The sequence below is a fragment of the Brevinematales bacterium genome (assembly GCA_026415355.1).
Lineage (GTDB): Bacteria > Spirochaetota > Brevinematia > DTOW01 > DTOW01 > SKYB106.
The window spans coordinates 57,672-106,649 of the sequence record JAOAHF010000006.1 but is presented as its reverse complement, the minus strand read 5'-3'; the positions used below and the strand labels follow the sequence as shown (position 1 = coordinate 106,649).

Below are 48,978 nucleotides of genomic sequence, written 5' to 3'. Positions count from 1 at the left end.
GTCAGATGTGTATAAGAGACAGTCACTGTACCGTCTATCCTGTCTCTTTGAGGATAGTATGAGTAGGTCTATCATCTGATGGAAGTCAATCCTTTCGAGTATATTCTCTTCTGATCTTCTATTATCTTCCCCGGGTCTTTAATGTTAATAAGTCGCCACACTCCTATGTTCTCTAGATACCTGTTAAGGTATTCCACAATTTTCTCCTCCTCTTGTAAAAGAGGAGAGAAAGAAAACAGAGAAGCAAGAGATGTAATATACTAAAAATATCCATTCCCATAACCTTAAACTATCTTACGAAGCATCTCTCAAAAAATTTCAGACTTTATTGCTGAGTAGTTGAGAAATAAATGAATTCTTAAAAACTAACAAGAAATCCCACAACCCATACTCCAATAGAGTATGGTATATCTCAGATTATGTATCAACTTGAAAACTTTAGATTTTTACTAAAAAACTAATTTTGAATTTAGAAATTAAAAGAAACGATAATTACTATGATATCTGTATGAACAAAAAGATCTTAATAGCAATAGTACTATTTCTAGTTATTTCACACAATAGTTTTTCTTCCATTGAAAATTCTATATTCAATGTCGGTCTAAATGCATACAACAGAGGAGACTACGAAACGGCAATAAAAAATCTTGAAATAATATTCAATGAATATCCTGAATCACCTTTATTTTCAAAAGCCTGTATGTACTTAGGTTACATATACTACGACACAGGAGATATAGAAACAGCTAAAAGATATCTAACAATAAGTGTAAGATCAAGTCAAAAAGGAAGTGAAGTTTGGAAAGCTTCAATGAGATTACTAGGAGTCATATACTATGACGAAGGTGATGAAATTAGATATGAAAAAATTTTTAACGAGATTAGAAAGTATGAACAAAAACTAGAATTAAACAAACCTGAAGAAAATACAATAAGAAAAAATCCTATAAAAGACAGACAAACCACAATAGAAAAAGCCCCTACAACTACACTAGAAAAACCAACAAAACCTAGATCACCAAAAACTGAACCAACAACAATCACAAATTATACAACTAACATAATTTACATAACTAATATCAGTGAAATAACAAACTATATTACCAACATCATAAGTAGCACAGTAAACATAGATATTATTAGTAGTACAAAAACTAATGGTATCTCAGACGTAAAAAACAAAGTCGATGAAATCCTAAAAAAAGAAGAAGATCTTGAAGAGCTAAATAGGCTCACTGATGTTAAAAACAGATTGCTTAAACTCAACGAAAAAGTCTTATTAATACAAGAAGCCTTACAGAGAAAGATAGAAAATAAGAAAGGAGAGGAATAAAAAATGCGCAAATGCTTTTTACCACTTCTAGTAATTCTTTCCATAGGATTTCAAAGTATCAATGCCGAAATAATAAGTTTTAAAAACAAATACCTCAATTTACTTTTTGACGACGTAAATTATAGGTTTTCACTACAAAGAGAATTAATACCATCAAAAGAGTATTCAAAGGATCTTCTATTTTTCAATATACCTCCAACGTCATTTATCCTTCTAAAGATAGATAATGTATCATACCAACTAAATGAAGGCAAAATACTAAAAAAGCCTAATATATCAAAAGAAGGGATTCTTAACTTCTCTTCAGAAATTGAAAACATTACAGTAGAAACAAAATTTATTTTCGTTAATAACGCAAACTCCGGCTTAGAAGACTCAATAAGGATAGAAGTAACCCTAAGTAACATTCACAATACATCAAAAGTAGTAGGAGCAAGATATTTAATAGATACACTTTTTGGGGAGAATGAGATCAGACCAAAATTTTATCTTGACGGTAAAAACGCCATTGATTACGAACTACTAATCAATAGAAATAATATGATATCGTACATTGTATCTTCCTCAGACATAAACCAAGTCAACAATCTTTACATACACTGGGACGGAGAACCTAGTAGAATCATATTTTCAAACTGGAGAAAACTAAGCATAGCAAATTGGGAAGTAGAACCATCACCACTCCTCGGATACAGGTTTTCTGAAACAAGTTCAGAAGACGCAGCAGTAGCATTATTTTTTGAAGACATACTCTTAAAACCAAACCAATCTATAAAACTAGCAGTAGTATTATCAACATCACAGTATCTACCATCAACTCAACAAACTTTAGCATCAGAAAAAGAACCAAAAAAAGAAACCATCCAAACAAAGCCCGAAGATACTAACGTAAAATTGGTAGTAATAACCAACTACATATTTATTACAAATCAAATTCAAGCAACTCAAACTCAAGAAGTAATATTACCAAAAGAAATATCCACAACAAACATAATAACAAATGTTATAATAAGCACTCAGTTAGCAGAAAAAACTCAAAATATATATCAACCTATACTCCAATATGAAGACAGTGAAATAAAAAAGAAAATATTAGAGATAGAAAAAAAACTAGATAAACTAACACAAGACATGGAGCTTCTATTTACTCAAATCACAAATACAAAAATGCAAGAAGAAATAAAAAATGATAAAAACCTAGAAAAAGATATCAACAACATGAAAGAAATGAGAAATCTAATGATTAGACTTACAAAAACCCTAGATACACTAGAAGAAAGAATCACTATAATAAACAAATACATTGACATAAGAAAGAGATTTGCTAATAAGGGTATAGTTGTATACTCAAGTGAGGAATATAGAAAAGATATAAAATTAATAGATGAAATATCAAAACTTCTTGACGAAATAATGGATGAAATAATATTCAAAAGATAAATAATTAGAAACAAAAAACCTTTCTCTTTCAGAATTTTATTCAAATGTGGTTATCAAAGCTTTTGGATATATTAGGAGCTTTATTATACATATTCTTATTGTTTGTAGGTATAAGGCTAGGTTTCAAAAATAGTTTTGCAGTATCTCTAATAATAACTCTGACAACAATATTCAATACCATAATATTCAGGATTTTTAAAAACTTTATAGTCAAAGAGTACCTAGGATCAATAGACGTAGCAGTAGTAATGTTATCTTCAGTTATTGGAGTCTTCCTAACATGGCCTCTCATAGTGAGAATATACGAAAAATTGAAAGACATAGAAATAGTAATAGTAAGCAAAATGGTAGGATTCTTACTATTCTCAATAAATGGTATCATGTTGATAGGATACTTTGTTATATTCACGGATATACTACCACAATTACACTATATACTAGAAACATCTAATTTTCTGAGAATAATGTCAAACATAGTAAAATTCATCTTAGGCATAGAGATAACTTAAACAACTAAATTGTCACCTAACACAATTCAAATTCGTTTTTCTAAATTAGAGGAGGATGAATATGCAAAACTTTCTTGTACTATTACTACTCTTACTAATATTAGCACCTACACTAACATTCGCTGAAGATAACGTAAGTATAAATTTAGCACCTGTTACTTTGTTTTTTGCGGATGCTGTCGGCATAGGCACAGCATTAAGGGCAGAAGTAGAAATTGGAGTCTCTAAATTTTCTTCTTCGGATTACATATCAATAGCTCCGGAAACTTCATTCGTATTTTCACAATCAGAGACAAGTTCATTTTCAATTTTCTCTATTAAACTAGCAACACTATACAACTTCTTGATATACTCATTCGAGAAAAAAAACAACCTATACATAAAAGCAGGGACAATAACTGGCATCGGAATTCAAAATGCATCAATAACATCAACCGCATTCTCATTCACAAGTATATCGTTAGTATTTGAACCAACCATAGGGATAAACTATAACTTTGTGAATAATATGTGGATAGGGTTAGACATTAGATACACCATATCAAGTGATATCAACAATAAAATTACAACACTAGCATCACCAACAATATTAATTCCATTCAGTGTCAAACTTTGAAATTAGACATCAAAAAAACTTTAAAACCGCCATTTTGAGAAACAAATAACAAAATTTCACTCTCTAACCAATGAGATAAAATAGAAAAACCAATTAGAGAAGTTATACCGTCTACATTATAAATAGGAATATCAAAATTATCACCAAAACCATCTCTCAAAAACGTAGAGTAAAATATGTACGTAAAATTACTATCAAAAGGTAAAAAAACACTAGAACTAAACCTAAAATTACCTATCTTACACCAAAATGATATTTGTAAATTCTCAAAGTCAAAAAATATTTCATCTAAACAAAAAAGAGGTTTTACATAAAAAGCAAAATTTGTTGAACTAATATAAGGATAAACATAGATAAATACTTTTTTCTGACTTTCATCCCTCAAAATCTCAATGTCAAAAAAAGAAAAATCAAAAACTCTAGTCATCACAAAAATACTAAACTCGTTAGTAACATAAGCAAGATTATCAAAAACTAATTTATTAACATATGAAAACTTAAAATCATCATCTCTGTAAATAGAAGAAAAAATAATACCTTTCCTAACATAATCAATAGAAAAAAATGAAGATGTAAAAGGAGAATAATACCTATCTTCTAGGATTCTACCTTCTAGTGAAAACTCAAATTTCCTGTAATACCATTCAAGTAACCAAGAGAAAGCATAACTTACACCATTTTTGAATAAAATCGCAAACTCAAAATCATAAACTATTCCTTCTAAACTTTGGTTTTTATGATTAATAGACACAAAACTACTATCTACATAATTAGCAAATAACAAATCAATACCTTGAACCCTTAGAAAACCACCAAATAAACTATCTTCAAAATCATCAGAAAACAAAGCAAATACCTTAGTATTCAAAAGACCAAAAGAACTCCCTTTTCTTATGTCTTGAATACCATCAAAATTTCTATCAGATTTATCGTAATTAAAGCTAAGGACATCGTTCGAATAAAACCTATTATGATATAGGTACCTTGTTAAAAAACCATATCTATTATCACCTACTACAATTCCTCTACCAAAAACACTCCAAATGTCACCTATCTTAACATCTAAACCAGAATCACTAAAATGAAATGAAAACATAAAATTAGTCTTATTATTCAAAAGAGAAGAAAACGTATAAGGAGCAGAAAAAGATCTGAAATAAAAAAAATCAAACTTGTTATCAAACCTAAAAGATATAAAGTTTGAGACAACCCCCTCGGAAACACCAGTTACCACCAACAAAAGGCACAAAACCAGTATGATAATTCTCATTACAATCCGATCCAGTTATCCGTATCTGAAAACGATACTGCACTACTATTATCCTCTGCTACAACAACGTACTTGTAAGAAAAAATATCTTCTCCTGAAGAAAATACCTTATCACCTGTCATGTCAATTTTAACAACAACAATGTAAACACCTCTATTATAATTTCTATACGAAGTCCAAGAAGAATAACCTCTATCTAAATTACCAGTAGCAGATTCTAGAAGAACATTCTTGTTGTCTTGTATTGAAAAAACAAAAGTATTAGTATTCTCTAGAGTCAAACCAGAATTGCTATATACACTAATTTCATAGTAATTGTTACCAGCACCTTTAGCTATCTGAACAGATATCCTATTAGCCGTTATATTTATACAAGATACAAAAACAATGGAAACTAAATACAAAACAATAAAAACTTTAAGAAACCTCATGTTAATATTATAACAAAAAATATCAGCAAACTCAAAAAATTAACTAATCTAAAACTTAATCAAAAAACCAAACTATAACTAGCTTCATTAAAAGCTAGTATGGGAGCAACTTTATACAATAATTTTTGAAATCAAGGTAGTAGTTAGTTATAATAATACAACTTCTGGAGGTTACGATGAAAATAGTCTTAGCATACTCTGGTGGACTTGACACATCGGTAATACTAAAATATCTAAAGGATAGGTATAACGCAGAGATAATAGCATTTATCGCAAACTTAGGACAAGAAGACAATTTTGAAAAGATAAAAGATAAAGCACTTAAGACAGGCGCAAGCAAAGTATACATTGAGGATTTGAGAGAAGAATTTGTAAAAGAGGTAATCTGGAAGGTCCTAAAGGCCGAAGCGAAATACGAAAACTATCTGCTTGGAACATCAATGGCAAGACCTATCATAGCGAGAAAACAAGTTGAAATAGCAAGATTTGAAAATGCTGATGCAGTAGCACACGGAGCAACAGGAAAAGGTAATGATCAAGTTAGATTTGAACTAACATACAAAGCACTAGCACCAGATCTGAAAATAATATCACCCTGGAAAGATGAAGACTTTCTCTCAAAATTCAAAGGCAGGAATGATATGATAAAATACGCGGAAGAAAATAATATACCAGTTGAAGCAACAACTAAAAAACCTTATAGCACTGATCCAAACTTAGCACACATAAGCTACGAAGGTGGAATATTAGAAGATCCTACAAAACCATATGATGAAGAAATGTTCAAAATGACAATATCACCAGAAAAAGCATCAGATACTCCAGAAGAAGTAGAGATAACATTCCACGCAGGAATACCTATAACAGTAAACAACAAAAATCTAGAACCACATATACTACTATCAGAACTAAACAAAATAGGTGGTAGAAACGGAATAGGTAGAGTTGATATAGTAGAAAACAGACTAGTAGGTATAAAATCAAGAGGAGTATATGAAACTCCTGGATTAACAATACTATACTCAGCACATAATCTTTTATCACAACTAGTATGGGACAGAGATATAACGTCATTAAAGGAAATGCTATCAATAAAATACGCAGAATTGGTGTATTATGGGAAATGGTTCCACCCTTTGAGATATGCTATTGATGAATTTTTTGACTACATAAACAGATACGTATCAGGTAAAGTCAAGCTAAAACTATACAAAGGTAATATCATACCACTTTCTAGAGAAAGTCAATACTCCATATACGATCCAGATTTATCATCATTCGAAGGTGTAGAACTCTATGATCACAAAGATGCAAAAGGATTCATAAATCTATATGGATTACCAACAAAGATAATGGGAATGAAAAGAATGGTATAACTCACTCATTACAACAAATACAATCGCTATCTAAAAATTCTAAAATTTTTCTGCTTTAACAAAGTAGAATTTAGACTTAAGTACCTTATTAAGAAATCAAGCACTACATACCAACTCACAATAAATAGAACAGTACACTAAAAACCAATAAAGTAATACCTGTTATCACATCCTCATTATGCTCAAGTTTATTCAATTTAAATCTTTGAATTGCCTTTTCACCCAAACCCACTAGAACATATGTTAGAATAACTGTTATAGTCCAATACGTAAGTGATAGTAGTAATATACCACTAATACCTAAAGTACTAGCTTGTAAGTAATAAACTTCAATCTCAATACATGGAGAAAAGAATAAAGCAAAAGATAACCCTAAAACAGCACCCCATCTACTCAGATTCACAGTTGCCAAATTATCACAATGGATATTATAAATATCCACCGAATGATCATGATGATGATAATCATGAATACTTTTATCATCAGACGTATGTATATGAGAGTTATAAAAATTGAACTTGTGTTTCCTTTCTAATATCCTTTGAACTATAATTATACTCAAAATAGCCAAAAAAATAAAAATACTAAGAATTATAACTTCCATTCCTATTCCGCTCTTAACTAAAAGCAATATCAAAACTATAACATAAGCAAAAATCATCCCTACCAATACGTAGAATGTAATCTTGTGAGAATGAAGAAGATGAAAATTCTTTTCTTCATGATGATGATGTTTTGAGAAGTCAAATACGTGCAAAGATATAAATACAATACCCATTAAAATGAAAATACCAGTAGGTACAATTTTTGATAATCCTTCAAATCTCTTGAATACCTCAATTCCTAATATACCTATGAGTGACCCTATTATTATCGTGCTTAATGAATGAGCAGTTGCAATTATAAATATAGCAAGCCTAGTAAAGTTACTACCCCATTTTTGATACTTTGATATAGTTATTATTGGAACCCAATGATTTGGTATGAGTGTATGTACTACGCTTAGAAAAACCCCTCCCAAAAACAACAAGGTATATTCCATTCTATCCTCCTAAAACCCTCCAACCTATATCTTTTCTATAAAACATACCATCGAAGTATATATCCTTTATCCTATTATAGGCTACATTAAGAGCATCCTTTAGAGTATTACTCAAACCTACAACATTTAAAACCCTACCACCATTTGTTACGAGTTTTTCACCATCATAAGCAGTACCAGCGTGAAAAACTAGTGAATTTTCTTTCTCTGAAAGATCACCAGTAATTCTCTTACCTCTTTCATAACCGTTGGGATAACCTCTAGAAGCAAGAACAACTACTCCCGCAAATTTTTCATAAATCTCAATATTTACTTTCCTTAGTAATCCTTCAGATACTGATTGCAGAATATCAAACAGATCAGTTTTTATTAAAGGTATGATAGCCTGAGCTTCAGGATCTCCAAACCTTGCGTTAAACTCAAGAACATATGGATTTTCATTTTTGTCTATCATAAGACCACAGTACAAAACTCCCCTATACACCACACCTTCATTAGCAAGCCCCTCAATAGTAGGATAAACTATCCTCTTTAGTATAGTATTTAATAGATCTTTCGAAACCATTGGTACAGGCGAATACGCACCCATACCACCAGTATTAGGACCTTTATCTCCATCATAAACTCTTTTGTGATCTTGAGCAGTAGAAAGAAACCTTATATCTTCACCATCAGTCACAACAAATACACTAAGCTCATACCCATCAAGACGTTTTTCTATAACAACTTTATCACCAGAATTACCAAATTTACGTTTCAAAAACACATCTTCCAAAAATAATATTCCTTCATCAAAGCTAGAAGGAACAACAACTCCTTTACCTCCAGCAAGACCATTAACCTTTATAACCCAATCAGGATGGGTTTCAAAAAATCTCTTGGCACTTTCAAAATCATCAAATACCTCAAAATCAGCAGTTGGAACATTATTCTTTTTCATAATCAGCTTAGCAAAAACCTTACTACCCTCTATCATACTAGCCTTAGAATTAGGGCCAAAAACTTTAATACCCTCTCTATCCAAGAAATCAACTATTCCATCAACAAGTGGTGCTTCAGGACCAACAACAACTAAAGATATTCCATTCGATTTAACAAAATCTAAAAGCTCCGAAAAAGGTGGTTTCAAGGGTAAAGAAACGTTTTCAGAAATTTTAGAAGTTCCACCATTTCCTGGTATAGAAAATATCTTATCAACATTCGAAGACTTGCTCAACTTCCATACTATAGCATGTTCTCTTCCACCACTACCAATAACGCAAACTCTCATATTATATCTCCTAAATAGGATACTAAAAATTAAAAATTTTAAAACCTCATTTTCAAATACAAATTATGTTGAAAAAAGTTGCTACATTTATATAAATTACTTATGTACTCTAGGAGGTACTTATGAAAAAAGTTTTGTTAGTCTTTGGAATAATGTTTACAATAGGATACTTTTCTTTTGGGTTTTATTTGAACTTATCACCATCCCAAAGGAAAGATCTTGCTAACGATTGGCTTGAAGCAGGAAAAGCGTTCGAAATGGCAGGTAAAACTGAAAAAGCAATAATAAGTTACAAACATACATTTAACTTATACCCATTTGAAAACGCTGGAAAAGAAGCTCAAAAAATACTTAAAGAAAAGTACAACATAAACCTATCCTTTACAAAACAATCTTTTGAAAAACATAACCTAGAACTTGCAAAAAAATATGAAACATCAAATTACAAATACTCTGTGAATGCATATCTTATGGCTTATGATGTAAGTGGTAAACCCGATTATCTATACAGTGCTTCAGTTGTACTGTACAAAAACAATCAAAAGGCAAGGGCAAAAGAACTCGCCCAAAAAGCAATATCAGAAGGATTTGACAAAAACAAAGTAAATCCTGAAATACTAAAATAGAAAGCTAATTTATGAATGAACCTCATGAAAATACCCAAAATGCAATAACTAAAGAACAAGAACATTACATAAGGAAAGTATCCTTAAAAACACTTGTAAATTTCTTTTCTGCTGAAATAATAGGATTCGGTTTTGGAGTACCGGTAGCAGTTGTAATAGCAATATCTTACGGGAACGTAGCAGATATATTCATGGATGTTTATTTCACACCAGTGCTTTTCACAACGATATTTGTTGTATTGTTTGTAGCATTCCCTACCAATGTCTTTCTAACCAGAAAGCTTATAAAAGTGATATTAAAACCTACAATAGATAACTTGAAAGAGTTTTCATATTCAACTCCTAGGATACCTTTATATGCGGCTATAAATCTTTTCTTTAGGATAACAATAGGCGGACTAATAGCAGACATATGGGGTCTCATGACACATACCGATGTATCAGTACAAACTTTCATAGCACTCTTTGTCTCTCCAACATTTGGAGCCTGGACAGCAAGTTTAATATATTTCTTCGTCTTACAAAACATATTAGGACACTATAATATACAAATAGGAGATTTCATAAAAATCGAAAGAAAAAGCGAAATAGTAAAATACAGAAGACTATCTATGAAATCTATCTATCCATTACTAATCACAATTACCTTCCTTATGAGTTCCCTACTAATCTCGTCAGACAAATTATTAGGTGCAGGAATCCTAGGCCAAATATTAATAATTGCAGCAAATATAGTAGTACTATCTATTCTGTTCTTAGTATCTCATATCACAATGAAGAAAGTATTAAACAGTATTAACAATATGTTATTAAACTGGAAGGAAAAAAGAGAAAAAATGACAGTCTTCAGCATGTATGACATAGAGGATGTAATAAGAGATGTAAACCAACTAAGTGACATATCATCAGCAGTTGATAAAATACTAGAGAAAACGCTAGAAGATATAGAAAACATACCAGATAGAATTATATCTTCATCAAAAACAGCTATTTTCTCATTAGAAAATTTCAAGAATAAAATACTTAACAAAAACATACCAATTCTTAACCTATCAAATACTAGAAAAAACATCTACAAGTACGCTTCTCTTTCATCAGAGCTTAACTCTAAACTCACTGAAATACAATTCAAAACGGAACATATCAAAAAAACTTTCTCAAAAAACTTATCTAGCAATTTAAAAGAAATATCAGAGAATATCAAAAACATAAAAGATAGTCTGAAAACACTCTATGATAATATGTCTTCAATGTCAAGATTCCTATCAAAAATAGAAGAAAGCACATCATACATGATAAAAACCTCAAACACCGTAATAACTTCAAGCTTAAACAAAATTGAAAGATTAGCAAAAGAAATTGAGATGATATTTATAAACTTTCAACTTGAAATGGCAAAAGTAGGATATCCTGGTGAGTTTAAGTTTATATCTATACAGTTTAGTAAAATACTTAACAGGATGATGGAAATATCAAAAATAGTAAATTATAATCTTTCCGAGTTTGAGAACAACATAGCTAACCTAAGTAACGAAATAAAAAAGGCCTTCATTTCTTACGACTCTGAAGTTTTGAAAATGTCAGATATAGTACAAAAAATTGAAACAATATTAGATGATATAAACAAAACAAAATCCAAAATAAATCAAATCCATAATCTAGCAGATCAAATTAACCTTGTAGATAAATTTCAATCCCAAAAACTTGTAGACCAACTCAACGAAACAAGTTTATTACTATCCAAAATATCAACAGATGACAAAACAATAGAAAATGAAACAAAACTCTTCGTAAGTAAAATACAAGAAGCCCAAAAAGAAATAACATCTATCATTGAAACAATCATAACTACTAAAAAACTCATATCATCTTCAGATCACTATGTCAAATAACTCTGCTACAGCTCTAATCATCGCATTAATGCTAGTATTCCTACTGTCAATAATTTCAGTATCACTACTAAACTTCATATCTTTCTTTTATTTAGATGCATACAAACTTTATGAACATGAAAAATTAAAATTAGTCTCAGAAAAAGAAGTTTTCGAAACTATAAACCAAATCAAAACAGGTGAATTTAGAACCAACATTGACACAAGAACAAATACAGATAACTTCATATACAAAGTAAAAAAAATATTTTACAAGACAAACAACATATATGATGTAATAGTATCTCTAGAAACAGACAGAGCAAAGATATCAAGAAAAATCAACTTTTATGCAATACTACCAACCGATTTTGCTTACATACTAACTGATAATATGACTCTGAGAACAAACACAAGATGTGTATTCTGGGGCTACTGTTTCATAAAAAGCATAGGCAAACAACCCTCAGAAGTACTTTTTGCATACACTTATCCTCCATTATTTTCAAATAGTACAAACATCTCAGTAAACTCATATATATCATCTGCAGAAATTTCGCCAGAAACACCTTCTTTAAGACTTAACATCAAATATCAAACCAGAGTAGTAAATCAAGTAGATATAAACATTCAAATTGATAATATCATAAAGATAGCAGAAAGTTTAGCTGATAAAGATTGGATTGTAAGAAAATACGAAGGAGAAGTTGAAGAAATAGTAAATCCTTTAATATCAGAAAAAGAATTCTTAGGTAACCTATACTATAGTTCACCCAAAATCAAACTATCAAAAGAAATTGACAATATTTATTTTTCAGAAACAAAGCCCAAGAGCATAAACCTTTTCGAAAATGCAGATACTTTTGGATCGAGAGGAGAGATAACAAAAAAATTTTTAAACATAGAAAATGGTTATTTATCATTCAACACTCAACCAGTAGATGTACCAATATCACCAGACTCTTTCTCCAAACCTTTCAGAATAAAACTAAACTCAAGTACAATGAGAATAGTAAGTAAACATAGACCTATATTGGGTATATACTTTGATAAAACAAACCAAAATCTATTAGGTAATGAAATTTCAATTGAAGGAGATGAAATAGTTATCAACTCTTCTGACATAAAGAATAAATATTACAGTACTATAGGTAGAGGAGATGGTAAGAAAAGTAGATTTAGAATACCTTCAAACATAACCCCTCAAAAAGTTTTTGTTGGCGATACTGAATTAAAAGGATTCTTTGTTGAGAATTTCGAAATAATACTACCAGTAGCACCTGAAAAAGACAAAGAAATAGTAGTACTACATAAAATACCTAAAATTTACATAAAGAAAGGATTACCCAAAAATGGTACCTATTTATTCACCGACAAAGCAGAAAAAGCAGTACTAATAGACTTTGATAGAATACAAAATCTTCCCAAAAACGGCATTATATTCTCATACTTACCAATTGTTGTTAAGGGTAGCCCTAACGAACCTGTAATAGTTATATCAAAAGAAAATATCTACATTGACAACATAAACAATATACCAAATCCTAAAACCCTCGTCATAATATCATCAAAGGGAATTTTTTTAAAAGAATATGTAGAAATCTTAAGAAATGTAATAATAGTTTCAAAATTAGATGGCATATACAAAGTAGGTACCCCAAGAGTTGATGATGTGTCAAACGAGAGAAGTAAATGGATTTTTGGAACAACAATACTGACAGGAGAACTTAAAAATTCAAAAACTGAAGGAAGTTATATTACTTCATACGAAGATCCTATAAATAACTCAACATTCTCAATCTCAAGTAGAGTAATGGAAGATTATATATCTTCTACTACCTTTGGTGAAACTATAAGAAAACTACTACCTCCAATAGTAGTACTAAGAAAGATAAAGTAGATAAACCTAAAATAGAGTCCAAATAGTATATCATAGAAACAATAAAAAAATTGAAAACTAGAATAATTGGTATTAAATTATTTATTAGGTGAAATTTAAAACTATAGATACACCCCCAGTCCAGTCCCCAGCTATCCCCCTGGGGACTATTTTTCATCTAGGCTCCTTTATGATTATCCCTAACAAGTTTATATACATAGGCAATAATTTCAGCTATTGCCTGGTATAGTTCTGGTGGAATTTCAGATCTTATCTTTATAGACATAAGAGGTTCAACAACCTCAGACTTAATAATTGGTATATTGTGCTCTTGTGCAATCTCTATTATCTTATCAGCAAGTATACCTACTCCTTTTGATATAACTTGCGGAGCAGACATCTCAGAAGGTTCATATTTCAAGGCAACTGCTTTCTTCATTAACTTCCTCCAAAAATTTCTATATCTATATTCATCGGTTTAAATCCTATACTCTCAAGTTTTGATTTAAGTACATCAACATCCTCTATATGTATCCTCTTATCAGTAAAAAGGTTGATAACAACATTATACCTATTCAACATTCTTTCAAAAACGACTAAAACATCAACATTATCTATTGTAGTAGACAAAATAAATTTTCTTACTATATCCTCTTCAAGCTCAAAATATGAAAACCATCTTCTATTCTCGCTATCGGTAAAAATGTATATCTTAGAATAATCAGAAATAAAACAACTTACAAACAAACTAAATTCGGTATCATCAAATTTTTTACCTAATTCTTCGTACAAAACCTCTGCAAGAATAAGTTGCTTCCTAGTCGATTTAATACTATCATTACCTTTTAAGATTATTGAAGAGATTAAAAACGGTAAGTTAAATTCATTAAAGAGTTCATATATTTCAGATGTAATAGGAATGTTAAAAGTCATAAGAATTTTAGTAAGTAAGTAGTTTTTTGGAGATTTAGGTACATTAACTTGCTCAAGGATCCTTCCAAGATCTTTGGAAATAATATCATCAACTACCTTAATTACAATTTTATCCTTTTCTTTAGTTATCTTACCTAAAAACAAATCCGAAGGAACTCTACCTTCAACTTTGGCCTTGAACTTTTCACCATTAACATTTACTATAACAAAATCTCCTATTACGTTCAAAATTTTGACCAACTTGGTATCCATAATACTATTTTAAACCTACAAATCAATTACTCAAAAATACATAAAATAATTCTTCCACTCCAAAGCTATAGCTTGAAATGTTAAGTATAGTTCATACATATTTATACTAGAAGGGGTGTTTTTATGGATTTGTTTATACCCGAAAAAGTTGTCGAAGGAGCAAAAGAAATAAAAGGGCCTCTTATGGTTTTAGAAAACGTACCAGATGTAGGTTATGACGAAGTAGCAGAGATAGAACTCGAAACAGGTGAAATCAGACATGCCAAAGTACTAAAATCTGGTGAAAGAGCAATCACATTACAGGTTTTCGAAGGTACTTTTGGAATAAACAAAGAGAAAGTAAAAGTAAGGTTTAAAGCAACGCCTTTGAGAATTGGTGTCTCTAAAAGAATGTTAGGCAGAATATATAATGGAGCAGGAGTACCAATAGATGGATTTGTAGAAACTGACTATGAAGATATAAGAGATGTAAATGGGCTTCCAATAAATCCATTCATGAGAAGATACCCAAGAGATTTTGCAGAAACAGGTATATCCTCAATAGATTTAATGAACTCGTTAGTAAGAGGTCAAAAATTACCAATTTTCTCAGCAGCAGGACTACCTCACAACGAGTTAGCAGCACAAATAGCATCCCAGGTTAAGATAAAAGGAGCTACTAAAGAAAATTTCGGTGTAGTCTTTGCAGCTATGGGAGTAAAGTACGATGATGCTTACTTCTTCAAAAAAGTCTTCGAAGAAACAGGGGCAATCAACAACACTATTCTGTTTCTAAATCTAGCTAATGATCCACCAATAGAAAGATTAATAACCCCCAGAGTTGCACTAACAGTTGCAGAATTTTTGGCATTCGAAAAAAATATGCACATAGTAGTCATATTAACAGATATAACAAATTACGCAGAAGCGTTAAGAGAAGTAGCAACAGCATTAGGAGAAATACCAGCAAGAAAAGGTTTTCCTGGATACATGTACAGTGATCTAGCAACAATATATGAAAGGGCAGGTAGAGTAAAAGGAGCTGAAGGATCTATAACTCAAATTCCTATACTGTCAATGCCAAATGATGATATAACACACCCAATCCCAGACTTAACTGGTTACATAACAGAAGGACAAATAGTGCTATCAAGAGAATTACATAATAAAGGAATATATCCACCTGTTGATGTTTTACCATCGCTATCAAGACTTATGAAAGAAGGTATAGGTGAAGAAAAAACAAGAGATGATCATGCAAGTGTATCAAACCAATTATATGCACTATATGCTAGAGTTAAAGAAGTAAGAAACATAGCATCAATTGTAGGTGAAGAAGAGTTGGGACCTAGAGAAAAATTAATACTCAAATTTGGAAACTTGTTTGAACAGAAGTTAATAGGACAAAAATTCACCGAAAGAAGAACCATAGAAGAGAGTCTTGAAATCGGATGGAATTTATTATCAATGTTTCCACCTGATGAACTAACAAGTATTACAAGAGCAACAATATCAAAATACTACAAAGAAAACATTAGAGAAAAAACTAAAAAAGAGTTTGAGTTCTAAAGATTTCAAACAAAACCTAAAATCAACTAAAAGATAAAATAACTCAAAAATCCCAGGTAAACCAACTTAATGTGTAATCCCTTTGCTTATAATGAATAAGCTAAAAACCAAATAAAATTTCCATGAAATATAGACACACACGAAAAAACTCAGTCAACTCATCAACGTTACTCTGGTATAATTTGTATTTGATTGTAATAAAAGCAATAAATTAATTAAAATAATAGAGCCTATGATAGAGGAGAATGGGGAGGAACAAAAACGGGGCTTTCGTATAGAAAGTTTAGGGACTATATTGGGGTACGGATGTAGGATTCTCTAGATACAACTTAGTATCTAAGAGAATAAACAGAAGTACTACCTGCGTCCCTATGGTTTTAGGTATGGGCCTATACCATGTCCTCTACCGACCTCTATCGTGGGTAACTTTTAATTTTACGGAGGAGTAAATATGCCACCAAAACAAGAAGGTATAATAAACAGCATCATAGGTGAAGGCTCTGTATTTCAAGGTAGATTTTTTGTGAATGGATCCGTTCAAATTGACGGTAAGTTTGAAGGAGAAATATCAACTAATGAGCAGATTCTTATAGGCGAAACAGGAAAAGTTAAAACAGATGTTCTTAGAGCAAAAAGCGTAATAGTATCAGGTATTGTTATAGGTGGAATTGAAGCCCAAGAATCAGTAAAATTAACAGAAACAGGTAGAGTCTTAGGGAATATAATAACTCCTCAACTTGAAGTTAAACCTGGAGTAATACTAAAAGGTGAAGTTATAATAACAGCAGGACAAAAGAAAGATGTTGACAAAATAATAGAGGATGCATACAATACAGGACCATCTATACCACAGACAAAAGAGACAGATAAAAAGTTTGAACTTTAATGTGGACCCGATGGGACTTGAACCCACGACCCCTACAATGCCATTGTAGTGCTCTCCCAGCTGAGCTACGGGCCCTTAACTATTATAGTATTATATAACCAAAACGGAAATTAATTCAACTTAAGGATCCAAAGCTTAATATAATTTCAGTAGTACCTTATCATTAATACTCCTAAATTTCGAATAGCCTACTAAAATCTTTACTGAAACTTATAACCAACACCTCGTATGACAATTATTCTATCACTATATCTACCAAGTTTTTTCTTTATCTTACTTATATGAACATCTATAGTTCTAGATTCATCCGAAATATCTTCATCATTACTCCAAATTGAGGATAGTATCTTATCCTTACTTAAAACTATTCCTCTGTTTTTTACTAAAAACTCCAGAATGCTAAATTCTTTCCTTGTAAACTTTACAGGCACACCATCAACAAAAATTTCAAAACTATCAAAATTGATCACAAGACCATCCATTTCAAATCTTGATTGCCTCTGTATACCTTTGTTTTCATATCTCCTAATTACACTTTTTATTCTCGCTATAAGTTCTCTTATACTAAAAGGTTTTGTAACATAATCATCAGCACCAAGTTCAAAAAGTAATACCTTATCTATCTCACTTGACTTTGCCGTTATAACAATAACAGGTATATTCGAATATTCATCAGTTCTCTTTAGCCACTTTATAACCTCAGTTCCATCACCATCTTGAAGCATAAGATCAAGAAGTATTATATCAGGTTTTTCTACTTTTATCTTCTCTACTCCAAATTTAACGCTCATCGCAACAGAAACATCAAAACCTTCTTTCTCAAAGGCCATTTTTGATAAGTTAACTATGTCTATATCATCCTCTATGAGGAGTATCAGTTTTTTCATATTATAATTTTCAAAACTAAAGCTTAGAATAAGCAAATTAATAAGATCTCAAAACCACCTCAACAAGGAATATCTCTATTTATACCTAAAAAGTATCATTACAAATAAAATAACTAATGTAAAGATAGTATCATATTAGTATATCCTCTAAAATTAAACTCCAGCTCTTTAGAATTCACATAAATCTTTCCTTTTCCTAATAGGTCAAAGAGAGTTTTGTTAGAAATCCTTACATATGTATCCTCATCAAAGAAAACTGTAACATTAGTCTCAGTATCATATGGATAGACTAAAACTACAATCACGTTTTTTTCATCAAACCTTAGATAAGAAACAAGTCTATTCGATACAGAATTATTTAATATTCTTATATCTCCATATACCAATGTCTTCTTCGAATTTCTTATTGAAGAGACTTTAACAAAGTGACTGAAAACAGAATTAGGATCATCCTTTTGGGTTTTTAGATTTATTATAGGATCTGGATTTGGTTGAATCCAAGGCTTTGAAACCGTAAATCCAACATTTCCACTATTCTCCCAAACCATAGGATCACGATATGCCATATCTCCTCTTTGGTAAGGTGAGTTTACCATACCTATCTCATCACCATAGTATACAAATGGATTTCCTGGTAAGGTAAAAAGAATAGTATAAAACATTTTAAGTCTTTCAAAGTTATCAGGTCTTCTAAAAAGAATACTGTGAACTCTTGTCATATCATGGTTTGAGGAAAACGGATAGAAAAACTTCCAATTCTGAATACTTTTAGTAAGCACAAGCATCTTGTTTATATACTCATAAAACCTACCTACTCTTGGGCCAAAACCAACTGTCGAAGAAATAACCTCTCTTAGCTCAAAATCAAAACAACCATCTATTGAATCCTTATATCTATATACAGTTTCATTAGCGGTCCAAACCTCACCTACATTAAAGGAATATGGATTAACTTTTTTACAAAAATTATTGAACTCCCTAACAAATTCTATTGTTTCCTGAGTATCTGCTTGACCTTCAGCAGGACCTGTTTCAATAAGGTACCTTATAGCATCTAAGCGAAACCCTCCTACTCCTAAACCAAGCCAGTATCGTGCTATTTTGTATATTTCATTCACCACATCTGGGTTTCTTAAATTAAGGTCCGGCATACCACTCCAAAAAGCACTATAATAATACTCCTTACGAATTCTAGAAAATGACCATACTTCCCAAGGGCTATTCCCTTTTGTCCAAGGCTTAGCCCACCCATATTTACCTTCAACATAAGGTATTCTTGAAACCCACACATACCAACTATCATAAAAAGTATCTTTAAGTTCTGACTTTTTAAACCACTCTATATCAGAAGATGTATGATTTATAACTAGATCAAGTAAAATTTTCATCTCCCTTTTGCGTGCTTCACTTATAAGTAGTTTCATATCATCTAAGGTACCAAACTGTGGATTTACGTCATAATAGTCTACAATATCATAACCGTGATAAGAAGGTGAAGGAAAAGTCGGATTCAACCAAATAGCACCAACTCCTAAAGACTTTATATAGTCAAGCTTTTGAATAATACCTTTCAAATCACCTATACCATCTCCATTGCTATCGTAAAAACTCCTAGGAAATATCTGATAAAAAGATACCTCCCTATACCATTGACCGTAAACCACAAGAGTAAACATAAGCAACCAAAAAACCACTATTAATCTTTTCATAAGTAAAAGTATGAATATACAACCATGCAAAACAAAAATTATAAACAATTACTTATCAAACATATCCTATAACTTAAGCTAAGTTAAAAAAGACTTTACTGTATAGGTACTCTTTAGCACAAAATACTAATAGTAAAACTAGAAGTAGCAACTCTTCCTTACCACAGAAACATTTCAAAAATGCCAAACTTAAACAATATTGATAACACTTCCAATAAATACAACTAGCAAGATCTGTTAATATAAAATCAACCAAAATCTATCCTATATCAAATAAACGCCTATAGGAGATTTTGAATAATTTTTTAAAAATTTATTAGAATAAACTCATGAAATCAGCTTTAAAAAATTTATTCAGATACTTATGTTGGATATTTTCAGGATTACTACTCGCAATGTCATTCCCAAACACTGGTCTACCTATACTAGGATTTGTTGCTTTGATACCAGCAATATACAGAAGTTATGTTGACGGATATATATCAGTGACGTTTGGTTCATTCCTGTTTTCAATTGTGTTTTGGATTTATACCGTAGATTGGTTCTCATCATTCCATCCACTAGCTCCAATTGGTATAATGATACCACTATACTTGTACACAATGATGCCTTTTGTAATATTTTCAGCAATATCAAAAAGTTCAAGTGAAAACATCATATTAGTATTTCCCTTCATATGGACTGCTTTTGAATACCTAAGAGGTAATGGCTTTTGGTCCCTACCTCTTATATATTTAGCTCACACTCAATACCACTTTGCGTTAACAGATAATATTGTTATATCAACAATACTTGGAGCTATACCTTCGATAGCAAAGCTTTTTGGAGTATTTGGTGTAAGCTTCACAGTTGCACTTTTTAATAGTCTAATACTGATACTAGCACTAAAAATAACAAATAAACAGTTACATCTATCAACAATAAACGTAGCTTTAACTGTAATAATTTCGCTACTTATTAGTCTTTTTGTCTTTTATCTAACAGATACAATTACTGTCCCCAACACAACAAACTTATTGATAACCATCGCAAGCTTCTTAATAATCCTTACTACAACCCTACTACTGAAATCTAGTAAAGAAAGAGTAAAAACTCTTCTTACATATTACCCGATTATAATAATGCTTTCAAGTACTTTACTAGGTGGATACATATTTACGGATACAATTTCAAAATATGAAAAATCAAAAAGTTATACTGTAAGTTTTGGTCTTCTGCAACCCAATTTTTCACCTTGGGATAAATTGTTAGCAAGAGATTTTGAAAAACTTAATGAAGTATTGAAACTTTACAAAGAAGCAAGTAAAAACTCTGATATTGTTGTTGGATGTGAAAGTATATTAAGAGATCCTATCAACTACTACTACGCATTTGGCGAGAGCTTTGGAATAAAAGCAATGAACATAAGTAAAGAAGTAGGTAAACCAATAATACTAACATATCCTCATAGAGAGAGCTACTTAACTAACACTATCATAATACGAAACGGTCAACCAATTCAAATAGTCTCAGAGATAACCATATACTACAATAGTGCATTATTCTTTGACAAAGAAGGTAAACCAACTGTTAGATATGATAAGGTACATACAGTACCCTTCGGAGAATGGACACCTTTTTCAGAGTATATACCACCTCTAAGACAAGCTATAAATGCAATTGTTGGTGGAGATATAACTCCTGGCAAAGAATTTATAAAAGTCTCCGTTGAACTCAAACCTAGTATAATAGTTAACCTTGGACCTATAATATGTTTTGAAGATCTATATCCATACATAACTAAGAAACTTGCTAGAATGAAAGTAGATGTCTTTATTAATATGACAAACGATGGATGGGCTAATAGTATTAAAAGTCAATGGCAACACCTCATAGGTGCTATGTTCAGAGCAATAGAAACAGGAATACCTCTAATCAGAGCAACTAACACAGGAAAAACTGCAGTAATACTACCATACGGTAAAATAATATCAACTATCGATGACTTTCAAAATGGTTATATGATAGGCCAAGTAAAAATAACAAAGATTAAAACATTTTTTAGCGTAATAGGTGACTACCTATTTCTAGTAATACTCTTAGTAACAAATCTACTCATATTGGTAGAGAAAATACGAAAAATATACTAATCATTAAGACTCTTTAAGTACTCATAATACAAAACAAAAGAACCAAAATACCAACTTTCCAAGCAACAATATTCAATTTTCAAATCACAAACCAAACATCTATAAGTTTTTCTTTGAAAGAAAGGGGGATATTACCCCCTAGAATTTTATTTCTTTATCAAAATCATTCCAGATATTGGTTTAAGTACCACATCTCCTGAAACAGTTCCAAGAGATTTCAACCCAGCAAATTTATCGTTAGCGAGTATATCCCAATCACCTTCAGGTAATGTAAATGTAGCTGAAGAATCATGATTTGCATTTACTAACACAACTATATCCTTATTACCAGTTGTTTTATCACCAGGTAGTATCCAACCCAATACTGGACTGATTTTTTCTTTAGAGTCTATAAATTTAATCGCTTTAATATCCGCCTTCCTAAAAGGATCAAATTTTTTCCTTATTGCAATAAGTCCTTTGTAATACTCGAGTAGTTCTCTATTAGGTTCAAGTTTGAGTGCTTCATTATAATTTACCCAGTTTGTTTCATCATCTTTCTCGTAACTATCATGGTCAACTGTCAAAGGTTTAGCCTTACCACCAGGCCACATAACCTTATTAGTTCTACCATTAGGTAGGACTACCTCTTTATACCAATTACCCTTTTCATCTCTCTTAAAATCTTTTAACCAAACACTATTCGGATCAACTATTTTTGATCTTGCATACTCTTGTCCTTGATGTATCATTATTGCACCTTGGACTGAGAATAAGAACAAAGCCGCTATTTTATTTTGGGCAAGTTGCTTCGGTGTAAGTTTTACAAATTCTTCTCTACTAACATTAACAACACTATGAGGTTTGTAATCTCCATTTCCAATTCTTATAAAGTCACCTAGAGTTTCGTTATCATGAGATTCTCCATAATTTATATTATGCCCTTTTTCATAAAAATCTCCACCAACATCTCTTAAGAAACCTAGAACAAATTTTTTCATTTCATCATTACTACCTTTACCAAAAACTATACCACTACTCGGTTTCGATGAAGCAGAAGCTCCACCTCTTATGAAATTTCTTATTCTATCATTCCAAGCGCCCATTCCTCTCTTAGAAAAACCTATTAACGTATATCCTCCTCCATCTCTAGGTTCACCTCTACCACCACCCCAAGGTTCAGCAACAAGTATAATGTCCGGATTTATTTTCTTAGTTTCTGCTATTATTTTTTCATGAGTTTTCCAATCTATTATTGTAGCAAGGTCAAACCTGTAACCATCTATCCTATAATCAATCGTCCAATACTTAACGCTATCAACAACCAATCTACTAGCCATAGGTTTAGCTGTATCAAAGTCATTACCACAACCACTTCTTGAATCAAAACCGTGAAAATCATTCATGAAGAAGTAATATTTTTTATCAAGTCTCTTAAGAGGATTATAATCGTATTGTGATACATGATTGTAAACAACATCTAACATAACCGCAATTTTCTCTTTGTGTAGTGCTTTCACGACATCTTTAAACTCATTCACTTGAACCCCACCAAGACCACTATATTTCCCTGGAGTCAAATCACCAGAAGAGTAATAAGATTCAGGAGAGAAAAATGATGTTGTCATGTAACCCCAGTGATTCCTACTATGTGCATTCCATGTATTCACAATTGTTGTTCCCTTTTCTGCACCCGCATGTTCAACTTGTACCCCAAATGGTGGCTCATAAGTACCAGATTCATGTATAGGCAAAAACTCAACAGCATTAACTCCTAGTTCCTTAAGCCAGTTTATGCCTCCTATAGCACCTTTACCTGTGTATATAAAACCTTTATAAGTACCTCTTATAGCCTCTGGAACTCCAGATGATGGATGAGCTGTAAAATCTCTTATATGAGATTCATATATTATTGCATCTTCTGCCTTAAGTCCTACCCAAGTAGTACCTTCCCAATTGTATTTACTTGTATCTATAATTAATCCCATACCTTTTTGTTTGTATGAGTTTTCAACAGCTATTGCCTTAGCATAAGGATCAAATATTACCAAATTAGGATCATAAGCCTCTGTAAAGTGTTTAGGACCATCAACTTTATATCCATAATACTTACCCCAAAGGGTACCCTCAACTTTTACTTCCCATACGCCATTCTCATCTCTCTTCATCTCATATTCTTTCATATTCTTCATCTCAACAGGATCATCAGCTATAACCAAAGTTATCTTTGTTGCCCTAGAAGAAAATACTCTAAACACATTAACTCCACCTTCAACAGTGTGTCCTAAAGGTTTATCAGAATACAATTTGTACATTATCTTCTCATAGTTAATAAATCTCTTGTTCCTAAATGTAGTATCATCACTAGTTGTTATGGCCCATACATCATCTAATGTAATAGGAGAATCAAGTGTAAGCCTTATCTCTTTTTTCTTAATGCGTTTTACACCAGTCACTTTTATAGTTTTATTCGTATCAACATCGGATCTTATAACAAACATTTCGGGTTTAAATTCAAATTCTTCTGGAGGAGTAAATTTCAAAGTTACAGTAACATTTGTCTCATCAGAAGCAGAAGCAATAACAACCTGTGGTTTATACTCTGAAACCTTCCTTTCAACATCTTTATCTCCCTCAGGTGGCACACAACTAAACATAATCAATACACCAGCAGAAATAGTAATAAACAAAATCATCAAACGGTGCATAATATCCCTCCTTTCCGTTTATTTTGAATAAAAACCACTTAACATTCAATAAAACAATCCTGAAGTTTGTCAAGAGTTTGATGTTCTTTGCTGAAGAATATTCTGAATACCTTGGATCCACAACTTATCTAAACTATTCTCAAATTTTTTCCTCAACTCTAGCATACCTAACCCACCTAGAAGGTAGAAGAATATAAAATGTCCAGAATATTTCACTCTAAACTCCAGAATCACCCCTTAACACTTTCACACCTCATCAACCCCATATCTAACACTATTCTCAAAAACCAAATCAACAATTTCACTACCTCCATCAAATCTCCTACCACCACACTCTCCATCCCCAAATATCTCTCCATATCCTTGAAACTCATATCCTCCACCCTACTCCAGCAGTATCCACTACCCCCTCCCCGCACTCCAAATCAGCACCTAGAATTATCGTTTTGTGAATAACCATTCCTTGAAAACCACCATACTAATCCTATACACACCCTTGTATAAAACCCTCTTCTATATCCTCACCCCTCAACATCCAATATCTCATCGTTTAAACTCTTTACATCCTATGCTTTTCCACCCTAACCCCTACAAAATACTCCCTGTCCACCTTAACAAGCTCACCTTCCATAACCTATTCCACCTTCTCAAACACCTCAGAATACCATGCCTACTTACCTCCATAACATCACAAGTGTATCTCCAGAAATGTTAAAATACCGCAAAACACTACTTACTCTCTTCACACCCAGCAACAAAGTGTAGCCCCATATCTCTCTAGTCCAATTATCACTCAAAATACCAGCATACCGCATTCTTCCCAATACTCCTCATCTTAATCTCGCTTACACCTATCACATTTCCAATATCCCCATCAAAACACCTCACCATAGTCCTTTCTGCACCTCCAACACCTACCTTATCCAACAACGTTCTTACAAACTTATACCCCCTTGTCAGCTTGTCTTCTCCCCCTACCCACCACTTACCAAACCCCTAGATATCCTAAAACTCCTAGAAACTCCACTTGAAAAACCCAAACAGTAACTATAATCCCCTCAAATTCTAGATTTATTGATCTAAAGCTTTACAAAAATTATAAAGTAGAAGACAAAAAACTCAATGAACTATCAATCATTTAAAAATTTTAACTCTAAAGTCTCAAAGGTTGCACAAATATTAGGCAATTATCACAATACAGATTAAGTTTTATACAACAAACTAAACAATAATTCTAAAGTAATAATTTTACCGAAAACCTTACTTTAAAATTCAAAACAACTACTTTACCTACAATTGGCACATTTATTGAACAGACTTGTCCCTGGAGGTATATATGAAAGGTAATGTGATATTAAAAGAGCAAGTTGAGGTATATGAGGACCTAAGTAAACTTGCTCAAGAAATAAGCGTTGATGTTGTAAGCGTATATTACTTTGATAAAGCTGACAAATCACTAGTGCTTTTCGCAAGTTATGGACTTGATAGAGAATCTTGGGGATCAAGAATCCCTATAGACAGAGGATTAGTAGGTAAATGCGCAAGAGATAAGAAACCATTGTCAGTTAAAAACCCTATCAAACACCCTGATTTCTATTACCTACCAGGATCAGGTGAAGAAAAATACCAAACATTCATATCCTTTCCGATAGTAGAAAAAGGAGAACTCTTAGGAGTTATGGTAATACAGACTGTAGAAATGAGAAATTTTAGTTTTGATGAGATCATGAAAATGTATGATACAGCTTATAAACACATACCATATATATATGGTAAAATTCATGAAATATAGTCTACTTTATAACTACCATCTTCAAAGTAGTACTAACCCTACTACCTAAAACCTTAACCAGATACACTCCTTTTCTAAAACGGTTATCAACTTCAAGGTGTATCTGGTTAAGTCCTGATTTTACCAAAAAAGTTCCCAAATCTTTTATTAAATTACCATCCAAATCATGTACTGATACACTAACAAGATCATTTCCTTCCTTAAGTCTTAGGTTAATAGTAGTGTATTTTTGATTGTTATCAACTCTTATCACATTACCTGAAAACCACACTAGTGTTTCTGGTTGCTTTAGAGATCCAACTATCGACTTTACATTTACTTTCCCCCATCCCCAACTTTCATCCCAAAGTTTGCCGTTAGTATCATAAACACTGACGTCAGAATAAGTTTTTAGATAATCTATTATCTCTCGAGCTGTAAACCTCGGATTGATACTTAGAAGAAGTGCTACAACACCAGAAATAACTGGAGCAGCCATACTAGTTCCCATTGATGCACAATATTTATTATATGTAGAATCTACATAGTTTTTTTCCGAAGACTGTGAAGATAAAGGTGCAAATATTACAGCACCTGGTGCAGATATATCCGGCTTATTCCTATTATCTCTAGTAGGACCTTTAGAAGAAAAAAATGCTATATTATCATTTGTAAGATAGTTAATTGATATATAACCCTTATCAGTACTAAAAGAATTTTTAGTAGTATATGCACTAACCATTATAACATCATCCATAGCGAACAGAGAATTCAAAGTAAAATAATCATCCCCATTCTGGAAATACGCTTCTATTCCATCAGAATACTCTATCCATCCGTGAACTAAACTGCTACCAGAAGAAGTCCTAAAAGATATAATCCAATTACCCTCCTTTATCTTCTTTACAGAAGAATCTCTAAATTGTATTTTAATGTTTAAATCACCATTAATAACATTCGAAGTCATAGCAAGAGAAAAATCACCATCCGTAAATGACACATTCGTAACGAGATTATCACTAAAGTCTATCCATCCAGTTGTTTGACCATTTGGACTTGTAACTAAAACTCTAGGAGATACACCATAATTTATCCAAAAATCTACTATAATATCATCTTGACTAACTGAACTATTACTAGATACCTTGAGTATCGCAGAAGAAGGTAAAGGAGATATATTGTTAGAATAATGTTGTTTGTTATAACCACTATTACCAGCGGAGATAACAACTATATTACCATTTCTTCCGTAGAAATCAAAAATCTGACTAAGAATCTTTGACTCAATATCTTTACCGTCGTGAGAACCAACCAAAGTACCAAGACTCAAATTCACAACTGCAGGCTTACCCATTTGTTTTGCTTTCTTAAATATATACTCTATACCATCAAGTATCCCTATCTGAGAAAAATCTGTCTTTACGAATATTATATCGCTAGCAGTTGCTATACCTGAATACTTACCACCACTCATTCTACCATTTCCTGAAGATATACCGGCAACATGAGTTCCATGTCCATCCTCATCAGTAGCAACAGAAAGATTTCTCTCAATATCATCCTTAGTATACTCAATACCATACGGCACATTAACACTCCTTTCATCAGAAGTTTGATCCCACAAGTAAAGTATTCTAGTACCACCTGAAAAAGTCCTGAAATCAGAATGACTTCCATCTATGCCAGTATCAATTATGCCTATTATAACATCCTTACCTTGAACAGTATCTTGACCGTAATAGTTATATATCTCATCAACATTAATATCTATTCTAACGGCATCCATATGTTTTCTAATTTTTCTTGAAACAGTGGCGTATTTAATAGAAGGATTATAAACAACATTCTTTACATCACTCAAAGGTAATCTCAAAATTCCAATATACTCTCTACCAGGATAAGTTTTCAACAAATACTTTGATAAACCATCATCCAAGTATTCCATATTAACTATCAAATCCACAAATCCACCTTTTTCCCTATACTTATCTATATGCAAAGGTAAAACACCATTTTTCGCCTCTTGATAAGTATCAATAAGTATAAGAAGTTCTGATGATAGCCTACCTGCATAGGCGCTAAACGCTACAATTAGAATGAGAAATACCACCAATAACCTATTCATACAAGATAAGTTAAAAGCTATTGCTATTTAATTGCAAAATCAGAATTAATTCAAACTCAATTATTGAGATTGCTTTTTAGTATACCCATACTTGTCAAAATATGTATCAATAAGTTTTGCAGCAATCGGTCCTGCATAAGCAGAACCAGAACCAACATTCTCAACTACTACAGCAACAACCACAACATCATCAGGATTTTGAGCATCTGTAGGTCCATATGCGACAAAAACAGAATGTGGCTTACCATGAGGGTTTTCTGCAGTTCCCGTTTTGCCAGCTATATGATATTTTGTAATAAACTTGAGTCCTCTTGCAGTACCTTCTTCAAAAACTTGTTTCATTCCTTGTTTCAACAACCTAAATACTTCTTTAGGTATCGAAAAATCCTTTCTAAGTATTTCAGGCTTCATCTCTTTTACTACTTCTCTTCCATCAGGAGAAAGTATTTTTTTCACTATGAACGGTTTGTAAACGACACCTTCGTTGAAAATAAAACTACCCAAAACAGCGAGTTGTAATGGTGTCATTAACCAGTCCCCTTGACCTATTGACAAATTTGCCATATCACCACCCATTATATCCCTGTTATATTTTTTTCTGTGAAAATCAATTGATGTCCTAAACCCCTTTTTCTCATTAGGCAAATCTATAAATGTAAGCTCTCCCAGACCAAATAACCTGGCAGTTTCTATCAAATCATTAGGCGATATAGACATAGCTACTTTGTAAAAGTATACATCACAAGAAACTTCTATAGCCTTGATAATGTCTTTAACATATCCATGTATAGCCCAGTCGTTAAAAACTCTTCTACCAATTCTCAAAGCACCTTGACAACTTTCAGTTCTACTAGGATCCCATTTACTACTTATAATTGCTGAAGCCGTTGTAACAAGCTTAAAAACAGATCCTGGCTGATATGTACCTTGTATAGCCCTATTAAATAGGGGAGTATTCTTCTCATCTGTTGATAAAGACAAGAAATACGCAAAATCTCCTGTGGAAAGCTTATTGGGGTCATACGAAGGAGATGAAACTAATGCTATTATCTCACCTGTTGAAGGTTTCATCATAACTAAACTACCTCGATAACTTTTAAGGAGGTCATAACCTAAATTCTGTATTTCAGTATCTATTGAAAGCACTATAGAGTTACCTTCAACAGGAAGTCGCTCTATTTCCATACCAACTATGTTATTCTTAGAATCAATATATCTCAATAGTTTACCATCAACTCCTCTAAGTACCTTATCATACTGTTTTTCGATACCATCTTTGCCAATATAACTACCCGAATGGTATATTTCCTTATCTTCAGTAGAAAGAGATTTTAGTTCCTGCTGATCAATAGGTCCTAGATATCCAAGTATATGAGCTGTTTCGTAAGGATACCTATAGTAACGCTGATAAACCGTATCAACAACAACACCAGGAAGTTCCTCCTGTCTTTCTAATATTTTTACTGCTTGCTCTTTAGTAATTTCGCTTATAAATATAGGCCCGTATATGTCCCACTTTCTTCTTTCAATATTGCCAATTATAAATTTAGTACTTTTATCTATTATACCTGAAAGTTTCGAAAAAACCATCATTTTTCCTTCTTCAGACTGAGGTAAATATTTCTGTATCACAAACACACCTATGGTTTCTTGTACCCATGCTATTTGAACAAAATTTCGATCGTATATAGTACCCCTATGAGCAGTAATAGGTATCTGCTGAGCCATATTTATGTAAGCCAATTTAACAAACTTATCCCTGCTCAGTACCTGCATATCTATAACTCTTATGAAAACTATGCTAAAAACAAGCATAACCAAACTAGAAAAGATAATAAGTCTGAATCTACTTATACCTATATTACTCTCAACAATCCTGAAGTCTATCATAAGACTTCTCCCACAACATAAACATCAAAATCAGCACTACTTTGCAATTCATCCAAAACCTTATCTTCATTATCAGTTATTATAATCATTCCAACACCCATATTAAATACTCTAAACGCCTCATCCTCAGATATGTTACCCTCTCGTATTACGAAATTCATAAACTCCGGAACCCTCAACTTTTCTTTGTATATTTTTATATCTCTACCTTGTGTAACTCTTAAAGTATTTTCAATAATACCACCGCCAGTTATATGCGATAATCCCTTAACAATCCTCTTAACAATTAGGGGATATACTACATTTGAGTATATTCTAGTAGGTTCCAACAACAATTCTATCAAAGGCTTTGAAAAACCATAGTCTTTGAGCGGCTGAATGTTTTTATCTTTCAAAATTTTCCTTATAAGAGAATAACCATTACTATGAAAACCACTCGAAGCAAGAGCAATAAGCTTATCACCTTGTTTAATATTCTTAGGTAATATATTTGATTTTTCTGCTACACCTATGGCAACTCCGCTTAAGTCAAAATCATCATCTTTATACATACCTGGCATCTCAGCCGTTTCACCACCAACAAGAGCAATTCCACTAATTTGACAACCTCTAACTATACTTCTGATTACTCTACCATAAATAGCATCATCCAATCTACCACAAGCATAGTAATCCAGAAATGCTACCGGTTTCGCACCAGTACACACGACATCATCAACATTCATAGCAACAAGGTCTATTCCTATACCATCGATCATATCATACTCTTTTGCTAAGAGTAACTTAGTTCCAACTCCATCAGTTGATACAGATACTACCGGTTCTCTAAATTCACTCAAATCAATATTCAACAACGCACCAAACCCCCCAACACCACTAATTACATACTTGTTATAAGTCTTGGATATCTCCTCTTTTAAATTTCCTATCAGGGCATTAGCTTTGTCTATATCAACTCCTGCATCTCTATAACTACTCATACCAACCTTCCCCTAAAATTAAAATACAAGAAAAGTCTTTTTAAGAACATAAACAAAACAATCATAAAAAAAATAGTTAAAAATAAAGCATACCTCAAAACAAGATAAATTCCTAATAAACTAAAAACAGTTATCAAAAACACTCTCATAGACTTTATCTTAAAAATCTTACTGACTTTCACAATAACATTATTTAGCCAGTCAATTTTCTCTAAATTACCAACCAACCAATAATAAGAATTAAGTATAATCTTATGAATGATATTAACAGAACCATTTTCAGAATTTATACTCCTAACTTTCCAAATATTCCTACGCAGTGTCAAAGAATAATAATTCTTTCTATCATCAACTATCACAAGAATTGAAAATTCAACTTTGTGAGGTAAAACATATCTGCTAAACTTAACAATTTCAACTCTTATAAATTTAGCATCAGAATTAAAAATCTCCTTTAGAGAAGAAACCATATTTTCTATATGAAAATACGAAGGTATAACACCCACACTCCTTAACATAAGGAAAGATATTACTTTTAGAGTATATTTAGGATCCCTGTACTCTATTTTAACATCTTCATCTTCTATCGTCATACAGTAGTCATAAGGCAATGACAATATACTCACAGAAGGCCTCGATACTAAGTAATGATACCTTTCAGACGATAAATAGATTTTACCTCTGACTATGTTATCATTAGCAATAGTTTCTATACATTTTCCATCAACCAATATTACATCACCTACAGTCTTATATTCAATACCACTTACATCAAAAAAGTTCTTGTTAGCTGATACATAGTCTTCTAAAACAAAAGACTTAAACTCCTCATTTTCAGACAAGAATAAAACTAGCTTGCTTATCCATTCATCATACTTAAAATTAACCTGATACTCCCCATTACGCTTGTATATTTCTATCACCATGATTGAAATATTAAACGATGTTAACCTACCTTATCAAAGAGAATACTCAATAAAAAACTTGACAAATTGTGTAATATTTTTTACATTTTAAAAAGTTAAAAATGTAAAATTTTGAATATTTGAGATTTACATTTACTTAAATGTAATATATAGGAGGTAGATTATGGCTGAAAATGTGCTTGTTTCAACTGAATGGGTTACTAAAAACATAAACAACCCTAACGTTAGGATAGTGGAAGTTGATTATGAACCTTCTGCCAGTTATGAGTTAGGTCATATACCAAACTCGGTACTAATTGACTGGAAGAAGGACATAAACAATCAAACTGTCCGAGATATTTTAAGTAAAGAGCAATTTGAAGAATTAAACTCTCGGTTAGGTATATCAAATGACACTACAGTAGTATTATACGGTGATTTCAGGAATTGGTTTGCTGCATTTGCATTTTGGGTTTATAAACTTTACGGACATCAAGATGTAAGACTTATGAATGGTGGTAGGAAAAAATGGATTGAAGAAAAAAGAGAACTAACAAAAGAGATACCTTCTTACCAAAAAACAAACTACAAAGCTAGTGGCATAAACATAGGGTACAGAGCATATTTTGATATTGTACTAAAATCATTGAATAGAAAGGACGTAGTATTAATTGATGTTAGATCACCTGCTGAGTACAAAGGAGAAATAACTGCACCACCTGAATATCCTAACGAAGCTGCACAAAGGAGTGGACACATACCTGGTGCGATTAACATACCATGGGCTACAGCACTTAACGAAGATGATACGTTTAAAAGTACAGAAGATCTCAAAAAAATATACCAGGAAAAAGGTATAACTCCTGACAAATCAATAATAGCATACTGCAGAATTGGTGAAAGATCATCTGTAACATGGTTTGTGCTAAAATATTTACTAAATTACCCTATCGTCTCAAATTATGATGGATCTTGGTCTGAATGGGGTAATATAGTAGGAGCACCGATTGAAAAATAAATAACAAAGGGACTTTATGTCCCTATTTATAAAAACCTAAAGATGTACAAGATAGTAAGGAATATAGACTTAACTGTTGAAATAGGCTGTGGAAACTTCCTCAATTTTATAAAATACACTCTATCTTCACTACAAAAAGACGAAGCAATACAAGTAACAGTGAAGGGATACGCTGATAAATTCACAATAGTTGAATGGATAAAACATATAGGTCATCAAATCATACAAGTAGATGAACTAAATGGAAATATATATAAAATTATCATAAGATAAACCACATACAAATTAATAGGAATTCCGAATCCTATCCGCAATTTACAAAACACCTAAAAACTTAAACTACTTTATTTAAAGGGGGGTTTAACTCCCCATAATTTATATCTTTACAACTGTTTTTTCTGTTCCAAGTACCTCTTCAGGATGTGCTATTCTTCCCAAGATTGCTGATGCGGCAGCAACTGCTGGACTTGCCAGATAAACTTCACTGGTAGGATCTCCCATTCTTCCTACAAAATTTCTGTTTGTAGTTGAAACTGCTTTTTCTCCTTTACCTAGTATTCCCATATGGCCACCCAAACAAGGTCCACAAGTTGACATAGTTACAACTGCTCCTGCTTCCATAAATATATCAATCAATCCTTCTTTCAATGCTTTGTAATAAACAACTTGAGTTGCTGGTGTTATTATACACCTTATTTCAGGATGTACTTTTCTACCTTTGAGTATTTCAGCAACTATTCTTAAGTCCTCTATTTTAGCATTTGTACAAGAACCTATGAAAACCTGGTCGATTTTAACATGGGTAGCCTCAGAAACATTTCTACAGTTTGAAGGAAGATGAGGGAAAGCTACTTGCGGCTCTATTTTGGAAACATCATATTCTCTTACATCAACATATTCTGCATCTGGATCAGACTTATATATTTTGTACTCTCTTTTTGCCTGTTTTCTTATGTATTCTATAGTTTTCTCGTCAGGTTCCATAATACCAGTTTTTGCTCCTGCCTCAATAGCCATATTTGTCATAGTCATTCTTGATTCAAATGACATATCACTAATAGTTTCACCTGTAAATTCCATTGCTCTATATAAAGCTCCATCTACACCTATATCTGCAATTGTATATAGTATCAGATCTTTTGAAGAAGTCCACTTACCCATTTTACCATAGTAGATAAATTTCATACTTTCTGGTACTTTAAACCAAGTTTCACCAGTTATCATAGCATAAGCTATATCAGTTGAACCCATACCCGTAGCAAAAGCACCCAAAGCACCTAAGGTGCAGGTATGAGAATCTGCTCCTATTATAACATCTCCTGGTAAAGCAAGTCCTTCTTCAACTAGTAATGTATGTTCTATGCCAACCTTACCTATCTCGTAAAAGTAAGGCAAATTTAACTTTCTAGCAAACTGTCTTAGTATATTTATCTGATTTGCGCTTTTTATGTCTTTTGCTGGTGAAAAATGATCCGGAATTAAGGCAACACGTGTTTTATCAAAAACATCCTCTGCACCAGCTTTAGTAAACTCTTCTATTGAAAGGGGCCCTGTAACATCGTTACTGAAACAAAAATCAACTTTAGCGTTTATTATCTCACCTGGTTCTACATATTCTCTACCTACGCTACCATCTTCGTTTATGGCATGCGCTGCTAATATTTTTTGAGATATCGTCATTCCCATAAACTACCTCCAAATTAAAATATACAAAAACTATTCCAAAAGTAAAACTATTCTAGAAACCAAAGTTTAAATAATTACAAACCTTTGTCTCAAATACTTACCGAATAAGTCCCATAATTAATCTTCTTACTATTGACACCAAAACTTAGAAAATCCAAATACATTCAAACAACCATAATAACATCACAAGCGTAATAACAATAAAATAACTCATTCTTTACACTAATACAATCAACACTAAAAAACAACGTAAATTGTACCAGTAAACAACTCCCTGAGGAGTTTCAATTGATTTTTCAATAACTTAAAGCATATAATACTATAGTATGGAAGCTTTTGATAAAAAAGAAGTTATACCAGTATCTTATCTAAAGGAAGGAATAATCTTAAACGGGAATATATACGACATGAGTGGAGGCTTTCTATGGCCTGCAAAAGTACCTATAAAAAGAGAATTTATTGAAACTCTATACAACCTAGGTATAAAAGAACTAACCTACAGACCCATCACGACTGATGTATCATTCTCAAAACAAAATGTTGAAAATCCAATTCTATCTGATAGCACTCAAAAAAAGGTTTACGAAAGTTTCCACAGTGTGGTTTGGGACATAACAAATAGTAAAATACCAAAAACTGAAAAAGCAAAAGAATCTGTTGAAGAAGCCGCTAAAGAGATAAAATTTGGTATGGGTAAAACTCTAAATCTTCTTGACTTGAAAGGACACGATACATATAGCTATATCCATGCAGTAAACACTAGTATCTTATCAACCTACATAGCATCAAGATTAGGATTATCAATGGAAAAAACCATAGCTGTAGGATTAGGAGCATTACTTATAGATATAGGAAAAATAAAAATACCTGTATCTATATTGAACAAGAAGGATCCACTAACACCTTTTGAATTTGATACTATAAAAAAACATCCTACCATAGGATATCAACTTATAAAAGAGTCACCTTACCTTGATGAAATATCAAAAAGAATAGTCTTATTACATCACGAGCAAGTTGATGGTAAAGGATATCCCCTAGGAGTTGATGGAAGTAAAATAGACATATACGCAAAAATCGTTTCTATATGCGACTCATTCGATGCCATGACTACTGAAAGACCTTATAGATCTCCTCTACCCATAAGAGTAGCAATTGAAGAAATACTCAAAGGAACAGGTACAAAGTACGATTACGAAATTGCCATTAAGTTTGCTATAGAAATGTCTAAGATGTACAAGATACAAACTCCTCTATCTGAGGGTAGTACTGTAGAACTTACATCCGGAGAGTTAGCAATAATTAAAAAACTACACTCCGATTATGACATGTTACCCGAAGTGTTAATTCTGATAGGCTCAAATAGATCACCTCTAAGAGTACCTCTTAGCGTTGACCTAACAAAAGACGCCACCGGAAGGAAAATAAAAAGGGTAATATTTGATATTGCTACTATAATGTACGTTAAGAGTGTTTATAAAACTAGCTCCTAAACTTAAGATATTCTTCTTTTATGATATTAACTATATTTGGGGTGGCAGTGCTAACATCAAACTCATAATAATGATCATTATCTCTTCTCTTCACTTCAACCCTATTCTCGTTAACAGTTTTCTTACCTACTATTATTTTAAACGGTATTCCAATAAGATCAGAGTCATTAAATTTCACTCCAGCTGTCTCCTCTCTATCATCAATTGCTATATCAATACCCTCATCCTTAAGTTCCTTATATAGTCTTTCAGCAACTTCTACTATCCTATCATCTCTAGTAGATATAGGTATTATAACAGCTTCAAATGGAGCAACAGTTATAGGAAATATTATTCCTCTCTCATCATTACTAACCTCAACTATCGCAGCAATAGTTCTATCTACACCAATACCATAACATCCCATTATAGGTTTTATCCTATTACCATTTTTGTCAAGCACCGTTACATTCATGGATTCTGTGTATTTGTATCCAAGCTTAAAAATATGTCCAACTTCAATACCTCTTGTTTCTTCAAGTTTCCCTCCACAAGAAATACATCTATCACCTGCTCTAGCATTTCTCAGATTAGCAAACTCACTTACCGTAAAGTCTCTAGGAAAATTTACATTAACTATATGTCTATCTTTCTTGTTAGCTCCTGTTATAGCGTTTTTTACAGTACTTATAGAATAATCTGCAACTATTCTATAACCACTAATTCCAACAGGGCCAGCAAAACCAAGCGGCGCATTTGTAACTCTAGTAATTGTCTCAGCATCAGCAAGCTCTAATTCTGTTGAATTGAGATAATTCTTAAGTTTAACTTCATTAACATCAAGATCCCCTCTAATAAGCACCACAATAGGTTCTCCATCAGAAAGGTAAATAAGAGTTTTTATAAACTTCCTCGGAGACACATTAAAAAACTTAGTAAGACTTTCAATAGTATAAACACCAGGAGTATCAACTTCCATTAATGGGTTCTCTTCTTCATCATCTTGAGTATCATCTATTATAGATTCAGCTCTTTCAATGTTTGCGTAGTACTTACATTCAGGGCAATATAATATTGTAGCTTCACCTATAGAAGACAACACCATAAACTCTTCACTTCTAGTTCCTCCCATGCTACCTACATCAGCTTCAACTGGTAAAGCATTAAGTCCTACTCTCTTGAATATGTTTATATACGCTTGACGCATATTAAGATAACTCTGATTTAATCCTTCTTCATCAATATCAAAAGAATATGCATCCTTCATAGTGAATTCTCTACATCTCATAACCCCAAATCTAGGTCTTATCTCATCTCTAAACTTCTTAGCAATTTGGTAAAGTGTAATAGGTAATTGTCTGTATGAACTTATAGTTCTTCTGACAATATCTGTGAATGCTTCTTCATGCGTAGGGCCTAATACTAGTAAACCATCTCTTCTATCCTTTATCCTAATCATTTCCTTACCCATAACATTCAACCTACCACTCTCTTCCCAAAGATTAGCAGGGGTCAAAATAGTAGGCAAGGCCTCAATTGCCCCTGCTTTATTCATCTCCTCCCTTACTACGTTCACAACTTTGTTATACACCCTAAATCCCATTGGTAAATATCCGTAAAGTCCACTTTCTTCCTTGTATATAAGCCCAGCTTTAAGCATAAGTCTATGACTCACAACCTCAGCATCTTTAGGATCTTCTCTCAATGTGTATACAAGAAACCTACTAAACCTCATTTCCAAACCCCAAACAGCATCAAAATTATACATAAAATCACTATCAGAATTCCAAAAGTATATCATCACAAAGTCAAGTATTTAGACTACTTAGTAGCAAAACCATTTCAAAATCTACAACAATACAAAACTACATATCCATCACTATATTACTCGTAGAACCAGATGTTGAATCAGTTAATCAATGTATTATTCATATTAGTCCAACCTATATCATTCGTTATAACTCTACCTCCTGTAAACTTGCAGTACAAAAACCTTAAAGAGTTTGTAATAAATTCATTACTACAATACCTACACCACTTTCATATATACCTATCTATGCATTTGTATCATTACCCCCTTATAACAATTCGAAGTAATAAGATTTGTCAACAAACTACCATTTTCCAAGAAAAATAACTGAGTTTACAGAAGGAGATAAATAACTATTAGTTAAGCAAAGGGGGAATACCTATACCAAATATTCTGAAACACATAATTTTTATATTACTCTCAGGAAAGAATACCCAAAAATCCTCAATAGACAATGTTCTTTATCATTCTTTTTCTCTTCCTAGGGTTGTGTTACCAAACTTCTAAGGTATCAAGAAACAATCTTATCTAACAATAGTATATTACACTCTTGAAAAAACCAAATTGTCAGTTACTTACCAGAGCAGCAATCAAAAAGTACTAAACATAATACCTAACATCTAAATCCCAGAGTTTATCGAACACACTCGTGGTTTCTTGTAAGAAAAATATTTGCATAATTAAAATTTATGCTAATATGAAGTATAAAGTTATTGTTTCTTTGAAAGACAACGTCTTTGACCCCCAAGGAAGTGCAATACTTAAAGTTTTACACAATTTGGGATACAAAGATGTAGAAAATGTTAGAGTCGGTAAGGTATTTTTTGTCGAAACTAACTCAAATGAAAATGTAATAGAGAAAATATCTAGTGAAGTTTTCACAAATCCAGTAATTGAAAAGTTTTCAATAGAAAAAGTGGAGGAGTAAAATATGGACTACAAAAACACTTTAAATTTACCCTCTACTAGTTTTCAGATGAAGGCAAATTTGCCACAAAGAGAACCTGATTTCGTAAAATTTTGGAAAGACAACAAAATATATGAGAAAGCATTACAGCTAAAAGAAAAGAATAAAAAATATATTCTGCACGATGGTCCACCATATGCTAACGGACATATTCACATAGGTCATGCGCTAAACAAAATACTTAAAGATATAATAGTAAAACATAAACTACTTGAAGGTTATCACTCACCTTTTGTACCAGGGTGGGATTGTCATGGATTACCAATAGAATTACAAGTTACAAAATCTCTCGGACCCAAAGCTAAAGAAACTTCACCCACTGAAATAAGGAAATTGAGTAGAGAATACGCTCAAAAGTACATAAATATCCAAAGAGAAGAATTCATAAGATTAGGAGTTTTTGGATTGTGGGATAAACCTTACCTAACAATGTCAAAAGAATATGAATTCAATATTGCTAAACTACTTGTTGAATTATATGACAAAGGAGTAATATACAAAGGACAAAAACCAATTCATTGGTGCTTTGATTGTAAAACAGCATTAGCTGAAGCAGAAATCGAATACTACGAAAAAATCTCTCCTTCAATATATGTCAAATTTCCTGTAAAAAACAACGACATTGTCAATGGTAATCTTTTCGTCCTAATATGGACAACCACTCCTTGGACACTACCAGGTAATACAGCAGTTGCATTCAGCGAGGAACTTGATTATGTAGTAGCTTCTTTTGACAATAAAGAATTTTATATACTCTCCAAAGCATTACTTGACGAAGTCGGTGATAAAGTAGGAAATAACTTGAACTTCGTGAAAGATATATCAATACAAGACATAAAGAAACTTGTTGTATGGCATCCTTTTGAAAATAGAGAATCAAAAATAGTATTTGGAGAACATGTTTCAGCAGATACTGGAACTGGTATAGTCCATACTGCACCAGGACACGGTACGGAAGACTACGAAGTTGGAGTTAAATACAACTTACAAGTGCTATCTCCAGTTGACGATGACGGTAAATTTACTGATGAGGTAATAAAATGGAAAGGATTACAAGTATTTGAAGCTAATAAACACATAATCCAATATCTCAAAGAAACAGGAATGCTATTACACACAGAAGAATACAAGCATCAATATCCTCATTGTTGGAGATGCAAAAATCCTGTTATATTCAGGACTAAGCCTCAATGGTTTTTCAACGTAAATGAAAAAACATTGAAAGAAAGTGCCATAAAAGGAATAAATAATGTGAAATGGATTCCTTCTTGGGGCAAGAACAGAATAGAAGCAATGGTCAGGAATAGAACAGATTGGTGTTTATCTAGACAGAGAGCTTGGGGAGTACCAATACCTGCCATAACTTGCAAAAAGTGTGGGAAAACTCACTTAGGAGGATATTGGGGTAAACACATTCTTTCAATTTTTGAAAAAGAAGGAGTAGATATTTGGTTTGAAAAACCAACGGAAGAACTTACCAAAGATTTTAAATGCGATTGTGGTAGCAGTGAGTTTGATAAAGAAATGGATATAGTTGATGTGTGGTTTGATTCTGGAGTAAGTAGTTTCTGCGTACTAGATACAAGAGAAGAATTATCTTCACCAGCTGATTTATATCTAGAAGGTTCCGATCAGCACAGAGGGTGGTTTCAATCATCATTATGGCCATCAGTAGCAATAAGGGGAATACCCCCTTACCGCAATGTCTTAACTCATGGTTTTGTACTAGATGAAACAGGTAGAGCAATGCATAAATCATTAGGTAATGTAGTTTCACCAGAGGAAGTTATCAAAAAGTATGGAGCAGATGTACTTAGACTTTGGGTTGTATCTGAGGATTACACAGAAGATCTACGAATAGGAGATCATATACTAGAAAAAGTAGTCGATGCATATAGAAAGGTAAGAAATACCTTCAGATATATGTTAGCAAACTTATATGACTTCTCAACCAACGATATAATACCCTATCAAAAACTTACATCTATTGATAAATGGATCTTGGATAAACTGTACAATTTATCAAAAGAAATAAAACATCACTACGATAATTTCGAGTTTAACAAAGTTTACAGAAAAATATACGACTTCTGTAATGTTGACCTAAGTGCAACTTATTTTGACATCCTAAAGGATAGACTTTACACCGGTAAGAAAGATGGTCTCAAAAGAAGAAGCTCTCAAACAACAATATACTATATTCTTTCTTATCTCGTAAAAGCAGTAGCACCTATATTATCGTTTACCGCCGAAGATATATGGCAAAATTTCTTTAAAGATAGAGCTAGTGAAATTTCTGTCTTCTTAACCGAATATGATAAAATACCAGAAGAGTGGAATAATCCTCAAATAAGAGATAAGTTTAACATGATAATGGAAGTAAGAGAAGTAACATTAAAAGCACTTGAAACCGCAAGAAGAGAAGGACTTATAAACTCATCTCTAGAATCCAAACTAATTATAAACACAACAAAAAAAGAAATAGAAAGTGTGTTAAATGAAAACAAAGATGATCTATGGGAGTTCTTCATTGTATCACAAGTTGAATTAAGCTCATCAAACTGCAGTAACTTAGGATACGAAGAAAATGGTATCATTGTATCAGTAGTCAAAGCAGAAGGTCAAAAGTGTGAAAGATGTTGGATCTATTCACCAACTGTAGGTAAAAACCCCGAACATTTAACAATATGCAGTAAGTGTATTGAAGCAATATCATCCGTCGAATCTCAAAAAATATAAATCTAGAACCAAATTTACGAAAACCAACAACCCCCTAAATAAATCAATACTCTACTAGACAAAACAACCTGTCACTCCTAAACTTGCTTACACTCACATTAACAACAACTAAAAAAGTTAACTACTTAAACTTCAACTCATTACCTTACTTTAAAATCAAACCCTAGAATTCATACACAAGTAAAACTATTAAATTTCAGAGTGTCTTATATACTCTAGCATTCTTTCAGACACTTCTTCCACTTGTTTTATAGATCTTCCGACGAAAGATATAAAATCTTCCATTATCTTCATACTACTTTTAATACTCTGAGGAATATTCTCCTTCTGTAGTTCATCAAGTAAGTTCAGATAATTACCTTTTCTTCCTTCTTCAACTACTCTCATAGATGTATCTCTTATTATCTTATGTAACTCTTGTCTGTCACCACCTTCCTTAACTCCTCTCATAAGTATATTTTCAACAGCATAAAAAGGTAGCTTTTCTTTCATTCTGTTTATTATAACATCTTCGTTAACATTCAAACCTTTGACTATTTTTTGATACAAAACAAGTATAGCATCTACTGATAAGAATGCTTCCGGTATTATTATTCGCCTATTAGCAGAATCATCTAGCGTTCTCTCGAGAAATTGAGTCAAATGATTATTTATAGCAACACTGGGTAACATAACCAAATATCTAGCAAGAGAATTTATTCTCTCACTCAATATCGGATTTCTCTTATAAGGCATAGCGGAAGATCCTATCTGTTTTTTACCAAAAGGTTCTTCAAGCTCACCTATACTTTGAAGATAACGAATATCATTAGCAAATTTCGAAGCAGAAGCACCTATCAAAGCTAATTTAGATAGTATAACATAGTCGTACTTTCTAGAATATGTTTGGCCAGTAATCCAAAAACTTTCTTTAAAACCTAGTTTTTTAGAAACCAAATCATCGAGCAATTTTACCTTTGCATCATCCCCTTCAAATAACTCAAGATAACTTGCCTGCGTTCCTGTAGTACCCTTCACCCCCCTAGTCTTAATATTCTTTAGTAAAATATCAAGTTCCTCAAGATCAAGAAATAAATCATAAGCCCAAAGTATAGCTCTTCTACCAACAGTAGTTGGTTGCGCTGGTTGAAGATGTGTGTACGAAAGTGTCGGCAAAGATTTATATTTATTACCAAAATCAATAAGTGATTTTATCACACTTACAACCTTAGACCTTACAATCTTTAATGCCTTAAGTATTATGTACATTTCCGAATTATCCGTAACCTCAGAGCTTGTAGCACCAAGATGTATTATAGGTTTCGCTTTTTTTGCTTGCTCCCCATATGCTTCAATATGAGACATAACATCATGATTGAGATCTTTTTCTATTTCCTTAGCTCTACTAATATCAACATCGTTTTCAAATCTTTTCATTTCACTTATCTGCTCATCGGTTATAGGTAACCCTAATTCCTTTTGCGTCTCTGCCAATATTATCCAAAACTTACGCCAAGTTCTGTACTTAGTCTCCTCTGAAAAGATATCAATCATCTCTTCTGAAGCATATCTATCTGCTAAAGGATGAACAAAAGGCATAATGTAGAAGTTTAACAAATTTTCATACCCAAAAGCAATTTGAAAAATCCTAACTTAAAGTAAACAATTCCTTTGAGAGTTAGGTTATGGAATTTCTAAGAACAATCCTACAAGAAAATAGAGAAACTATAATAGCACCAGCACTTATCATAAGCGTGATAAGGTTTAACACTTGAAGATGATGTAAGGGAAGTACCAATAGCAACTATAAACAAAGACACTGTATAGAACTACCTTTTGCTGGTAAAACATCAACATCTCAAGAATTTCTAAACAAAATTAACAAAAACACAATAAAAATAGTTGAAGTCGATAACGAAAAATAAGTAATAGACATAACAAGAAAATGGAAAATTCTTGTAATCATAACATTTCCAGAAAATTTTACAAAAGAAACACTAGTAAAAAATGGAAGATCCTTTTTATCAGATTTCAGAAAGACATTTATAAAACTAGACAAAAGCACTGCAATAATATCAGGAGTTATAACGTCAATAATTCTCAAAATTTTCATGGATATACCAAAGCAGAGAGGAAGAATGTCATTACTACCTATCTAAGTTCAAACTGCAATAGGAATTGAAAATGCTGTATTTGGAGCCCATATCATATCAGAAGTAATAGTTTGCTATCCTTAGTACTAGGAGTAACCCTAGTCCATCTAACAATAATTAGAAATAAACAAAAAATCTCCTTGTACAGATATAAAGCTACAGAAACAATTCTACCACATCTTGCAATTTTCACATTAGTGATATTTTTAAGCATAGCTTTAGCATACTCTGTGTATCAATTCCTTTTTATATGTAAATCTAACTTCATGTACATGTATCTCAACAATTGGTATTTTCGTTTTCATTTTGACTTCAATGTCTATAGGATTATTCATATGAATCATATCACAAAAGCTTGAAGAAATAAGAATAGGAATACTAATCTCCATGTTATCCATATTTTTTGCTAATGTAATCCTACCTATGGAGGCAATACCATCATAGTTAAGACCTATCGTATACTTATTCACCCCATAATATTGTACAAAATATACAAAGAAAGTATCATTAAACAACTAAGTATAACAGATATATCAACAGAAATAACTATACTATATTGTTAGTAACTCTTGTAGCTTTTGGTACAGCTTCTCTTGAGTTAATAAACAAGAATACAAAAGATAAAAAAGTCTAGAAGAAGGTAGTTATAAAAAGGAGAATTTCACAAATAACCATAATATTTGTTTTTCTAAATAAAATGATCACTAACGCTTTCACCGATGAATTTGATGGAATAGTAATAGGGAAATTCCTTCCAAAAACAATGGACAACACTGTCAAAATATTCATCAAAGGTAGTAAGATGAAAAGCACAACATTCATCTATAAAAGTTGGACATAGAATTCTAGAACCCAATTCTATCATCCTTATCTCCACCTTTGCGATAGTACTGGAAATATACAAAAGCATCTGGAGATGATTTCATAATACTTTCTCTAGTTACAGGTATTTCATAAGACTCTAAATACTCTACTATGACTTTATAGTACTCATTAAGTTTTTGCATCTGCTCTTCATCACCACCTATATCGGGATGTAATTCCTTTGATTTCTTTTTATACAGGCGCCTAAACGATTTAATGGAGATCTTGCCTTTTAAACCAAAAAACTCTATTGCCTTAATTAACTTATCATAATCCATATTAAAGGATTATAAATGTTACACAATCACCTACCAAATTTTAAACAAAAACTCCAAAAGCAATAAAAATAATACTAGACTCAAAGCTTGATAAATATATTCTTAAGGCGTTGTACATACTTTTTTGGTTGTTCTCGAATAATACTTCGAGAAATATCAAAGTCTTTTTCCTTCTTTTCGTAATTACTAAGACACTCCTGTATCTTACTAACTATAGCTGGTATACTTTCAACTTTATCTTCAAACTTATACTCATCAGGTATGGGTACATCATCAAAATACCTCGCTGCACCTCTTTTACCAGTTATAACACAACATCCCAATATAACAGCCTCTCTTGGTATTCTATCAGCTCCTGGAAAACTACCAAAATCTATATACAACTTAGACCTTTTAAGCAACGATATAACCTCTCTTCTACTCATACCAATCATCGGAACAAATTTTATACTTAAATTATTACACTTAACGTATTCTATTATCTTTGATGTAAATTCGAATCCCTTCTTAGGATTATAGCAAACTAAATCCTGTTTATCTACAACGTTATATCCACTCTCCATAAAACTTTTGTTTATATAATCTCCTATAAGTGAAACATTCTCGAAACCACAATTTCTCAAAAAATCAAGTATTCTAACTCCTTGAGCAAGATGAAAACTTATATCCGAAAACAAATCTAAGTTTTTCAAATCAAGTTTCGAATAAAACTTTATTGCCTCAGAAGAAATATCAAAATGCGGTAAAAATGTTTTGTTTAATTTCTCTATTGATACCATATTTATTCTATTAGCAATCGCCATAAACAGTCCTATTGGTCTTTTATAAAATATTGATTGATAGAAAAAGTCAACACTTAACCAATAAATTACCTTCCTTATCTTTTTGAAACTACGAGAAAAATTTATAAAATCAACTAATTCAGGAACTATTATAATATTTCTGTAATCATCAACTATCCTATCAGCTAAGACAACATCATAATCAGAGTAAGCCTTATTAACTTCTTTTGCAGTTTTAGGGTAATAGTAAATGTATGCCTCTACCTTAAGGTCTTTTCTAAGATTATGTACTAAACCGTGCAACATCTCAGGACCACCCGTCACTACACCATTGGGTGCTACTACATAAATTTTGGTATCCCTATAAACCTCTATCATACTATTCTCCACAAATCATAGTAACTCCAAAAAATACAAAAAACTATCAAAATTTAACTCAATTCAATTGCCTAGGAAGAATAGAACTTTCAAAAACATCTAGGGCACGTTTGATGATATCATCCATATCGTAATATTTGTATTCTGCAAGCCTACCAACAAGAACTAAATTTTTGTATCTTCTAGAAATCTCTAGATATTTTTCATAGGCTCTCTTAGACTCATCTTCCAAAAATGGATAATATGGTATATCTTCTCTTGGATCATATTCCTTTGGATACTCTTTAAGTATCAAACTTTTATTAACTCTAACTCTAGGTCTATGTATATGTTTAAACTCAGTTATTCTAGTAAAATCATAATCATTGGGATAATTTACAACACTAACTTCTTGAAAATATTCTCTATTAACAACCACAAAGTCCAATTTCAAACTCCTATATCTCAAATAACCAAATTCATATTTAAACAACTCATCAATAGCACCAGTATAAATCAAAATTCCTTTAAACTTCTTACCAAATATATAAATCTCACCATCTCTTAAAGAACCTATATCGCTAAACGAAGTATTCAGCATAAGTTTTATGTTACGATGATCCAACATTTTTTTGAAAATACTTGTATAACCATTAATAGGTACAAATTGATACTTATCTGAAAAATATCTATCATCATAACCCACCACAACAGGGACTCTAGCTGTAACAGACGAATCAATTTCTTCAGGTTTTTTACCCCACTGCTTAGCAGTATAGTTTTTAAAAACTTTTTCGTAAACAAAATCAGCAAATTTTCTAATATAATAATCATCACTACTCATAAGCTCAAGTATTGGCACTCTCTGCCCTAAATCATACCTCGAAAGCAACTTCTTTTTTATAGTTTCCGATAGCTCACTTGGAAAAAGAATTTCAAGAGATTTGAAATTGAACGGTATAGGTACTTTTTTCCCATCAATATATCCCAAAACTTTATGCTGATACTCCTCAAATTCACCAAACTCACTAAGATAATTCACAACTTCTTGGTATGGCGTATGAAAAAGATGTGGTCCATATTTGTGAAATATTATACCATTTTCGTCTCTATCGTCATAACAGTTTCCACCTATATGGTACCTTTTATCGACTACCAAAACCTTTTGCCCCAATACATTTGCTATTCTCTCAGCTATAACACTACCCGCAAAACCTGCTCCAACTACTATATATCTAAACATATTTCAACTCTATTTGAAACTAATTACCTAAAATATTATAACTTGCAAATTAAACATTTCTAGTTTAATCAAAAATAAACCAATAACAGTGCTAATTACTTTTTACATTCCCAAACTCCCAAAATACCTACTTTAATCTAAAATTTAAATCTCATATTATTTTTATAATACCTTCTAACTAAACAAAATCAACAATATTTGTCTCAATAGACAATCCAAAATACAACATTAATCAAGTTATTTCTAAGTGAACAATATATCCTGAATATCATACACTAAGACCAAATATAAGATAAAACTTACCTTATCTTGAGACTTGCCAAAGCAATAATAGCGAATATAATTCCCAATATCCAAAATCTAATCAAAACTTGCGTTTCACTCCAACCACCAAGTTCAAAATGATGATGCAATGGTGCCATTCTAAATATTCTTTTTCCACCTGTAATTCTATAATACACTATCTGTAAGGCAGTTGACACTGTCTCCATAACAAATACCATTCCTACAATAACAAGTAGTAATTCCTGTTTAGTTATTATTGAAAAAGCACCCAAAGTCGCTCCAATTGACAAAGCTCCTGTATCTCCCATGAATATTTTAGCAGGATGAGCATTGTACCAAAGGAAACCACCTAAAGCTCCAACTATACTACCAGCAACAACAGCAGTTTCTCCTACTTTATCTATATATGGTATAAGAAGATAATTAGCAATCACTATATTACCTGCAAGATAAGCAAAAACACCATAAACCGCAAAAGATATACCCCCTAACCCAGCAGCAAGTCCGTCTATACCATCGGTTAAATTAACACCATTCGAAGCACCTGTTATCACAAGTATATAGAGCAAAAATGCTAAAATAATCGGAATCGTGAATACAACTCCGTTTGTGTAAGGGATAAAAACCTTGTCAAAATAAGGAGTAAACGGTTGGTAGAAATACAAAGCAAATATAAATGTAAGAGAAAATAACAATTGTAAAGAATATTTCTGAAGTATTGACAAACCCTTATGACTTTTCCTAAGCTTTTTTAAATAATCATCCAAGAAACCTATAAATCCAAAAGAAACCAAAATAAATATAACCAAAAGAACATAAACATTATTAAGTCTAGCCCAAAGTAGGGAAGCTAATATACTAGCAAGCACAAACAAAAATCCACCCATCGTAGGAGTATTTTGCTTTTTAAGATGAGTTGAAGGACCAAACTCTCTCTCAGTTTGTTTGAATTGTAGATTAGAAACTATTTCAATAAACTT

General features: G+C 32.1%; 42 protein-coding genes and 1 tRNA gene (1 of these 43 cut by a window edge). 18 read left to right on the top strand and 25 right to left on the bottom strand.

Going from position 1 to position 48,978, the window contains the following annotated elements:
* Window positions 1–71: 71 nt before the first annotated feature.
* Window positions 72–197 carry a hypothetical protein gene (locus N2712_03605; protein ID MCX8029061.1) on the bottom strand — a complete coding sequence of 42 codons (126 nt, stop codon included), beginning with the start codon at window positions 195–197 and terminating at the stop codon, window positions 72–74.
* Between the two features lie 311 nt (window positions 198–508).
* On the opposite strand from N2712_03605, the gene bamD reads away from it, so the two are divergent.
* The 4 genes from bamD (at window position 509) to N2712_03585 (ending at window position 3,898) form a co-directional block, all read left to right on the top strand.
* Window positions 509–1,333 carry an outer membrane protein assembly factor BamD gene (gene bamD / locus N2712_03600; protein MCX8029060.1) on the top strand — a complete coding sequence of 275 codons (825 nt, stop codon included), beginning with the start codon at window positions 509–511 and terminating at the stop codon, window positions 1,331–1,333.
* 3 nt (window positions 1,334–1,336) lie between these two features.
* A complete protein-coding gene (locus N2712_03595; GenBank protein ID MCX8029059.1) occupies window positions 1,337–2,773 on the top strand; it encodes a hypothetical protein in 1,437 nt (478 codons plus the stop codon).
* Window positions 2,774–2,817: 44 nt separating this feature from the next.
* Entirely contained in the window at window positions 2,818–3,282 is a 465-nt protein-coding gene (locus N2712_03590; protein MCX8029058.1) for a hypothetical protein, read from the top strand.
* Between the two features lie 61 nt (window positions 3,283–3,343).
* A complete protein-coding gene (locus N2712_03585) occupies window positions 3,344–3,898 on the top strand; it encodes a hypothetical protein (GenBank protein ID MCX8029057.1) in 555 nt (184 codons plus the stop codon).
* On the opposite strand, the gene N2712_03580 is transcribed toward N2712_03585, so the two are convergent.
* Together N2712_03580 and N2712_03575 are read right to left on the bottom strand one after the other, a co-directional pair.
* Window positions 3,888–5,138 carry a hypothetical protein gene (locus N2712_03580; GenBank protein ID MCX8029056.1) on the bottom strand — a complete coding sequence of 417 codons (1,251 nt, stop codon included), beginning with the start codon at window positions 5,136–5,138 and terminating at the stop codon, window positions 3,888–3,890. The genes N2712_03585 and N2712_03580 overlap by 11 nt on opposite strands.
* A 29-nt stretch (window positions 5,139–5,167) precedes the next feature.
* Window positions 5,168–5,599, bottom strand: coding sequence for a hypothetical protein (locus tag N2712_03575; protein MCX8029055.1), 432 nt, complete (start codon window positions 5,597–5,599; stop codon window positions 5,168–5,170).
* A gap of 176 nt (window positions 5,600–5,775) precedes the next feature.
* On the opposite strand from N2712_03575, the gene N2712_03570 reads away from it, so the two are divergent.
* On the top strand, window positions 5,776–6,975 hold the full coding sequence (locus tag N2712_03570; GenBank protein ID MCX8029054.1) for an argininosuccinate synthase: 1,200 nt from the start codon (window positions 5,776–5,778) through the stop codon (window positions 6,973–6,975).
* A 115-nt stretch (window positions 6,976–7,090) separates the two neighbouring features.
* Here N2712_03570 and N2712_03565 read toward each other — a convergent pair whose 3' ends face one another.
* Entirely contained in the window at window positions 7,091–8,017 is a 927-nt protein-coding gene (locus tag N2712_03565; GenBank protein MCX8029053.1) for a hypothetical protein, read from the bottom strand.
* A gap of 1 nt (window position 8,018) precedes the next feature.
* Window positions 8,019–9,287, bottom strand: coding sequence for a phosphoribosylamine--glycine ligase (gene purD, locus N2712_03560; GenBank protein MCX8029052.1), 1,269 nt, complete (start codon window positions 9,285–9,287; stop codon window positions 8,019–8,021).
* A 122-nt stretch (window positions 9,288–9,409) separates the two neighbouring features.
* On the opposite strand from purD, the gene N2712_03555 reads away from it, so the two are divergent.
* Genes N2712_03555 through N2712_03545 form a run of 3 tightly spaced genes read left to right on the top strand, consistent with a single transcriptional unit; the run spans window position 9,410 to window position 13,684 of the window.
* The gene (locus tag N2712_03555) at window positions 9,410–9,913 is read left to right on the top strand and encodes a hypothetical protein (protein MCX8029051.1); all 504 of its coding nucleotides are present in this window, start codon (window positions 9,410–9,412) and stop codon (window positions 9,911–9,913) included.
* Window positions 9,914–9,924: 11 nt separating this feature from the next.
* Window positions 9,925–11,805 (top strand): hypothetical protein, encoded by a 1,881-nt coding sequence (locus N2712_03550; protein ID MCX8029050.1) that lies wholly within the window; start codon window positions 9,925–9,927, stop codon window positions 11,803–11,805.
* A gap of 28 nt (window positions 11,806–11,833) precedes the next feature.
* The gene (locus N2712_03545) at window positions 11,834–13,684 is read left to right on the top strand and encodes a hypothetical protein (protein ID MCX8029049.1); all 1,851 of its coding nucleotides are present in this window, start codon (window positions 11,834–11,836) and stop codon (window positions 13,682–13,684) included.
* Window positions 13,685–13,841: 157 nt separating this feature from the next.
* Here N2712_03545 and N2712_03540 read toward each other — a convergent pair whose 3' ends face one another.
* On the bottom strand, window positions 13,842–14,102 hold the full coding sequence (locus tag N2712_03540) for an EscU/YscU/HrcU family type III secretion system export apparatus switch protein (GenBank protein ID MCX8029048.1): 261 nt from the start codon (window positions 14,100–14,102) through the stop codon (window positions 13,842–13,844).
* Entirely contained in the window at window positions 14,102–14,848 is a 747-nt protein-coding gene (locus tag N2712_03535) for a hypothetical protein (protein MCX8029047.1), read from the bottom strand. The genes N2712_03540 and N2712_03535 overlap by 1 nt, the downstream gene beginning before the upstream one ends.
* A 123-nt stretch (window positions 14,849–14,971) precedes the next feature.
* On the opposite strand from N2712_03535, the gene N2712_03530 reads away from it, so the two are divergent.
* Window positions 14,972–16,396 carry a V-type ATP synthase subunit B gene (locus N2712_03530; GenBank protein MCX8029046.1) on the top strand — a complete coding sequence of 475 codons (1,425 nt, stop codon included), beginning with the start codon at window positions 14,972–14,974 and terminating at the stop codon, window positions 16,394–16,396.
* 451 nt (window positions 16,397–16,847) lie between these two features.
* Complete coding sequence (locus N2712_03525; GenBank protein MCX8029045.1) at window positions 16,848–17,282, top strand: polymer-forming cytoskeletal protein; 435 nt, start codon at window positions 16,848–16,850, stop codon at window positions 17,280–17,282.
* Between the two features lie 2 nt (window positions 17,283–17,284).
* Here N2712_03525 and N2712_03520 read toward each other — a convergent pair.
* From N2712_03520 to N2712_03510, 3 genes are all read right to left on the bottom strand, one after another.
* Window positions 17,285–17,357: transfer RNA gene (locus tag N2712_03520), tRNA-Ala, on the bottom strand.
* 125 nt (window positions 17,358–17,482) lie between these two features.
* Window positions 17,483–18,169: a response regulator transcription factor gene (locus N2712_03515; protein MCX8029044.1), complete on the bottom strand. Its 687-nt coding sequence runs from the start codon at window positions 18,167–18,169 to the stop codon at window positions 17,483–17,485.
* A gap of 113 nt (window positions 18,170–18,282) precedes the next feature.
* Complete coding sequence (locus tag N2712_03510; GenBank protein MCX8029043.1) at window positions 18,283–19,878, bottom strand: alpha-amylase family glycosyl hydrolase; 1,596 nt, start codon at window positions 19,876–19,878, stop codon at window positions 18,283–18,285.
* Between the two features lie 329 nt (window positions 19,879–20,207).
* On the opposite strand from N2712_03510, the gene lnt reads away from it, so the two are divergent.
* Window positions 20,208–22,007, top strand: a complete 1,800-nt coding sequence (lnt, locus tag N2712_03505; GenBank protein ID MCX8029042.1) for an apolipoprotein N-acyltransferase — start codon at window positions 20,208–20,210, stop codon at window positions 22,005–22,007.
* Between the two features lie 146 nt (window positions 22,008–22,153).
* Here the strand turns inward: lnt and N2712_03500 are convergent, their stop codons facing one another.
* The gene (locus N2712_03500) at window positions 22,154–24,694 is read right to left on the bottom strand and encodes a hypothetical protein (protein MCX8029041.1); all 2,541 of its coding nucleotides are present in this window, start codon (window positions 24,692–24,694) and stop codon (window positions 22,154–22,156) included.
* Between the two features lie 230 nt (window positions 24,695–24,924).
* Window positions 24,925–25,068, bottom strand: coding sequence for a hypothetical protein (locus N2712_03495; protein ID MCX8029040.1), 144 nt, complete (start codon window positions 25,066–25,068; stop codon window positions 24,925–24,927).
* Between the two features lie 962 nt (window positions 25,069–26,030).
* Between N2712_03495 and N2712_03490 the strand changes: the two genes are divergently transcribed.
* Window positions 26,031–26,486: a GAF domain-containing protein gene (locus N2712_03490; protein ID MCX8029039.1), complete on the top strand. Its 456-nt coding sequence runs from the start codon at window positions 26,031–26,033 to the stop codon at window positions 26,484–26,486.
* 1 nt (window position 26,487) lies between these two features.
* Here N2712_03490 and N2712_03485 read toward each other — a convergent pair whose 3' ends face one another.
* The 4 genes from N2712_03485 to N2712_03470 are packed head-to-tail and all read right to left on the bottom strand — an operon-like array spanning window position 26,488 to window position 32,386.
* Complete coding sequence (locus N2712_03485; GenBank protein MCX8029038.1) at window positions 26,488–28,590, bottom strand: S8 family serine peptidase; 2,103 nt, start codon at window positions 28,588–28,590, stop codon at window positions 26,488–26,490.
* 60 nt (window positions 28,591–28,650) lie between these two features.
* Window positions 28,651–30,480, bottom strand: coding sequence for a penicillin-binding protein 2 (gene mrdA / locus N2712_03480; GenBank protein ID MCX8029037.1), 1,830 nt, complete (start codon window positions 30,478–30,480; stop codon window positions 28,651–28,653).
* The gene (gene purM / locus N2712_03475) at window positions 30,477–31,460 is read right to left on the bottom strand and encodes a phosphoribosylformylglycinamidine cyclo-ligase (protein MCX8029036.1); all 984 of its coding nucleotides are present in this window, start codon (window positions 31,458–31,460) and stop codon (window positions 30,477–30,479) included. The genes mrdA and purM overlap by 4 nt, the downstream gene beginning before the upstream one ends.
* A complete protein-coding gene (locus N2712_03470) occupies window positions 31,457–32,386 on the bottom strand; it encodes a hypothetical protein (GenBank protein ID MCX8029035.1) in 930 nt (309 codons plus the stop codon). The genes purM and N2712_03470 overlap by 4 nt, the downstream gene beginning before the upstream one ends.
* Before the next feature lie 163 nt (window positions 32,387–32,549).
* Between N2712_03470 and N2712_03465 the strand changes: the two genes are divergently transcribed.
* Together N2712_03465 and N2712_03460 are read left to right on the top strand one after the other, a co-directional pair.
* A complete protein-coding gene (locus N2712_03465) occupies window positions 32,550–33,383 on the top strand; it encodes a sulfurtransferase (protein MCX8029034.1) in 834 nt (277 codons plus the stop codon).
* 42 nt (window positions 33,384–33,425) lie between these two features.
* Entirely contained in the window at window positions 33,426–33,656 is a 231-nt protein-coding gene (locus N2712_03460) for a hypothetical protein (GenBank protein ID MCX8029033.1), read from the top strand.
* A 102-nt stretch (window positions 33,657–33,758) separates the two neighbouring features.
* Here N2712_03460 and leuC read toward each other — a convergent pair whose 3' ends face one another.
* Complete coding sequence (gene leuC, locus N2712_03455) at window positions 33,759–35,069, bottom strand: 3-isopropylmalate dehydratase large subunit (GenBank protein MCX8029032.1); 1,311 nt, start codon at window positions 35,067–35,069, stop codon at window positions 33,759–33,761.
* A 326-nt stretch (window positions 35,070–35,395) separates the two neighbouring features.
* Here leuC and N2712_03450 point away from each other — a divergent pair, with 326 nt between their 5' ends.
* A complete protein-coding gene (locus N2712_03450; GenBank protein MCX8029031.1) occupies window positions 35,396–36,562 on the top strand; it encodes an HD-GYP domain-containing protein in 1,167 nt (388 codons plus the stop codon).
* Here the strand turns inward: N2712_03450 and N2712_03445 are convergent.
* Window positions 36,552–38,309, bottom strand: coding sequence for a proline--tRNA ligase (locus tag N2712_03445; GenBank protein MCX8029030.1), 1,758 nt, complete (start codon window positions 38,307–38,309; stop codon window positions 36,552–36,554). The genes N2712_03450 and N2712_03445 overlap by 11 nt on opposite strands.
* Before the next feature lie 739 nt (window positions 38,310–39,048).
* Between N2712_03445 and purS the strand changes: the two genes are divergently transcribed.
* Together purS and ileS are read left to right on the top strand one after the other, a co-directional pair.
* Window positions 39,049–39,279: a phosphoribosylformylglycinamidine synthase subunit PurS gene (gene purS, locus N2712_03440; protein ID MCX8029029.1), complete on the top strand. Its 231-nt coding sequence runs from the start codon at window positions 39,049–39,051 to the stop codon at window positions 39,277–39,279.
* 3 nt (window positions 39,280–39,282) lie between these two features.
* Complete coding sequence (ileS, locus tag N2712_03435; GenBank protein ID MCX8029028.1) at window positions 39,283–42,057, top strand: isoleucine--tRNA ligase; 2,775 nt, start codon at window positions 39,283–39,285, stop codon at window positions 42,055–42,057.
* 189 nt (window positions 42,058–42,246) lie between these two features.
* Here the strand turns inward: ileS and purB are convergent, their stop codons facing one another.
* The 3 genes from purB to N2712_03420 form a co-directional block, all read right to left on the bottom strand.
* On the bottom strand, window positions 42,247–43,635 hold the full coding sequence (gene purB / locus N2712_03430; GenBank protein ID MCX8029027.1) for an adenylosuccinate lyase: 1,389 nt from the start codon (window positions 43,633–43,635) through the stop codon (window positions 42,247–42,249).
* 259 nt (window positions 43,636–43,894) lie between these two features.
* Complete coding sequence (locus N2712_03425) at window positions 43,895–44,149, bottom strand: hypothetical protein (protein ID MCX8029026.1); 255 nt, start codon at window positions 44,147–44,149, stop codon at window positions 43,895–43,897.
* A 258-nt stretch (window positions 44,150–44,407) separates the two neighbouring features.
* A complete protein-coding gene (locus N2712_03420; protein MCX8029025.1) occupies window positions 44,408–44,659 on the bottom strand; it encodes a hypothetical protein in 252 nt (83 codons plus the stop codon).
* 227 nt (window positions 44,660–44,886) lie between these two features.
* Here N2712_03420 and N2712_03415 point away from each other — a divergent pair, with 227 nt between their 5' ends.
* Window positions 44,887–45,030: a hypothetical protein gene (locus tag N2712_03415; protein MCX8029024.1), complete on the top strand. Its 144-nt coding sequence runs from the start codon at window positions 44,887–44,889 to the stop codon at window positions 45,028–45,030.
* Window positions 45,031–45,034: 4 nt separating this feature from the next.
* Here N2712_03415 and N2712_03410 read toward each other — a convergent pair whose 3' ends face one another.
* The 4 genes from N2712_03410 to mraY form a co-directional block, all read right to left on the bottom strand.
* Window positions 45,035–45,331 (bottom strand): hypothetical protein, encoded by a 297-nt coding sequence (locus N2712_03410; protein MCX8029023.1) that lies wholly within the window; start codon window positions 45,329–45,331, stop codon window positions 45,035–45,037.
* 80 nt (window positions 45,332–45,411) lie between these two features.
* Window positions 45,412–46,491, bottom strand: a complete 1,080-nt coding sequence (locus N2712_03405; protein ID MCX8029022.1) for a hypothetical protein — start codon at window positions 46,489–46,491, stop codon at window positions 45,412–45,414.
* A 58-nt stretch (window positions 46,492–46,549) separates the two neighbouring features.
* Window positions 46,550–47,713, bottom strand: coding sequence for a UDP-galactopyranose mutase (glf, locus tag N2712_03400; GenBank protein ID MCX8029021.1), 1,164 nt, complete (start codon window positions 47,711–47,713; stop codon window positions 46,550–46,552).
* Between the two features lie 299 nt (window positions 47,714–48,012).
* Window positions 48,013–48,978, bottom strand: partial view of a phospho-N-acetylmuramoyl-pentapeptide-transferase gene (mraY, locus tag N2712_03395; GenBank protein MCX8029020.1) — the 3' portion only. Its footprint extends 126 nt past the window's final position; the window shows 966 of its 1,092 coding nt (coding positions 127–1,092); the start codon falls outside the window, past its right edge; the stop codon is at window positions 48,013–48,015.

What these genes read in the sequence shown, in the direction of transcription:
- N2712_03460 (MCX8029033.1), top strand. Translation starts at nt 33,426, where the DNA reads ATGTACAAGATAGTAAGGAATATAGACTTAACTGTTGAAATAGGCTGT.
- N2712_03545 (MCX8029049.1), top strand. Translation starts at nt 11,834, where the DNA reads ATGCTAGTATTCCTACTGTCAATAATTTCAGTATCACTACTAAACTTC.
- N2712_03565 (MCX8029053.1), bottom strand. Translation starts at nt 8,017, where the DNA reads ATGGAATATACCTTGTTGTTTTTGGGAGGGGTTTTTCTAAGCGTAGTA.
- N2712_03470 (MCX8029035.1), bottom strand. Translation starts at nt 32,386, where the DNA reads ATGGTGATAGAAATATACAAGCGTAATGGGGAGTATCAGGTTAATTTT.
- N2712_03525 (MCX8029045.1), top strand. Translation starts at nt 16,848, where the DNA reads ATGCCACCAAAACAAGAAGGTATAATAAACAGCATCATAGGTGAAGGC.
- N2712_03415 (MCX8029024.1), top strand. Translation starts at nt 44,887, where the DNA reads ATGATCACTAACGCTTTCACCGATGAATTTGATGGAATAGTAATAGGG.
- N2712_03485 (MCX8029038.1), bottom strand. Translation starts at nt 28,590, where the DNA reads ATGAATAGGTTATTGGTGGTATTTCTCATTCTAATTGTAGCGTTTAGC.
- leuC (MCX8029032.1), bottom strand. Translation starts at nt 35,069, where the DNA reads ATGGGAATGACGATATCTCAAAAAATATTAGCAGCGCATGCCATAAAC.
- ileS (MCX8029028.1), top strand. Translation starts at nt 39,283, where the DNA reads ATGGACTACAAAAACACTTTAAATTTACCCTCTACTAGTTTTCAGATG.
- N2712_03450 (MCX8029031.1), top strand. Translation starts at nt 35,396, where the DNA reads ATGGAAGCTTTTGATAAAAAAGAAGTTATACCAGTATCTTATCTAAAG.
- N2712_03575 (MCX8029055.1), bottom strand. Translation starts at nt 5,599, where the DNA reads ATGAGGTTTCTTAAAGTTTTTATTGTTTTGTATTTAGTTTCCATTGTT.
- bamD (MCX8029060.1), top strand. Translation starts at nt 509, where the DNA reads ATGAACAAAAAGATCTTAATAGCAATAGTACTATTTCTAGTTATTTCA.
- glf (MCX8029021.1), bottom strand. Translation starts at nt 47,713, where the DNA reads ATGTTTAGATATATAGTAGTTGGAGCAGGTTTTGCGGGTAGTGTTATA.
- N2712_03425 (MCX8029026.1), bottom strand. Translation starts at nt 44,149, where the DNA reads ATGAAAATTTTGAGAATTATTGACGTTATAACTCCTGATATTATTGCA.
- purD (MCX8029052.1), bottom strand. Translation starts at nt 9,287, where the DNA reads ATGAGAGTTTGCGTTATTGGTAGTGGTGGAAGAGAACATGCTATAGTA.
- N2712_03540 (MCX8029048.1), bottom strand. Translation starts at nt 14,102, where the DNA reads ATGAAGAAAGCAGTTGCCTTGAAATATGAACCTTCTGAGATGTCTGCT.
- N2712_03555 (MCX8029051.1), top strand. Translation starts at nt 9,410, where the DNA reads ATGAAAAAAGTTTTGTTAGTCTTTGGAATAATGTTTACAATAGGATAC.
- mrdA (MCX8029037.1), bottom strand. Translation starts at nt 30,480, where the DNA reads ATGATAGACTTCAGGATTGTTGAGAGTAATATAGGTATAAGTAGATTC.
- N2712_03530 (MCX8029046.1), top strand. Translation starts at nt 14,972, where the DNA reads ATGGATTTGTTTATACCCGAAAAAGTTGTCGAAGGAGCAAAAGAAATA.
- purS (MCX8029029.1), top strand. Translation starts at nt 39,049, where the DNA reads ATGAAGTATAAAGTTATTGTTTCTTTGAAAGACAACGTCTTTGACCCC.
- N2712_03590 (MCX8029058.1), top strand. Translation starts at nt 2,818, where the DNA reads ATGTGGTTATCAAAGCTTTTGGATATATTAGGAGCTTTATTATACATA.
- N2712_03515 (MCX8029044.1), bottom strand. Translation starts at nt 18,169, where the DNA reads ATGAAAAAACTGATACTCCTCATAGAGGATGATATAGACATAGTTAAC.
- N2712_03510 (MCX8029043.1), bottom strand. Translation starts at nt 19,878, where the DNA reads ATGAAAAGATTAATAGTGGTTTTTTGGTTGCTTATGTTTACTCTTGTG.
- N2712_03405 (MCX8029022.1), bottom strand. Translation starts at nt 46,491, where the DNA reads ATGATAGAGGTTTATAGGGATACCAAAATTTATGTAGTAGCACCCAAT.
- N2712_03595 (MCX8029059.1), top strand. Translation starts at nt 1,337, where the DNA reads ATGCGCAAATGCTTTTTACCACTTCTAGTAATTCTTTCCATAGGATTT.
- N2712_03550 (MCX8029050.1), top strand. Translation starts at nt 9,925, where the DNA reads ATGAATGAACCTCATGAAAATACCCAAAATGCAATAACTAAAGAACAA.
- N2712_03465 (MCX8029034.1), top strand. Translation starts at nt 32,550, where the DNA reads ATGGCTGAAAATGTGCTTGTTTCAACTGAATGGGTTACTAAAAACATA.
- purM (MCX8029036.1), bottom strand. Translation starts at nt 31,460, where the DNA reads ATGAGTAGTTATAGAGATGCAGGAGTTGATATAGACAAAGCTAATGCC.
- N2712_03495 (MCX8029040.1), bottom strand. Translation starts at nt 25,068, where the DNA reads ATGAGTTTCAAGGATATGGAGAGATATTTGGGGATGGAGAGTGTGGTG.
- N2712_03500 (MCX8029041.1), bottom strand. Translation starts at nt 24,694, where the DNA reads ATGCACCGTTTGATGATTTTGTTTATTACTATTTCTGCTGGTGTATTG.
- lnt (MCX8029042.1), top strand. Translation starts at nt 20,208, where the DNA reads ATGAAATCAGCTTTAAAAAATTTATTCAGATACTTATGTTGGATATTT.
- N2712_03585 (MCX8029057.1), top strand. Translation starts at nt 3,344, where the DNA reads ATGCAAAACTTTCTTGTACTATTACTACTCTTACTAATATTAGCACCT.
- N2712_03490 (MCX8029039.1), top strand. Translation starts at nt 26,031, where the DNA reads ATGAAAGGTAATGTGATATTAAAAGAGCAAGTTGAGGTATATGAGGAC.
- purB (MCX8029027.1), bottom strand. Translation starts at nt 43,635, where the DNA reads ATGCCTTTTGTTCATCCTTTAGCAGATAGATATGCTTCAGAAGAGATG.
- N2712_03445 (MCX8029030.1), bottom strand. Translation starts at nt 38,309, where the DNA reads ATGTATAATTTTGATGCTGTTTGGGGTTTGGAAATGAGGTTTAGTAGG.
- N2712_03410 (MCX8029023.1), bottom strand. Translation starts at nt 45,331, where the DNA reads ATGGATTATGATAAGTTAATTAAGGCAATAGAGTTTTTTGGTTTAAAA.
- N2712_03570 (MCX8029054.1), top strand. Translation starts at nt 5,776, where the DNA reads ATGAAAATAGTCTTAGCATACTCTGGTGGACTTGACACATCGGTAATA.
- N2712_03535 (MCX8029047.1), bottom strand. Translation starts at nt 14,848, where the DNA reads ATGGATACCAAGTTGGTCAAAATTTTGAACGTAATAGGAGATTTTGTT.